The 57,096-nt window shown below is 73.4% G+C and carries 43 protein-coding genes and 36 pseudogenes (1 of these 79 only partly in view); 43 read left to right on the top strand and 36 right to left on the bottom strand.

What is annotated here, in order from left to right; genetic code table 11:
• The 3 genes from FF86_RS02970 to rdgB all read left to right on the top strand — a co-directional run.
• A protein-coding gene (locus tag FF86_RS02970) for an MBL fold metallo-hydrolase (protein WP_044884374.1) crosses the window boundary here: on the top strand, positions 1-36 show its 3' portion. 711 nt of this gene lie to the left of the window's left edge; the window shows 36 of its 747 coding nt (coding positions 712-747); the start codon falls outside the window, past its left edge; its stop codon occupies positions 34-36.
• A 123-nt stretch (positions 37-159) separates the two neighbouring features.
• Positions 160-903 (top strand): ribonuclease PH, encoded by a 744-nt coding sequence (rph, locus tag FF86_RS02965; RefSeq protein WP_055864182.1) that lies wholly within the window; start codon positions 160-162, stop codon positions 901-903.
• Between the two features lie 89 nt (positions 904-992).
• Positions 993-1,601 (top strand): RdgB/HAM1 family non-canonical purine NTP pyrophosphatase, encoded by a 609-nt coding sequence (rdgB, locus tag FF86_RS02960; protein ID WP_044884430.1) that lies wholly within the window; start codon positions 993-995, stop codon positions 1,599-1,601.
• Positions 1,602-1,759: 158 nt separating this feature from the next.
• On the opposite strand, the gene FF86_RS02955 is transcribed toward rdgB, so the two are convergent.
• From FF86_RS02955 to FF86_RS02925, 9 genes and pseudogenes are all read right to left on the bottom strand, one after another.
• Complete coding sequence (locus tag FF86_RS02955; protein WP_044884376.1) at positions 1,760-2,707, bottom strand: PLP-dependent cysteine synthase family protein; 948 nt, start codon at positions 2,705-2,707, stop codon at positions 1,760-1,762.
• A gap of 21 nt (positions 2,708-2,728) precedes the next feature.
• A complete protein-coding gene (locus FF86_RS02950; RefSeq protein WP_044884377.1) occupies positions 2,729-3,049 on the bottom strand; it encodes a MoaD/ThiS family protein in 321 nt (106 codons plus the stop codon).
• 358 nt (positions 3,050-3,407) lie between these two features.
• Positions 3,408-3,619 (bottom strand): annotated as a pseudogene (locus tag FF86_RS39120) (Mov34/MPN/PAD-1 family protein); the annotation flags it as partial.
• Between the two features lies 1 nt (position 3,620).
• The coding region (locus FF86_RS39115) for a Mov34/MPN/PAD-1 family protein (RefSeq protein WP_242418076.1) at positions 3,621-3,812 on the bottom strand (192 nt) is incomplete at its 3' end.
• 109 nt (positions 3,813-3,921) lie between these two features.
• Positions 3,922-3,974 (bottom strand): annotated as a pseudogene (locus FF86_RS64835) (hypothetical protein); the annotation flags it as partial.
• Position 3,975: 1 nt separating this feature from the next.
• Positions 3,976-4,461 (bottom strand): DUF2017 domain-containing protein (locus FF86_RS02940; RefSeq protein WP_242418075.1); only part of this gene is annotated, 486 nt, incomplete at its 3' end.
• A gap of 1,097 nt (positions 4,462-5,558) precedes the next feature.
• Positions 5,559-5,809 (bottom strand): ATP-dependent Clp protease adapter ClpS (clpS, locus tag FF86_RS61770; protein WP_396229740.1); only part of this gene is annotated, 251 nt, incomplete at its 3' end.
• Between the two features lie 110 nt (positions 5,810-5,919).
• Positions 5,920-6,582, bottom strand: coding sequence for an NUDIX domain-containing protein (locus tag FF86_RS02930; protein ID WP_044884431.1), 663 nt, complete (start codon positions 6,580-6,582; stop codon positions 5,920-5,922).
• A gap of 250 nt (positions 6,583-6,832) precedes the next feature.
• Complete coding sequence (locus FF86_RS02925) at positions 6,833-8,464, bottom strand: nicotinate phosphoribosyltransferase (protein ID WP_044884380.1); 1,632 nt, start codon at positions 8,462-8,464, stop codon at positions 6,833-6,835.
• A gap of 134 nt (positions 8,465-8,598) precedes the next feature.
• Here FF86_RS02925 and FF86_RS39105 point away from each other — a divergent pair, with 134 nt between their 5' ends.
• From FF86_RS39105 to FF86_RS02885, 17 genes and pseudogenes are all read left to right on the top strand, one after another.
• On the top strand, positions 8,599-8,922 hold the full coding sequence (locus FF86_RS39105) for a hypothetical protein (RefSeq protein WP_236705641.1): 324 nt from the start codon (positions 8,599-8,601) through the stop codon (positions 8,920-8,922).
• Between the two features lie 169 nt (positions 8,923-9,091).
• A pseudogene (locus tag FF86_RS39100) lies at positions 9,092-9,923 on the top strand (helix-turn-helix domain-containing protein); the annotation flags it as partial.
• 1 nt (position 9,924) lies between these two features.
• Positions 9,925-10,537 (top strand): annotated as a pseudogene (locus tag FF86_RS39095) (transcriptional regulator); the annotation flags it as partial.
• Positions 10,538-10,596: 59 nt separating this feature from the next.
• Positions 10,597-11,006 (top strand): annotated as a pseudogene (locus FF86_RS39090) (NAD-dependent epimerase/dehydratase family protein); the annotation flags it as partial.
• Between the two features lies 1 nt (position 11,007).
• Positions 11,008-11,401 (top strand): annotated as a pseudogene (locus tag FF86_RS39085) (NAD-dependent epimerase/dehydratase family protein); the annotation flags it as partial.
• A gap of 1 nt (position 11,402) precedes the next feature.
• Positions 11,403-11,592 (top strand): annotated as a pseudogene (locus FF86_RS39080) (UDP-glucose 4-epimerase); the annotation flags it as partial.
• Positions 11,593-11,917: 325 nt separating this feature from the next.
• Positions 11,918-12,313 carry a hypothetical protein gene (locus FF86_RS02905; protein WP_044884383.1) on the top strand — a complete coding sequence of 132 codons (396 nt, stop codon included), beginning with the start codon at positions 11,918-11,920 and terminating at the stop codon, positions 12,311-12,313.
• Between the two features lie 686 nt (positions 12,314-12,999).
• Entirely contained in the window at positions 13,000-13,488 is a 489-nt protein-coding gene (locus tag FF86_RS02900) for a hypothetical protein (RefSeq protein WP_044884384.1), read from the top strand.
• Positions 13,489-13,590: 102 nt separating this feature from the next.
• A pseudogene (locus FF86_RS39075) lies at positions 13,591-13,773 on the top strand (hypothetical protein); the annotation flags it as partial.
• A 1-nt stretch (position 13,774) separates the two neighbouring features.
• Positions 13,775-14,469, top strand: a pseudogene (locus FF86_RS39070) (branched-chain amino acid ABC transporter permease); the annotation flags it as partial.
• Position 14,470: 1 nt separating this feature from the next.
• Positions 14,471-14,942 (top strand): annotated as a pseudogene (locus FF86_RS39065) (ABC transporter permease); the annotation flags it as partial.
• Position 14,943: 1 nt separating this feature from the next.
• Positions 14,944-15,001 (top strand): annotated as a pseudogene (locus FF86_RS39060) (hypothetical protein); the annotation flags it as partial.
• A 1-nt stretch (position 15,002) separates the two neighbouring features.
• Positions 15,003-15,461, top strand: a pseudogene (locus FF86_RS39055) (ABC transporter permease); the annotation flags it as partial.
• Between the two features lies 1 nt (position 15,462).
• Positions 15,463-15,882, top strand: a pseudogene (locus tag FF86_RS39050) (ABC transporter permease); the annotation flags it as partial.
• Positions 15,879-16,727 (top strand): ABC transporter ATP-binding protein, encoded by an 849-nt coding sequence (locus tag FF86_RS02890; protein WP_044884386.1) that lies wholly within the window; start codon positions 15,879-15,881, stop codon positions 16,725-16,727. The pseudogene FF86_RS39050 and the gene FF86_RS02890, both read left to right, overlap by 4 nt.
• Positions 16,724-16,865: pseudogene (locus FF86_RS39045) on the top strand (ABC transporter); the annotation flags it as partial. The gene FF86_RS02890 and the pseudogene FF86_RS39045, both read left to right, overlap by 4 nt.
• Position 16,866: 1 nt before the next feature.
• A partial coding sequence (locus tag FF86_RS02885) for an ATP-binding cassette domain-containing protein (protein WP_242418074.1) occupies positions 16,867-17,422 on the top strand: 556 nt, incomplete at its 5' end.
• A 166-nt stretch (positions 17,423-17,588) separates the two neighbouring features.
• On the opposite strand, the pseudogene FF86_RS39040 reads toward FF86_RS02885, so the two are convergent.
• The 4 genes and pseudogenes from FF86_RS39040 to FF86_RS34095 all read right to left on the bottom strand — a co-directional run.
• Positions 17,589-17,738, bottom strand: a pseudogene (locus FF86_RS39040) (amino acid ABC transporter substrate-binding protein); the annotation flags it as partial.
• A 1-nt stretch (position 17,739) separates the two neighbouring features.
• Positions 17,740-18,628, bottom strand: a pseudogene (locus tag FF86_RS02880) (ABC transporter substrate-binding protein); the annotation flags it as partial.
• 1 nt (position 18,629) lies between these two features.
• Positions 18,630-18,938, bottom strand: a 309-nt coding sequence (locus FF86_RS39035; RefSeq protein ID WP_242418073.1) for an ABC transporter substrate-binding protein, incomplete at its 3' end; no start/stop codon positions are given.
• A gap of 115 nt (positions 18,939-19,053) precedes the next feature.
• On the bottom strand, positions 19,054-20,379 hold the full coding sequence (locus tag FF86_RS34095; protein WP_044884388.1) for a hypothetical protein: 1,326 nt from the start codon (positions 20,377-20,379) through the stop codon (positions 19,054-19,056).
• Between the two features lie 1,139 nt (positions 20,380-21,518).
• Here FF86_RS34095 and FF86_RS02870 point away from each other — a divergent pair.
• Together FF86_RS02870 and FF86_RS02865 are read left to right on the top strand one after the other, a co-directional pair.
• Entirely contained in the window at positions 21,519-21,932 is a 414-nt protein-coding gene (locus FF86_RS02870; RefSeq protein ID WP_044884389.1) for a hypothetical protein, read from the top strand.
• A gap of 130 nt (positions 21,933-22,062) precedes the next feature.
• Positions 22,063-22,563 (top strand): DUF2752 domain-containing protein, encoded by a 501-nt coding sequence (locus FF86_RS02865; protein WP_242418072.1) that lies wholly within the window; start codon positions 22,063-22,065, stop codon positions 22,561-22,563.
• A gap of 28 nt (positions 22,564-22,591) precedes the next feature.
• Here FF86_RS02865 and FF86_RS02860 read toward each other — a convergent pair whose 3' ends face one another.
• Complete coding sequence (locus tag FF86_RS02860; protein WP_044884390.1) at positions 22,592-23,599, bottom strand: RNA methyltransferase; 1,008 nt, start codon at positions 23,597-23,599, stop codon at positions 22,592-22,594.
• Between the two features lie 65 nt (positions 23,600-23,664).
• On the opposite strand from FF86_RS02860, the pseudogene FF86_RS39030 reads away from it, so the two are divergent.
• The 3 genes and pseudogenes from FF86_RS39030 to FF86_RS39020 form a co-directional block, all read left to right on the top strand.
• Positions 23,665-24,638: pseudogene (locus FF86_RS39030) on the top strand (amidohydrolase family protein); the annotation flags it as partial.
• Between the two features lies 1 nt (position 24,639).
• Positions 24,640-24,775, top strand: a pseudogene (locus FF86_RS39025) (amidohydrolase family protein); the annotation flags it as partial.
• Between the two features lies 1 nt (position 24,776).
• A partial coding sequence (locus FF86_RS39020) for an amidohydrolase family protein (protein ID WP_242418071.1) occupies positions 24,777-25,191 on the top strand: 415 nt, incomplete at its 5' end.
• Positions 25,192-25,223: 32 nt separating this feature from the next.
• Here FF86_RS39020 and FF86_RS02850 read toward each other — a convergent pair.
• On the bottom strand, positions 25,224-25,727 hold the full coding sequence (locus tag FF86_RS02850) for a bacterioferritin (protein WP_044884391.1): 504 nt from the start codon (positions 25,725-25,727) through the stop codon (positions 25,224-25,226).
• Positions 25,728-26,234: 507 nt separating this feature from the next.
• Between FF86_RS02850 and FF86_RS02845 the strand changes: the two are divergent.
• From FF86_RS02845 to FF86_RS02830, 5 genes and pseudogenes are all read left to right on the top strand, one after another.
• Positions 26,235-27,466, top strand: a pseudogene (locus FF86_RS02845) (DUF6986 family protein); the annotation flags it as partial.
• Positions 27,467-27,696: 230 nt separating this feature from the next.
• Positions 27,697-28,367 (top strand): annotated as a pseudogene (locus FF86_RS39015) (anion permease); the annotation flags it as partial.
• Between the two features lies 1 nt (position 28,368).
• A pseudogene (locus FF86_RS39010) lies at positions 28,369-28,648 on the top strand (anion permease); the annotation flags it as partial.
• 233 nt (positions 28,649-28,881) lie between these two features.
• Entirely contained in the window at positions 28,882-29,175 is a 294-nt protein-coding gene (locus FF86_RS02835; protein WP_095211969.1) for a hypothetical protein, read from the top strand.
• A gap of 157 nt (positions 29,176-29,332) precedes the next feature.
• Positions 29,333-29,650, top strand: a complete 318-nt coding sequence (locus FF86_RS02830; protein WP_044884394.1) for a DUF3349 domain-containing protein — start codon at positions 29,333-29,335, stop codon at positions 29,648-29,650.
• Positions 29,651-29,709: 59 nt separating this feature from the next.
• On the opposite strand, the pseudogene FF86_RS39005 reads toward FF86_RS02830, so the two are convergent.
• From FF86_RS39005 to FF86_RS02800, 9 genes and pseudogenes are all read right to left on the bottom strand, one after another.
• Positions 29,710-29,864: pseudogene (locus tag FF86_RS39005) on the bottom strand (hydroxyisourate hydrolase); the annotation flags it as partial.
• 1 nt (position 29,865) lies between these two features.
• On the bottom strand, positions 29,866-30,042 hold a 177-nt coding region (locus FF86_RS39000), incomplete at its 3' end, for a hydroxyisourate hydrolase (protein ID WP_242418108.1).
• A gap of 99 nt (positions 30,043-30,141) precedes the next feature.
• Positions 30,142-30,756, bottom strand: a pseudogene (gene uraD, locus FF86_RS38995) (2-oxo-4-hydroxy-4-carboxy-5-ureidoimidazoline decarboxylase); the annotation flags it as partial.
• A gap of 1 nt (position 30,757) precedes the next feature.
• On the bottom strand, positions 30,758-31,692 hold a 935-nt coding region (gene alc, locus FF86_RS38990), incomplete at its 3' end, for an allantoicase (protein ID WP_242418070.1).
• Between the two features lie 278 nt (positions 31,693-31,970).
• Positions 31,971-32,136, bottom strand: a pseudogene (locus tag FF86_RS38985) (allantoinase); the annotation flags it as partial.
• Position 32,137: 1 nt separating this feature from the next.
• The coding region (gene allB / locus FF86_RS02815; RefSeq protein ID WP_242418069.1) for an allantoinase AllB at positions 32,138-33,341 on the bottom strand (1,204 nt) is incomplete at its 3' end.
• On the bottom strand, positions 33,338-35,749 hold the full coding sequence (gene pucD / locus FF86_RS02810; RefSeq protein ID WP_044884398.1) for a xanthine dehydrogenase subunit D: 2,412 nt from the start codon (positions 35,747-35,749) through the stop codon (positions 33,338-33,340). The genes pucD and allB, both read right to left, overlap by 4 nt.
• Positions 35,739-36,377, bottom strand: coding sequence for a (2Fe-2S)-binding protein (locus tag FF86_RS02805; RefSeq protein WP_236705638.1), 639 nt, complete (start codon positions 36,375-36,377; stop codon positions 35,739-35,741). The genes pucD and FF86_RS02805 overlap by 11 nt, the downstream gene beginning before the upstream one ends.
• Before the next feature lie 298 nt (positions 36,378-36,675).
• Positions 36,676-37,270, bottom strand: a 595-nt coding sequence (locus FF86_RS02800; protein ID WP_242418107.1) for a xanthine dehydrogenase family protein subunit M, incomplete at its 3' end; no start/stop codon positions are given.
• A 754-nt stretch (positions 37,271-38,024) separates the two neighbouring features.
• Here FF86_RS02800 and FF86_RS38975 point away from each other — a divergent pair.
• From FF86_RS38975 to FF86_RS02790, 4 genes and pseudogenes are all read left to right on the top strand, one after another.
• Positions 38,025-38,252 (top strand): annotated as a pseudogene (locus FF86_RS38975) (Rieske 2Fe-2S domain-containing protein); the annotation flags it as partial.
• Position 38,253: 1 nt separating this feature from the next.
• Positions 38,254-38,426, top strand: a pseudogene (locus FF86_RS61765) (aromatic ring-hydroxylating dioxygenase subunit alpha); the annotation flags it as partial.
• A 63-nt stretch (positions 38,427-38,489) separates the two neighbouring features.
• The gene (locus FF86_RS38970) at positions 38,490-39,176 is read left to right on the top strand and encodes a hypothetical protein (protein ID WP_255355689.1); all 687 of its coding nucleotides are present in this window, start codon (positions 38,490-38,492) and stop codon (positions 39,174-39,176) included.
• A 143-nt stretch (positions 39,177-39,319) separates the two neighbouring features.
• Positions 39,320-40,588: an ATP-binding protein gene (locus tag FF86_RS02790; RefSeq protein ID WP_044884400.1), complete on the top strand. Its 1,269-nt coding sequence runs from the start codon at positions 39,320-39,322 to the stop codon at positions 40,586-40,588.
• Positions 40,589-40,673: 85 nt separating this feature from the next.
• Here the strand turns inward: FF86_RS02790 and FF86_RS38965 are convergent.
• From FF86_RS38965 to FF86_RS02765, 9 genes and pseudogenes are all read right to left on the bottom strand, one after another.
• Positions 40,674-40,903, bottom strand: a pseudogene (locus tag FF86_RS38965) (adenine deaminase C-terminal domain-containing protein); the annotation flags it as partial.
• A 1-nt stretch (position 40,904) separates the two neighbouring features.
• Positions 40,905-41,564 (bottom strand): adenine deaminase C-terminal domain-containing protein (locus tag FF86_RS38960; RefSeq protein ID WP_242418105.1); only part of this gene is annotated, 660 nt, incomplete at its 3' end.
• Positions 41,565-41,870: 306 nt separating this feature from the next.
• Positions 41,871-42,368, bottom strand: a pseudogene (locus tag FF86_RS38955) (adenine deaminase); the annotation flags it as partial.
• Between the two features lie 388 nt (positions 42,369-42,756).
• Positions 42,757-43,232, bottom strand: a pseudogene (locus tag FF86_RS38950) (ABC transporter permease); the annotation flags it as partial.
• A 1-nt stretch (position 43,233) separates the two neighbouring features.
• Positions 43,234-43,364, bottom strand: a pseudogene (locus FF86_RS38945) (ABC transporter permease); the annotation flags it as partial.
• A 285-nt stretch (positions 43,365-43,649) separates the two neighbouring features.
• Positions 43,650-44,096, bottom strand: a pseudogene (locus tag FF86_RS38940) (ABC transporter permease); the annotation flags it as partial.
• Position 44,097: 1 nt separating this feature from the next.
• Positions 44,098-44,382: pseudogene (locus tag FF86_RS38935) on the bottom strand (ABC transporter permease); the annotation flags it as partial.
• 184 nt (positions 44,383-44,566) lie between these two features.
• Positions 44,567-45,371, bottom strand: a pseudogene (locus FF86_RS02770) (ABC transporter ATP-binding protein); the annotation flags it as partial.
• A 76-nt stretch (positions 45,372-45,447) separates the two neighbouring features.
• Entirely contained in the window at positions 45,448-46,566 is a 1,119-nt protein-coding gene (locus FF86_RS02765) for an ABC transporter substrate-binding protein (protein ID WP_055406774.1), read from the bottom strand.
• A gap of 323 nt (positions 46,567-46,889) precedes the next feature.
• Here FF86_RS02765 and FF86_RS02760 point away from each other — a divergent pair, with 323 nt between their 5' ends.
• Genes FF86_RS02760 through FF86_RS02750 form a run of 3 tightly spaced genes read left to right on the top strand, consistent with a single transcriptional unit; the run spans position 46,890 to position 49,299 of the window.
• Positions 46,890-47,192 (top strand): urease subunit gamma, encoded by a 303-nt coding sequence (locus FF86_RS02760; RefSeq protein ID WP_011602639.1) that lies wholly within the window; start codon positions 46,890-46,892, stop codon positions 47,190-47,192.
• Positions 47,189-47,575: an urease subunit beta gene (locus FF86_RS02755; RefSeq protein ID WP_055406773.1), complete on the top strand. Its 387-nt coding sequence runs from the start codon at positions 47,189-47,191 to the stop codon at positions 47,573-47,575. The genes FF86_RS02760 and FF86_RS02755 overlap by 4 nt, the downstream gene beginning before the upstream one ends.
• On the top strand, positions 47,572-49,299 hold the full coding sequence (locus FF86_RS02750; protein ID WP_044884406.1) for an urease subunit alpha: 1,728 nt from the start codon (positions 47,572-47,574) through the stop codon (positions 49,297-49,299). The genes FF86_RS02755 and FF86_RS02750 overlap by 4 nt, the downstream gene beginning before the upstream one ends.
• A 96-nt stretch (positions 49,300-49,395) precedes the next feature.
• Here FF86_RS02750 and FF86_RS02745 read toward each other — a convergent pair whose 3' ends face one another.
• Both FF86_RS02745 and FF86_RS02740 read right to left on the bottom strand, forming a co-directional pair.
• Complete coding sequence (locus FF86_RS02745; protein ID WP_242418067.1) at positions 49,396-50,466, bottom strand: phytanoyl-CoA dioxygenase family protein; 1,071 nt, start codon at positions 50,464-50,466, stop codon at positions 49,396-49,398.
• A 207-nt stretch (positions 50,467-50,673) separates the two neighbouring features.
• Positions 50,674-50,913: a hypothetical protein gene (locus tag FF86_RS02740; protein WP_044884407.1), complete on the bottom strand. Its 240-nt coding sequence runs from the start codon at positions 50,911-50,913 to the stop codon at positions 50,674-50,676.
• Positions 50,914-51,349: 436 nt separating this feature from the next.
• On the opposite strand from FF86_RS02740, the gene FF86_RS02735 reads away from it, so the two are divergent.
• From FF86_RS02735 to FF86_RS02725, 4 genes and pseudogenes are all read left to right on the top strand, one after another.
• Positions 51,350-51,967: an urease accessory protein UreF gene (locus FF86_RS02735; protein WP_044884408.1), complete on the top strand. Its 618-nt coding sequence runs from the start codon at positions 51,350-51,352 to the stop codon at positions 51,965-51,967.
• Between the two features lie 416 nt (positions 51,968-52,383).
• Positions 52,384-52,901, top strand: a pseudogene (locus tag FF86_RS38925) (helix-turn-helix transcriptional regulator); the annotation flags it as partial.
• A gap of 1 nt (position 52,902) precedes the next feature.
• Positions 52,903-53,238, top strand: a pseudogene (locus tag FF86_RS38920) (transcriptional regulator); the annotation flags it as partial.
• 208 nt (positions 53,239-53,446) lie between these two features.
• Positions 53,447-54,349: an urease accessory protein UreD gene (locus FF86_RS02725; RefSeq protein WP_044884410.1), complete on the top strand. Its 903-nt coding sequence runs from the start codon at positions 53,447-53,449 to the stop codon at positions 54,347-54,349.
• Positions 54,350-54,380: 31 nt separating this feature from the next.
• On the opposite strand, the gene FF86_RS02720 is transcribed toward FF86_RS02725, so the two are convergent.
• The gene (locus tag FF86_RS02720) at positions 54,381-55,946 is read right to left on the bottom strand and encodes a glycosyltransferase (RefSeq protein WP_044884411.1); all 1,566 of its coding nucleotides are present in this window, start codon (positions 55,944-55,946) and stop codon (positions 54,381-54,383) included.
• A 387-nt stretch (positions 55,947-56,333) separates the two neighbouring features.
• Between FF86_RS02720 and FF86_RS38915 the strand changes: the two are divergent.
• Both FF86_RS38915 and FF86_RS02715 read left to right on the top strand, forming a co-directional pair.
• Positions 56,334-56,423: pseudogene (locus tag FF86_RS38915) on the top strand (TetR/AcrR family transcriptional regulator); the annotation flags it as partial.
• Position 56,424: 1 nt separating this feature from the next.
• Positions 56,425-57,008, top strand: a 584-nt coding sequence (locus FF86_RS02715) for a TetR/AcrR family transcriptional regulator (RefSeq protein ID WP_242418066.1), incomplete at its 5' end; no start/stop codon positions are given.
• Between the last annotated feature and the right edge of the window lie 88 nt (positions 57,009-57,096).

The raw sequence follows: 57,096 nt of genomic DNA, 5'->3' as shown, positions 1-57,096 counted from the left end.
ACCATCGCCACGCCCGGGGCCACCTTCGAGATCTGACCCGCGTCGCCGATCGGACCGCGTCGCCGATCGGACCGCGTCGCCCGATCGGACCAGGCCAGGCCGGGTCCAGTCAGACGGGGCCGGGTGGCCGGTCCGGGGCGGGCCGATAGTGTCGCGGGCGTGACACGAGTCGATGGCAGGAAACCGGACGAACTCCGGCAGGTGACGATCCTGCGGGGCTGGCAGGAGCACGCCGAGGGGTCGGCGCTGATCAGTGCCGGCAGGACCAGGGTGCTGTGCGCCGCCTCGGTGACCACCGGCGTCCCGCGCTGGCGCAAGGGCAGCGGCCTGGGCTGGGTGACAGCCGAGTACTCGATGCTGCCGCGGGCCACCAACACCCGCAACGACCGCGAGTCGGTGCGTGGCCGGATCGGGGGGCGCACTCACGAAATCTCCCGGTTGATCGGGCGCAGCCTGCGGGCCTGCATCGACCTGGCCGCCCTTGGCGAGAACACCATCGCCATCGACTGCGACGTGCTGCTCGCCGATGGCGGCACCCGCACCGCCGCGATCACCGGCGCCTACGTCGCGCTGGTCGACGCCGCCCGCTGGCTCGGCCGGCCTGCGGCGATCACGACGAGCGTGGCCGCGGTGAGCGTCGGGGTCGTGCGGGGCGAGCCGATGCTCGACCTCGCCTACACCGAGGACTCCACCGCCGACACCGACATGAACGTGGTGTGCACCGGAGCGGACGGATTCGTCGAGGTGCAGGGCACCGCCGAAGGCGCCCCGTTCGACCGGGCGATGCTCGACAGCCTGCTCGACCTCGCCGTGTTCGGCTGCGCCCAGCTCACGGAGATCCAGGCCGAGGCGCTGCGCGGTCCAGCACCGGCGGGTCCCGCCCGACCGGAGGGGGCCCGGTGACCGCGAAGCCGACTACCGGATCGACTACCGGCTCGACCATCGGCACGGACGTCGCCGCGGCGGGGGCGCCGGCCGGCTCGTCGAAGCCGGTGCGGGTGGTGCTCGCCAGCCGCAACGAGGCGAAGCTGACCGAGCTACGCCGCATCCTGGCGGCCAGCGGTCTGGCGGTGGAGCTGGTGGCTCTCCCCGACGGCGACGAGGTGGCCGAGACCGGGACCACCTTCGCCGAAAACGCCCTGATCAAGGCGCGGGCGGCGGCCGAGCAGACCGGGCTGCCCGCCGTCGCCGACGATTCCGGGCTCGCGGTCGACGAGCTGTCCGGCATGCCCGGCGTGCGCTCGGCCCGCTGGTCCGGACGGCGGGACGGCACCCGCATCGAACGCGACGAGGCGAACAACGCCCTGCTACTGGCCCAGCTCGACGACGTGCCGCCCGCGCGACGCGGCGCGGCCTTCGTCTGCGCGGCGGCCCTGGTCACCCCCGCCGGCGTGGAGCGGGTGACGCACGGGGAGCTGCGGGGGATCCTGCTGACCGAGCCCCGCGGCCAGGGCGGCTTCGGCTACGACCCGCTGTTCCTCGCCGACGGCCAGACCCGGACCAACGCCGAGCTGACCGCGGCCGAGAAGGACGCGATCAGCCACCGCGGTCTGGCCTTCCGCGACCTGGCCACCCTCCTCGGCGAAGTCCTGGCCTCCTGAGCGGGCGGATTCCCGTCGCCCTGGGCGAGGGGTCCCCGTAGATCGCCGAAGGCCCCCACCGGCTCCCCCAGGAAGATCGCCGAAGGCGATCTGACAAAAACCCCGAACGGCGCCCTGGGCGAGGGGTCCCCGTAGATCGCCGAAGGCGATCTACGGGGCTACGCCCATAGTTGACCTTCCAGCGCCGCCTCGGCCTCCTCGAGGGTGCCGGCGTAGGCGCCGGTGGACAGGTACTTCCAGCCGCCGTCGCAGACGATGAGGGCGATGTCGGCCCGTCGACCTTCCCGGACCGCCCGCTCGGCCTGGGCCAGCGCGGCGTGCAGGATGGCTCCGGTGGAGATCCCGGCGAAGATGCCCTCCTCCTGGACGAGCTCGCGGGTACGGCGCAGAGCCTCGCGTGGACCGACGGAGTAGCGCGAGGTAAGCACCGACGGGTCGTACAGCTCGGGCACGAAGCCCTCGTCGATGTTGCGCAGGCCGTACACCAGCTCCCCGTAGCGGGGCTCGGCGGCGACGATCGTGATGTCGGGCACCCGCTCCTTGAGGTAGCGGCCGGTGCCCATCAGGGTGCCGGTCGTCCCGAGGCCGGCGACGAAATGGGTGATGGCGGGCAGGTCCTCGAGGATCTCCGGGCCGGTCGTCTCGTAGTGCGCCTGGGCGTTCGCCGGGTTGCCGTACTGGTAGAGCATGACCCAGTCGGGGTTCTCGGCGGCGAGCCGCTTCGCGACGGCGACTGCCTCGTTGGAGCCGCCGGCGGCGGGCGAGTACCGGATCTCGGCGCCCCACATCTGCAGGAGCTGGCGGCGCTCCACCGAGGTGTTCTCCGGCATGACGCAGACGAGCCGGTAACCCCGCTGGCGGCAGACCATGGCCAGCGAGATACCGGTGTTGCCGGAGGTCGGTTCCAGGACGGTCGCGCCGGGGGTGAGCAGGCCGCGCTTCTCGCCGTCGGCGATCATCCACAGCGCCGCCCGGTCCTTGATCGAACCGGTCGGATTGTCCTGCTCCAGCTTCGCCCACAGCCGGACCTCCGGCGACGGGGACAGTCGCGGAAGCCCGACCAGCGGGGTCCGGCCGACCGAGTCGGCCAGGGAGTCGAATCGCATGAGTCGGACCTGCCGCTCGGCTTAGTGCTGACCGGCGCAGGCGCCGGGCGAGCTGTCGACGGAGCCACCGGCGACCGCGGGCAGGATGGTGACCTCGTCGCCGTCGTTGAGCTTGGCGTCGAGCCCGCCGAGGAACCGCACGTCCTCGTCGTTGACGTAGATGTTGACGAACCGGTGCAGCTCGGTCCCGTCGTCACCGGTCACCAGGCGGCCGCGCAGCCCGGAGTGCCGGGAGTCGAGATCGAGGAAGAGCGCGGCGACGGTGTCGCCCGTGCCCTCGACCAGCTTCGAACCTCCCGTGTAGCTGCGCAGGATCGTCGGCACACGGACCTGGACTGCCATGGTGCTCCTTTCGCGGGTGCCAGCGGTCGGGCTCGACCGAGGCGCCGCCCGGATGGGCGGGGTGTTGTGCGGGCGGGGGTCTGCGGGGTGTCAGGACTGCTGGCCGGGATGCGCCGGGGCGGGGCCTTCGCCACTCGCAGGCCCAGGATGCCCCGACGACGGCACGGCTGTCTCCGATTCGGCTGGCGCAGGCAGGGACGATGGCGCAGGCAGGGACCGTGACGCAGGCAGGGACGATGCCGCCCCGGGCCGCCCTGCTCGCGCACCGATGAAACCGGCCACGCCGTCACCCCCCTTGCTGCCCCGTCGCGCGCCGGCCCCGCCCGCGCCGGCCCCGCCACTGCAACGTCCCAGGCCCTCAGACGATTTCCACCGGCTCCTCGGTGACCACGCCGTCCGTGATCCGGAAGGACCGGAACTCGGTGTGGTCGGGCTCCCGAGTGGACGCCAGCACGTAGTGTGCGTCGGGCTCCCCGGCCAGGGAGATGTCCGTGCGGGACGGGAACGCCTCGGTCGCGGTGTGCGAGTGGTAGATGACGACGGGTTCCTCGTCACGGTCGTCCATCTCCCNCCAGATCCGTAGCTGTTCCTTCGAATCGAAGCGGTAGAAGGTCGGCGAACGCTCGGCGTTCTCCATGGGGATGAACCGCTCCGGCCGATCCGAACCCACCGGGCCGGCGACGACCCCGCACGCCTCGTCGGGGTGATCACGGCGAGCATGGGCGACGATCGCCTCGTAACAGGCACGGTCGATGCGCAGCACTGGCCCACCGTACGACGCGGAAGGGGTGGTCTNGGCAGGTCCTGGCGACGAGACGTCCCGGCCACGACCCGGATCGCCCCGGGCGGCCTGGTCCGGGCCTTGTCCGGGCCTAGTCCAGCGCCCGGGTCAGCTCGTCGAGCAGCCCGGTCAGAAAGACGTAGGNCGCCACCAGCGGGTAGCGCGGATCCTCGGGATCCATCCGCTCCAACTCGTCGGAGGAGTCGTCGTCGGTCAGGGCGAGGCGGGTGCCCAGGAACAGCCGCAGGTCGTTCAGGGTGGTCAGCCAGTCCTGGGCGGCGTCCTCATCGAGAACGAGCACGGACCCGGGAGCGGGCATGGCGGCCAGCACCCGGCGGGCGGCGTCGCGCTTGCGGGCGAGCAGGTCGTCGGTGCGGCGGCGACGGAAGTCCCCGGAGGCCATCGGGTCGTCCGGGTACGGGTCGGGAAGCAGCCGGGCGATCGCCGGGTCCTCGGGCGGGGGCGGGGCGGTGTCGCGCAGCCCGACCATCGCCTCCAGCGGGTCCTCGACGGGCGGCGGTTCGAGCAGCGTCTCGATCTGGCTGACGAGTTGGGACAACAGCGCCGACTCCCATTGCGGCAGCCGCAGCTCGATCCCGGACCGGGTGCGACGGAAACCGTCAGCAGCCACGACGTCGTGCCCTCCATCACCGCTCGTCCGCGGCGCCCGCCCGCGGATCTCTCGTTGGTCACCGCCGACGCCGCCGGGGCCGCCGGGGCTCGACCGTCCGCGCGACGGGTCCCGCGGCGCCATCGCCTGGAAAGCCAGGCGGGCGCGCGGCGGGCCACGGCGGGCGTCCGGCGGTTGACCATCGCCAGCCTAGTCGAGCCGGCGGGGTGGCCCTGCGTGCCGCATCGGGGCGTCGGGCCCAGGACCTCGAAGGCGGCGCTGACCGGGCGCCGACGGCCGTTGCGCGACCGGGGTGCGGGTGGCCCGCGGGCCTCCGGAGGCGTTTTCGGGGGTGATCCCCGGGAAGGGGTAGCTCGCTCGTCCCACCCGGAATCTGGCCAATTTTGCGATACGGACGCTACTGAACCCGGCACCGAGCGGAGTCATGCGGTGGCCGCGCGACGCCTGCCGGAGGAGGTCGCGTCCTAATTACCCGAATATTCCGGACGATGGAGTCGAATTTTCCTTGATGACCGATACGCACAGCCCGGATTCATCCCCGGAGTCCGGCAGAACCGAGCCGCGGAACGTATCGATCCGCCGAGAAACGGGGAATACGGATTCAGCGGGCTTTTCNGAATCACTGCCGCGGGACTCCTCCGGGACCGATCCGGACGAATCCCGCCCGCATCTTCTCGACCCGCCGAGCACATTGTCGGACCATCGCCCACGGCCGGGCCCACCGGCCCCCGGCATTCCGTCCTACCCGGCCAGAATCACCCGCCGCCCCGGGCGGCCGGCGCGCGCGGCGCCGCCTGCCGCCGGCGCTCAGCCTCGCCCGACCCGACCCCGATCCAGCTAGCTCTTTGTGGCCCCGTTGCCCCGACGGAGCCCGATGGTTGGGAAAAGTCGGGCCCACGCGAGACCGATCGGCCGCCTCCGCGCACGGCAGACGGCCACGGCACGGCGAACGCGCGGTCGGGAGAGGGACCATGGCGGCCAGGGCCGAGGCGACCCCCTGACACCCGATCGGATCCCCCACCGGCGCCGGGTGCCCGGGGTCGCCCGTCCAGGCTGGTCAGTCCTGGGCGATCGTCGCCCACAGTCCGTATGCATGNAGGCGCTCCGCGTCGGCCTCCATCTCCTCCCGGGTACCGGTGGCGACCGAGGCCCGCCCCTTGTGGTGGACGTCGAGCATCAGCTCGGTGGCCTTCGACTTGGTGTAGCCGAACAACTTCTGAAAGACGTAGGTCACGTACGACATGAGATTGATCGGATCGTTCCAGACGATCGTGACCCACGGCCGATCGTCGTCGAGGGTCTCGTCGGCTTCCTCGACGTCGACGGGCGACACGGCGGTGACAGACACGAGGCCTATTGTTACGCCATTCCCGCGCCCTGACCCGTCGCCGGGCACGGTGAGATGCAACGGCGCACGTCCCGCTCACGGCACGTGACGAGGCAGCGAGGCGACGGCGGTCAGACGGAGCGGCGTAGCAGCGGCGGATGCAGTGCGGTGGCCGAGCCGCGCCGGTACAGCTCGGCGGGCCGGCCGCCGCCGCGCGGGGAGGTGCGCCGGCCCACCGGGACGACGAACCCGGGCGTGGACAGCACCTTGCGCCGGAAGTTCGGCGGATCCAGCGCGACGTCCCAGGCGGCCTCGTAGACGCGACGCAGGTCCGCGAGGGTGAACTGGTCCTCGCAGAAGGCTGCGGCCAGCGGGGTGTACTCCAGCTTCGCGCGAGCCCGCTCGACCCCGTCGGCGACGATCCGTGGATGGTCGAAGGCCAGCGCGGGGCCATCCGGGGAGTCCAGGTCCGCCACCGGCCACCACCGCGCACGGGGGCCGTCCCCGCCGGGCGCCGGCTGCGGCAGGTTCGGCAGCAGGGCCAGGTAGGCGACGCTGACCCCGGGCGCCCGCGGGTCGCGGTGCGGGCCACCGTAGGTACGCAACTGTTCGAGATGGCCGGTCGTGGTCACCCCGGTCTCGGCCCACAACTGGCGCGACGCCGAGGTGTCGAGGTCCTCGTCGCCGTCGACGAAGCCGCCGGGCAGGGCCCAGGCCACGTCGAACGGCGGGTCCCGGCGGATCAGAAGGACGCAGAGCCGACCGCCGCGCAGGGTCAGCAGAACCAGGTCCACGCTGACGGCGACGACCGGCGGCGTGACGGGGTCACCATGACGCCGCCCGTCGTCGCCGTCACGCGGACCGCGGACCTGATTCGGCGGCGAGGCGGGCGGCACCCCTCCAGTCTGGCCATGCCCATCCCACCGCACACGGCCCCCTCCCTGGAGCGGGTCCGCGGGGCCGTGGCGGTGCGGCCGGGCCGCCCGAACGTGACCGGTGGTCGGGCCCGATTGGGCCTGCCGGGTCAGGCCTGCGCCACCGCGATCAGGCGTGGGTGGTGTGCACGACGGGCAGGCATGGCTGACCGAAGCGCACGTCCCGTGCCGTCGGGGGCAGCGCGGTCAACGCCCGGCCGTGGTGCTCGCGGGCCCGTCGGGTGCCGGCGGGCCCGACCAGGTCGGTGTCGACGAGCTCGCCCCGCACGACGATCGACTGGAGCAGCTCACGGTCCCGGGACTCGCCGGGCCGGAACCCGGAGTCCGCAGCCGCCACCGGCGCGGCGACGAAGGTCGAGCCGGCGGAGGGGGTATCGGCGGTCGGCGCCGCGGCCGCAGCGGTGGGACCGGTGGCGGTAGGAGCGATGGCGGTGGGCCCCGCGGCGGAAGGGGCCGCAGTGGCCGCGGAAGCGGAGGAGGCCGTGACGGCGGGAGCGGCCGTCGCGGCGAGAGAGTCCGTGGCGGCGGGAGCCGCGCTGCTGGCGGCTGTGGTGGCGGGAGCAGCGGTGGCGGGAGCGGCGGTGGCGGGAGCAGCGGTGGCGGGAGCGGCGGCGGGGAGGACGACGTCGGCGACGGCGCGGCCGCTGGGGTCGTGGCGGCGCACGACCCGCTTGCGTCCCCCGCGACTGGTCTTGCCCACCGACTTCTTGGCGACGGCGACGCCGTCGACCTCGACGAGCTTGTAGACGAACCCGGCGGTCGGCGCCCCGGAGCCGGTGACCAGGCTCGTCCCGATGCCGTAGCCGTCGACGGGCGCCTCGCCCAGCCGGGCGATGGCGTGCTCGTCCAAGTCCCCGGTGGCGATAATCCGGGTGCTGGGCGCGCCGAGCGCGTCGAGTTGCGCCCGGGCGGCCGTGGCCAGCCCACCCAGGTCGCCGCTGTCGATCCGGATGGCGCCGAGCTCCGGCCCGGCGGCGGCCACCGCCGCGGCGATGCCCGCGGGGACGTCGTAGGTGTCGACGAGCAGCGTCGTGTCGCGGCCCAGGGCGGCCACCTGGGCGGCGAACGCCTCGGCCTCGGTGGGATGGACGAGGGTGAACGCGTGCGCGCTGGTCCCCACGCTGGGCACGGCGTAGGTCCGCGCCGCCTCCAGGTTGGAGCTGGCCGCGAAGCCCGCCAGGTAGGCAGCCCGCGCGGCCGCGACGGCCGCCGCCTCGTGGGTGCGCCGCGAGCCCATCTCCAGGCAGGGCCGCGAGCCTGCCGCGGCGACCATCCGAGCAGCGGCCGCGGCGATCGCGCTGTCGTGGTTGAGGATCGACAGCACGAGCGTCTCCAGCAGCACCGACTCGGCGAACGTCCCCTCGACGGCGAGAACCGGCGCGCCGGGGAAGAACGGCTCACCTTCGGCGAAGGCGCGGATGTCGCCGCGGAAGCGGTAGTCGGCCAGCCAGGCAGCGGTGTCGTCGTCGACGACGCCGGCGGCGCGCAACGCGGCGAGCTCGGGCGGGGCGAAGCGGAAGTCCGCCAGGGCGTCGAGCAGCCGACCGGTACCGGCGAATACGCCGAAGCGGCGGCCGGGCGGCAGCGAACGGGTGAAGACCTCGAAGACCACGCGGCGGTTGGCCGCCCCGGAGCGGAGCGCCGCCCGCAGCATGGTCAACTCATAGTGATCGGTCATAAGTGCCGTGGACATCCGGAACAGGCTAGGGACGAGCTCGTCCAGATGCGCGCCTGACGACATCCCGCGGGCGGCGGAAGGGGATGGGTTCGCCGTGCCGGGAGGTGTGTTGGTCCGGCGGTGGGGCAGGCGCAATCCTGCATGATGTCCCTCACACCTTGCCGCCCCACGCCGCCAGCGACCCGGAGTACCTCGACGTGACCACGCCCGCGACCGACCTCGCGCCGGCCGGGTGTGTGCCCCGGGTGGCGCGGTTCGCGGCCGATCGGCGGCAATTGGACAGGACCTCCGTAGTCGTCCGACGCCGTCATGCGATCGTCTTGAGCGTGGACCAGAGTAATGCCGGCATCTTCATCGTCGTGGTCGGCGGCGCGTTGCTCGCTCTGCTCGTACTCGGCGGTCGAGCCGGCCGGAGCATCGCCCGCGACGTGTGGAGCCGCATCGGCTTCTTCCGCTGGATACTCGTCGCGATCATTATCGTGGTCGTCCTCGATCTGTCCGACGGGTTGCCCAACCAATGAACGCCGGGATGGCGGGAACAGCACCGCATAACGCAAGGCAGCGAAGATGTTGCAGGACGCCACCGGGCCACCTCCGTATGGGGTGGTCGATTTATGTCACTGCGCTCCCTGATGCCCGACTCGTTATGCTCACTTCGCGTAACACGATTGTCGGACGAGAGGACAGCGGGTGACTGGTCACACCTGGCTCTGGACGCCGCCGCGGGCCACTCCAGCCAGCGTCGGCGTCGGCCAGCTCCTGAGGGCTTACCGGCAGGCACACGGCCTGACGCAGCAGCAACTCGCCGATCGGCTTGGCTTCGACCAGTCGTACGTCTCCAAGGTGGAAAGCGGCCGCCGGGCCATCCACGACATCTCTACGCTGCGCCACATCGCCCGCAACCTCGCGCTGTCCCCGGAGGACGTGGGCCTGGCGCCCGGCGCGATGGCGGACCGCCGACGGGACAGCGGCCCACGCAGTCCCGCGGCCGAACAGGTCGCCGCCAGCCAGCGCGCCTGGCGGCTGACCCGGGACCACCTCAACCACCACCGGATCAGCCTGGCCCGGGCCGCGGTGCGGCTCTACCCGGAGACCGACCGGCTCGGCAGCGGACTGCTGGCCCGCCCGGGCTGGGTCTGGGACCGGCCGGTGGACATCGACGAGGTCGCCCTGCACTGGCAGGACAAGGTCGATCCGCCGCTGATCCGCGGGGACGAGCCGGAGACGGCCGGCAGCCGCCCGCTGCTCGGTGGCGGCAGCGCGCAGACCCGGTACCAGCGCTACACCCGGGCGATGCGCGACCTCGACCGGCCGACGCTGTTCGAGAACCGGCTGAGCTTCCGGCTGCTGGACATCGGCGGCGACGGCACGGCGCCGGTGACGGCGGACAACCGGCCGACGCTGAACTTCGGCCACACGACCTACTTCGACGCCGTCGACGTGTGCGAGACGGTGGCGCACGAGGCGGCCGCCGCGATGGCCGGCACCGGTCTGTCCTGGCCGGCGCTGCCGTTCCGGGCGCNCATCGGCAACCCGTTCGACTTCGGCCGCCGGGTGGCGCTGCCGTCGATCAATACCCTGACGATCCGGCACGATCGGGGCGGTCAGGCGAGTTTCTTCCTGCACCGGCGCAGCGCGGGCTCGGTGGCGACCGCCGGCGGGGTCTACCACGTGATCCCCGCCGGGGTGTTCCAGCCGTCGGGGATCACCGCGTTCCACCACGAGGCCGACTTCGACCTGTGGCGCAACATCATGCGGGAGCTCAGCGAGGAGCTGCTCGGCAACCCCGAGCACGACGGCAGCTCGTCCAGCCCGATCGACTACGACACCGACGAGCCGTTCCGCTCCTTCGAGCAGGCGCGGCGGGCGGGCTCGGTGCGGGTGTCGTACTTCGGCATCGGCCTCGACGCGTTGACCTTGTTCGGCGAGATACTCACCGTCGTGGTCATCGATGCGGACGCCTTCGACAAGCTGTTCGGCGGGATGGTCCAGAGCAACGCCGAGGGCTCCGTCGTCACGGCCGGCCCCAACCGGGCGGTGACCGAGGGCATCCCGTTCACCCACACCGCGCTGCGCCGCCTCGTCGACACCGAACCCATCGCTCCGTCCGCGGCGGCGTGCCTCGAGCTCGCCTGGNGCCACCGCGAGACGCTGCTGCCCGGCGTACGCGCCCGGACGGCGTCCTGATCCGGGACATGCGCGTTCTGGTCACCGGTGCGTCCGGATTCATCGGCGGAGTGGTCACGGACGCTCTCGCGGCCGACGGCCATGCGGTGACCGCGATGGTGCGCGACCACTCCTCGGCGCCGGTCTTCGCCCCCGGCGTCGAGGTGGTGGCCGCGGACCTGCTCGACCCGCGGCAGCTCGCCGCCGCGGGGGTGAACCGGGGCTTCGACGGGGTGTGCCATCTCGCGGCCCTGACCCGGGTCCGGGAGTCGCGGATGGCTCCCCTGCGCTACTTCCAGGCCAACCTCACGGGCACCGTCAACCTGCTCACGGCGCTGGAGATCGGCACGGAGCGGACCGGGGTCGCGCCCGCGTTCGTGTTCGGCTCGAGCTGCGCCGTCTACGGCGACGTCGATCTCACCGGCGTCCCGGAGAGCCGNCCGCCGGACCCGTCGAACCCCTACGGCGCGTCCAAGCTCGCCGCCGAGCGCCTGCTGAGTCACCAGGCCGGCACCGGCCTGATCGGCGCGGTCATCCTGCGCTCGTTCAACGTCGCGGGCGCCGTCGAGGGGCACTACGACCGGGACGACAGCCGGATCATCCCGGCGGCGATCGCGGTGGCGAGCGGGCGCCGCGACGTCTTCCGCGTCAACGGGGACGGGCAGGCACTGCGGGAGTACGTCCACGTCGGGGACATGGCGGCTGCCTACCACGCGGCGCTGATGGCGGCCACGCCGGGACGCTGCTCGGTGTTCAACGTGGGCAGCGGCGTCGGAGTGAGCATCATCGACGTGCTGACGGCCGTCGGCCGGGCCAGCGGGCGCCCGGTGCGGCNCATCCACTGCCCGCCCGTCCCCGAACCCAAGGCGCTCATCGGGGACAGCCGGCGGATCCGCACCGAGCTGGGCTGGGGCTCGCCCCGGTCGAGCATCGACCAGATCGTCTCGGACGCCTGGCGGTTCGGCCGGGCATCCGGCGGGACCGGCGTGCCGCCGCGCCAGCGCAACGTCCCGATCATCACCTGACGTCACCCCGACGCCCCCGCCGTCACCGCACGTCCCCGGCCCCGCCGTCACCGCACGTCCCCGGTGCCGCCCGGCCTCCCCGGCGGCGTCCCATCCGGGACATCCCCCGGGCTACCGCCCACCGTGCACACCCCGTAACCTGTAGCGAAGTAGGACCTCTGGGCTCGAGACCAGCGCCTCCGGCGCAGCCGGCCCGGGGTCACATCCCGGACGATCGGGTTCCCGAACTGGTCGGACCGACCCGGTCCGTTCCGTCGGCAGGGAGTTCCGACCCGCGGGACGATGGATCCTGACAGGCTTTCCCGACCCCGAAGGGCTGGCTGTGATGGTGGCGGACCGACACCTGGGCCTGCGGCCCTGTCACGTCTACGACTACGACGGCGAGTACCTGGGCTCCTTCACGAGCTGGTCGGCGGCGCACGAGTGGGCCCATCTCCAGGCCGCGATGGGTGGCGTCCCCGGGCCGTTGGAGGTCGAGGATCGGCAGCTCGGACAGCGTCGGCGCGTCTGGGTGGACCGCTGCGCGGACCTGCTCGCCGCGCCGCCCACCGCAGCCGAAACGCCGGCCGAGGCCGCCCACGCCCCGCGGCCCGGCGGCGCCGGGCCCGACGCGATCAACCGGGAGCACGGCGCGATCGTCGCGACGCTCGGCGCCCCCGTGCTCTGCAACGTCCTCGACGCTCCGACCGTCATCCCCGCGCAGCCCCGCCGGTCGGACTGATCCGCGGCGCCGCGGGTCCGCCCGGCGAGCCCCATCCCACGGGCGGCAACCGGAAGTCACCGCTTCCGCAATGCGGGCCCAGAAACATCGCCGATGGCCCGAAAGGGCAATTTTCCAGCACGAGAAACCCAACACATCATCACCGTCCGAGGACGTGCGGGCCGGTCGGCGGACGGGTCCGCCGACCGGCCCGAATCCCAGGGGACGGCCGGCAGGTGCGGGGAAGGCCGTCGGTCCGGCCCGGACCGCGGCGCTCCGGCCTGGTCGCGTCGGGCCGCGCCCACCCGCAGCGGCGCCCGGATGGACAGCGCGCCGCCAGATCCGGGCGGCGGCCTGCGCCGCAACAGCGCCCGCCGGTGTCGGTCCGCGGCCTCGGGCCCGCCGGGCGGAGGCGAACCGATCGTCCTAGGGTCGACGGCCGCCGACATAAGGCCCAGACTGTCCGTGAACGGACATACTTGACCGACCTTGGCGGACGTTGGCCTATCCTCATATACCGAATGCGACGAAGCCTCCCGTGCCGCCGGAGCTCGCCGGGAACATCCGTGGGCCACCCGACAGAGCACCTGGTCAGCTCCGCGCACTAATCTGACGTCTGTCGTGGCCCGGATCATCTACCGGGACGGGCGCCACGCGGGACTCCGCCCGAACGACCGACGACGAGACGCTCCATGGGGGAGACGAAAGTGGACGAGCAGACCGCTGGGACCGGTAACCCCCGGCCCACCGCGCGCCTGGTGGTCGACGTGGTCCGTGCGCTGCGTGGATGGGTGGTGGCGGCAGCCGGCGGCGTCCTGCTTCTCGGCTGCTACCTGGGCGTCTCCAAGCAGACGGACGTCGCACTGCAACTACCGTACGTGGTGTCCGGCGGTTTCGGCGGGTTGGCGCTCGTCCTGATCGGCAGCGCGTTGCTGGTGGCCGACCGCTTCGAAGCGGCCCAGGCCGCGCAGGCCCGCACCGTCGGCCAGGTCGACGACCTGCACTCACTGATCATCGCGGCCGCCACCGTGGGTGAGCAGGCCGGCGGCGAGCTATCCACCGCCCCGGCCCAGGCGACCTACCAGCAGCAGCCCGCCGCCCCACCGCAGAACTCCTACTACAACGCGGCCGGTGACACCGCGCCGGGCGGATCGACTCGCCCGGCGGGCGTCAGCGCCCCCGGCCCGCGCGCCTGACCCGCCGGCGTCTCCCCGCATTGCGACGGCGCCCCGGAAGGCTGACGTTCCCGTGATCACACTTGACCCGGCCGGCGCCGGCGCACGCCGAGGGGGTGGCCGATGACCAGCATCGACCTGGCGCTGGCCGGCATCTCGCTGGGCGCGATCGCCGCCCTGTCCGGCATCGGCCTGCTGGTCACCTATCGCACCAACGGCGTACTCAACCTCGCCCAGGGCGGGATCGCCACCCTGGTGGCCTACATCTTCCGCGAGATGGTCGTCGAGTGGGACCTGCCGATCTGGNTGGCCGCCGTGATCGCCCTCGCCGTGGTGTCCCCCGGCATCGGGCTGCTGCTCGAACGGCTGGTGTTCCGGCCGCTGGCCCGCCGCCGGGCGTCGGCCGCCGAGGCCCTCGTCGCCAGCCTCGGCGTGCTGGTGCTGAGCCTCGGCATCACCGCGGGCATCTGGGGACTGGGATCACGCAGCGACGCGCCCAGCATCTTTCCGAACTCGTCGGTCCGGGTGTTCGGCGATTCCCGGCTCGGCGTCGACGCACTGGCCGAGCTGATCATGGTCGTGGTGTTCGCCGCGGTCATCGGGATCATCGCCGCCCGCACCGCCTTCGGCCGCCAGATCCGGGCCGTCGTCGACGACCGGCAGCTCGCCGAGCTGTCCGGGGTGCCCGCCGACAAGGTGGCGGCCGCGGGTTGGGCCGCCGGCACCACGATGGCGGGCCTGACCGGCATCCTGCTGGCGCCCCGCTTCCAGCTCACCCCCTACGGCCTGACGCTGCTGGTCCTGGAGACCTTCGCGGTGGTCGTGGCCGCGCGGCTGTCGAGCATGCCGGTGGCGGTCCTCACCGCGCTGGGCATCGCCATCCTGCAGAGCGAGCTCAAGCAGTTCACCCTCCACGGCGACGCCGGCCAGATCCTCACCGTGCTCCAGTCGAACCTGTTCATCGTCGCCCTGCTGGTCCTGCTGCTGGCCGTCCCGAAGCTGNGGGAGCTGGGCTCGGGCGACTCGGGAGCGACGGCGAGCTTCTCCAGCCGCGGCGCGCCGCCGTCCGGGCGGGTCAGCGGGGTCCGTCTCCGGCGGGACTACCTCGGCAAGCTGGGCGGCGGGGCGCTGCTGCTCGCGCCGCTCACCTTCGCGCCCTCCGACCTGCGCTCGGCATTCATGGTGCCGGCGCTGGCCCTGATCTTCCTGTCGATGGTGATCGTCACCGGCTACAGCGGGCAGCTCTCCCTCGGGGCGGCCGGCTTCGCGGGTCTCGGCGCGCTGCTGTCGCTCAAGCTCGCCAACGGCGACCTGTTCGGCCTGCCGGCGATCCCCGGGATCGCGTCGATGTTCGTCGGCGCGCTGTTCGTCGCCCCCATCGGCCTGATCACCGGCTACCCGGCGATCCGGCGCCGCGGGCTGACCCTGGCCCTGACGACCTTCGCCGTCGGCGCCGTCGTGAGCCGGTTCGTCTTNGAGCAGCCCACCTTCGCCACCGGGCTGTACCTCGACCCGCTGTCGCTGTTCGGCTGGGNGCTGTCCGAGAAGGCCTTCTACGTCTTCGAGCTGCTCTGCCTGGGCTTCGGCCTGCTCGTGGTGCGCAACCTGCACCACGGCCGGCTCGGCCGGGCCCTGCTCGCCCTGCGCGACCACTCCGAGGGCGCGGCCGCGGTCGGCGTCGACGTGCGCAACCTCAAGCTGCTGGCCTTCACCGTCTCCTCCGTCGTCGCCGGGCTCGGCGGGACGCTGCTGGTGCACAGCAGCTACTCGTTCTCCGCCGACGACTTCGCCCCGCTGCAGAGCCTGCTGTGGTTCACGGCGGTCGTCGTGTTCGGCGCGGACAGCGCGGCCGGCGCGATCGTGGCCGCCGCGTTCATGGTCACGATCGACGTACTGGCTCCGGCCGGATCGTCGACGCTGGCCATCGGCATCCTGGCGCTCGCCCTGGGGTGGATGCCCGGCGGGCTCGCCTCGGCCGTGCGCGGGCTGCTCCGNCTGCTTGCCCAGTACCTCGCCGACAGCTTCGTCGACCCTAACCAGCGGGCCCCGCGGCCGGTGCCGGTGCGCATCTCCGCGGTGGGCCACCTGCCGGCCACCACCGGCATCACCGGCAGCACCGGCATCCCCGGGATCGGCTCGACCCTGGGGGCGGCCCGCGCCGGGCACTACGCCCGCTGGCCGCTGTCCGGTAACCAGCTCGGACTGCCCGCGGACGCCCCCCGGCTCACGCCGTTCGGCGCCAGCCTGGTGGCGATGGTCCAGCAGTACGCCGCCGCCCAGACCGCGGTGGGCCGCCAGCAGCGGGCCGCGGGGGCGGGCGGCGCCCCGCGCCCGGCGGGGCCGCAGCCGTCCCGCGCCGGCGCCGGCGCCGGGGCCGGGGCCGCCACCCACCCAGCCGAGGGAGGCCGGGCATGAGCCGGCACGTACTCCAGGCCGTGGGCCTGGTGCGCCGCTACGGCGGCCTCACCGCGGTCGACCACGTCGACCTCGTCGCCCCACCGGGCATGATCACCGGCCTCATCGGGCCGAACGGCGCCGGCAAGTCGACGCTGTTCAGCCTGCTCACCGGCGTCGAGCAGCCCGACGAGGGCAAGGTCGTGCTCGGCAGCACCGACATCACCCGGATGCGGCCGGACATCCGGTCGCGGCGCGGCCTGGTGCAGACCTTCCAGGTCCCCTCGCTGTTCCCCACCCTCACCGTCGCGGACAACCTGCTCGTCGGCGCGGAGAACCGGCGCCGGGACTACGCCGGCGGCCTGTTGGGCCTGTCCGCGCAGGGCCGGGGCCGGGTGAGCCACAGCATCGAGCGCGGGCTCGAACGGCTGGGGCTCGCGCCGAAGGGGCCGGTGACCCAGATCGTCGAGGAGGTCCTGGACTCCCTCGGCCTGTCCGAAGTGCGTGACACGATCGCCGGCACGCTGCCCACCGGGGCGCTGCGGCTGGTCGAGTTCGCGCGGGCGTTGTGCGCGCGTCCGGACATCCTGCTGCTCGACGAGCCCGCCAGCGGCCTGGACAGCGAGGAGACCGCCAAGCTGTCGCAGTTGCTGCGGCGGACCGCCGCCGGCGGGGTCGGCATCGTCATCGTCGACCACGACGTCGACCTCGTCTTCTCCGTCGTCGACCAGGTGTACGCGATGGTCGGCGGCCGGGTCGTCGCGTCCGGTGACCCGGAGACGGTCCGCAACGACCCGACCGTGCGGTCGGTGTACCTGGCGCAGGCACCCCTCGCCGTGGCAGGGCAGTCCGGGGAGGCACGATGACGACGGCGACCGCCGAGCTCGAACTGACGGGGGCCCGCGCCGGCTACGGCACGGTCGAGGTCCTGCACGGCCTCGACCTTGCCATCCCCGCCGGGAAGGTGACCGCGCTGCTGGGGGCGAACGGCGCGGGCAAGTCCANCACGCTGCGGGTGTTGTCCGGGCTGATCCCGCTGCGGGCGGGCACCCTGACCTGGCGCGGCGAGGACATCACCCGGCTGTCCACCGTCGACCGGGCGCGCCGCGGCCTGATGCTGGTGCCGGACGAGCGAGCCGTGTTCGCCACTCTGTCGGTCCGGGACAACCTCCAGATCATCGCCGAGGCGAGCGGGCATCCCGACATCACCCCGGCGCTGGAGTCGTTCCCCCGGCTGCGCGAGCGGCTCACCCAGCGGGCCGGTTCGATGTCCGGCGGCGAGCGCCGGATGCTGGCGCTCGCCAGGGCCCTGCTCGCCCGCCCCTCGGTGCTCATGGTCGACGAGCTGTCGCTTGGCCTGTCCCCGAAGGTCGCCGCGGACCTGTTCGGCTGGCTGGCGACCGTGGCCGCCTCCGGCACCACGGTCCTGCTCGCCGACCAGTACACCGAGCAGGCACTGGCCATGGCCGACCTGGTCTACGTCCTGCACCGGGGGGAACGGTCCTTCGTCGGCACCCCCGCCGAGTTCGCCGGCGGCACGCCCGCCGGCGCCTCCGCCTGAACCACTCCCCCCGCCTGAACCACTCCCACCTGAGGCCGCTCCGCCCCCGATCCACCGCTGCCACGAGTCGGGCCCCGGCCGGGACCGCCCGCGGGTGCGGGGATCCCGGCCGGGACCCGAGTCGGTTCGGCGGCCACCACCTGTCGACAGGCAGGGCCGCCGGTCGTCAGCCCGCCGGGTAGGGCAGGTTCGGAACGGTGAAGCAGTTGGTGTTCATGTCCTTGACCTGGGTCTCCCAACCGCCCTTGCCGCCGTTCGCCGAATCCTTCCAGCGGGCGACGTTCAGGCAGTTCTGATCCTGGGCGGGCGGTTCCGGNGCCTTCTTGAAGTTGCGGCCGGCCGAGATGAGCAGCCCGTGGCCGTCATAGTCCTTGCCGCTGTTCATGAACGCCTCGACGCACGTGCGGGTCACGTTGGCGCCGCAGGAGCGGATCGCGTCGGTCAGCCACTGGGCGGAGGCGTAGCCCTCCAGCGTCCACAGGTTCTCCTTGGCCACCCGGTCGGGCGCCGCCGCCTGGAGATCCTTCTGGAACTGCGCCACCGCGGGGATCGAGGTGTCCTGGTAGTTGGCCGAGCCGCTGGTCGAGTAGATCGTGTTCCGGCAGTTCGGCGACGCGCTGTAGACCTGGCCGATGTTGTTCGCCCAGCCCTGCGGCGTGGTCACCTTGGCCTGCAGCGCCATCTTCTGGCTCTCGATGGAGTTGCAGAGCTGCGCGTTGCCGCCGTCGTCCATCGCGTCGAAGACGATCTGCACCCCGCGCCGCTTGAGGTCGAGCACAGCGGAGTCCCAGTTCGGCGCCCCGAGGTTGATCTGCTCCTCGACGACGTTGTAGCCCTCCTTGCGCAGGCCGTCGGCCACCGACTTGGCGTAGCGCTGCGACGGGGCCACGTTGTAGTAGACGACCCCGGCGACGTTGGTGTGCAGATTCTGCTTGAACCAGCGGTAGATCTCGGTCCCCGCGTACAGCGTGCCGTTGTAGCCGGGGCGGTCGCCGTTGCGCGGATAGTAGCTGCCGTAGATCGAGTACAGGTGCGGGTACTGGTCGTACTCGGTGCCCACGGGCTGGCCGCCGATGTCGGGCACGCCCTTCGAGTTGATGTACTGCGCTCCCGCGTAGTTGAAGGCGGTCACCCCGGCGAGCGCGAAGACCTTCTCGTCGTCGACGAGTTTGTGCGCACAGCTCACGTTTCCGTCGCCGCTGCCCTNGTCGTCGCACTCGACGAGGTTCACGCTGCGGCCGTTCACGCCGCCCGCCGCGTTGAGCGCCTTGAAGTAGGCCCGCGCCCCGTACAGCGAGGCGGAGAACGTGTCCGGACCGAAACCGCTGCTCAGACCGGCGATCGTACCGATCTTGATCTCGGTGGGCGTGACCCCGACGTCGGAGGCGGTGTTGTTCGAGGCGCCGGCCTGCGTGCTGGCGGCCGTGGTCGGCTCGGTGTTGTTCACACGGCTGCCGCAGGCGACGAGCGCCAGCGACGACAGCACGACGGCGGCGACGAGCGATTTCGCTCGCATGGACATGCTCTCCCCTGGTAGATCGGTGANGCTCGAACGGTACGGCCGGATCGACGCCCTCGATACGTCAGGCTGACGACAGCCAACCAGCCGCCGCTGACCACGTACCGTTACATCAACCAGCGTTGCGCACAAACATGCGGCGCCACCAGCTTCGACGCACCGCAGGCGCGCTCGCGCGCTCCACCGGTGCCTCCTCCGCGGCCGGGGAGCTCTCCCCGCCCACGCCCTTACCGCCCTCCCCGTCACCCGTTCCCGCGCCCTCTGCCACCACGACGACGCTGTCGGTGGCCGGTTCCGCGGAAGGGAGAACGCCGGTCCCCGTCCGGTCGCCGCCCCCGCTGGTGGCCGGAGCCGCCGCGAGGACCGCCTCCGTCCCGGAGGGCTCGGCTACCGTACCGCCCGCCAGCTCCACCGCTGGCGTGGCATCGTTCGAGGCCTTCGCCGACGCCGGCGGGATCGTGCTCCCCAGCCGAGCCATCGCCTCGTCAAGGGCGGCCAGGACCTCCCCGAGCGTGGCCACCGGGTCCTCTGCCGCGCTGGGGGCCGAGGGCGCCCCGGCCCCGGTCGCGGCTGCGGCTGCGGCTGCGGTGGCCGGCACCTCCTGCGCAATCTGTACAGACGGCTGCGCTGGCACGGCGACCGGCTCCACCTCCCGAGCCGCAACCACCTCCCCAGCCGCAACCGGCTCCACCGCCGCAGGAACCGGCTCGGCGACCACAACCGGCTCGGCGGCCACCTCCACGACCGGGGCCGGCTCCCCCACCGCCACCGGCTCGGACACAACGACCGGCTCGGACACAACGACCGACTCAGACTCGACAGCCGGCTCGGGCTCGACAGCCGGCTCGGACTCAGTCGCCGACTCGGACACGACGGCCGGCTCGGACTCAGCGGCCGGCCCGGACTCAACGACCGGCCCGGACTCAACGACCGGCCCGGACTCGTCAGTCGGCGGGATCTCCGCGGGCGGCAGCGGGGCGGCCTCGGCGAGCGGCTCGGTCGCCGGCACCGGCTCGACGGCCGACTCCGCGACGCCGAGCAGCTCGACCTCCGCCGCCGGCGCAGCGCCGGTCTCGGCCGTGGACCGCTCCGAAAACGGTTCCACCGAGCTGGCCGGTTCCACCGAGCTGACCGGCACCACGGTGACCGGGGGGTTCACGGCAGGCGGATCGGCCTCAGCCGGAACCGCCGGGACGGAGCCGGCGGGGACGGAGCCGCCCGGGATCTCGGGGGTCACGGCGGCCGGCTGCGGCAGCCGATTGAGGATGAGGCCGCCGGAGCCCTGCGCGCGGCGCACCTGTCCGGTCTGGGCGAGTCGCCGGCAGACCTGGTTCACCGTGCCCCGGTTCGCCCCGATCGCCGCCGCCAGCCTGCCGTCGTCCAATCCTTCGGGAACCTTGGCGAGCTGGTCGAGTATCCGCTCAGCAACAGTAGCCACAAAGCGGGACGCTATACGCTAACTGCCTCCCGGTGGCAAGCGGGGTCGCCCCACGCGGTAATCGTGTCCATGCTGCTGCCGTTTGCATCCGCGCTGTCGGTCGTACCCGCCCGCAGCCCCGCACGGCAGATCCCCACCCGGGCGGATCTGCACGGGACACGGCGATCCGGCCCCGGCCGTGCCGGACCACCGTCGCCCACCGACGCCGCGGCGCCCGCGGAGACCGGTGTAGCCGGCGTCGTCCCAACGGACGAGAACGCCGCCCTCAATGACTTGCCAACTACAGATCGCTGTATTCCGCCGGAGAGTCGCCGCGTGACCAGGACCCGGATCCACTCCGCCGGACCGCCCGACCGCCGTGGCCGTCCGGCCCGTCGAGCAGGGATGGATGGACGTCCTCCCCCGCCTGACGGCGGGGACCCAACTCCTCCGCACCCACCGGAAGGCGGGCGCGTCGTGTTGAGGTTCGCGATTCGCCGGCTCGACTGGTGCCGGGCCTCCCCGCGCAGTCAGCACGCGTCCCGCGGCAATGTTCCTGGCCGCGTCGCTGTCCAGGCCGGGGCATCCATGCCGAAACCATGGTGACCGGACAAGCCGCCGGGAACCGCGACAGACGCTGGAGTCGGCATTCAACCGCGCCGGAAAAGTTTCGGATTCCTGCGAAAAATGTCCAGGTCAGCACCACCAGAAGAGGCCTTGGACCCAGCCCGCGGAAAATCCCTCCGAACGGCAGGAAGAGGAGCAGGCCATCGCGGACGACCGCTTGCTCCGTCCGCAGGGCACAACCAAGCCGCTTCCCCGCGATTGTCCGGCCGACCGCAGAGAAAAGAGGATCTTGACCCCGACGGTTTCCAGCCGAGGCCGCCGACGGTCCGGCCCGACCTCGATCGAGTCAATCGGCACGGACCCCGGCCGGCTGCGGGTCGGTGCGGTCGCCCGCGGCGCGCGCCGACCGACAAGGCACGGCGCAATGTGGGCTTAGCGCCGCCGGGCCAGGGAAGGTGCATCATCAAGGCGTGCCGGGAACGGCCCGGGACGCACCGATGTAGACAGCGACCGGACCCGTCCCGCCGACGATCCGTCCAGGTGCACGCCGCCGGACGACCGCCGCTCACCGGGGACCGGTTGGGGAGGCCGACGTGACGCAACCAGCCTCGGATTCCGACTCGTGGAACCGCGAGGACTCGCCCCTGGAACCCGCCGAGACGTTCGACAGCGACGACCTCGGCTCGACGGACGCCGGCAGAGACCCGCTCGACGACAGCTGGGAGGCTCCGGACCGGCCGAGCGCGAGTGTCCGATACCCGCACACGCCGCGGGAGGAACGCGCGGGCTCGTCCTTCGCGGAGCAGCTCGCGGCCGAGCAGCCGGACACCGACCCCTATCTGGAGGCCGAGCGCCGGGAGTCGGGCCGGATCCTGCGGGCTGACGTCAACGGCGAGGATGCCACCGCCTTCGAGGACACCGCCTTCGAGGACTCGGCCTTCGAGCGGGACGAGTACGCGGCGACCAGGAATTCCGCGGCCGAGGAGAACGCCCTGCACCTGGAGTGACCGCCCGCGACGCCGGCCCGACCAGCGGCGGTCGGGCACCGCCCTGAGGCCGGGCGCCGACCGCGGGGTCGGGCGCCGGTGTGACCGCCGGCCGGCGCGGACCGATCCTCGCTCCGGCTACGCTGATCGAGTGACGGCCGCGATCCCGCATCCGGACCATCCGCCGCCCGCCCCGGTCATGACGGCCAGTCCGTCGGCGGCGCCACGGGTCTGGTCCCCACGGATCTGGTCGCCACGGGCCCGCCTCGGCGGGTTCGGTGCGGTGGGGGCGATCGCGGCTGCCGCCGCCGTGCGGGTCTACCTCGTCGACCCGGCGCAGCCCGGCCATTATCCCACCTGCCCATTCCGCTGGGCGACGTCGCTGGACTGCCCCGGGTGCGGCACACTGCGCGGACTGCACCAGCTCCTGCACGGGCACCCAGGCGCAGCCGCCGACTACAACCTCTTCTTCGTCGTCGCCGCGCCGATGCTGGTCCTCGGCTGGGCGGTGGCGGTGGCGCGGGCCGCCGGCTGGCGGCGCCCGCTGCCCCGCGTCCCGGCCCGGCTGCTGCCGATCATCCCCGTGCTGGTCATCGCCTTCTGGGTGCTGCGCAATCTGCCGGTGCCCGGCTGCACGTGGCTGGCGTCCTAGGCAACGCGGCACCGGGCGAGTGGTGCGGTCAGCGCCGGCCCAGCAGGTAGCAGGCGATGGCGGCGGTGGCGGCGACGTTGAGCGAGTCGACGCCGTGCGCCATCGGGATGCGGACCCGCGCGGTCGCCGCCGTCTGGGTTGGTTCGGACAGGCCGGCCCCCTCGGTGCCGAGCAGGAGCGCGACGCGCGCCGGTGCCCCAGTGGCCGGGCCCGCCGGATCCGCTGTCGACCCGAGGACGGCCGGCCTGCCGTCAGCCGGAGCGAGCCCGACCGGAGCGGCGTCGGCCGGAGGCGAGTCGGCCGGAGTGGGCCTGACCGGAGCGGAGTCGATCGGAGCGCCGGCGTCGAGCCGGGCGGCGAACGCGCCGAGATCGGCGGCGTCGGCGGCCGGGGTCAGCGCCAGCAGGGTGAAACCGGCGTCGCGGAGCAAGCCCAGCGCGCCCGGCCACGGGTCGAGCCGGGCGTAGGGCACGGCGAACACCTCGCCCATCGAGACCCGCACGGAGCGGCGGTAGAGCGGATCGGCGCAGCGGGGGCTGAGCAGCACCGCGTCCATCCCGAGCCCGGCGGCCGAGCGGAAGATCGCCCCCAGGTTGGTGTGGCTCACGATGTCCTCGCAGACGAGGACCCGCCTCGCGGCGGCGAGCACGTCCGCCGGGGCCAGCGGTGGGCGCCGGCACATCGACGCGAGCGCGCCGCGGTGCACCTCGAAGCCGGTGATGGCGGCGAGGACGTCGGCCCCGGCCACGTAGACGGGGACCTCCGCCGGCAGGTCCGCCGGCACCGCGCCCAGCCGGGCCGGGGAGACCAGGACCGAACGGGGCCGGTAGCCGGCCCGCAGCGCCCGGGTGATGACCCGCTCGCCCTCGGCGATGAACAGCCCGTCGGCCGGCTCCCGCCGCCGCCGCAGGGCGACATCGGTGAGCGCGACGTAGTCGTCGACACGCGGATCCGCAGGATCGTCGATCGCCACGACCGGCGCCGAGACCTGCGCCGGAACCTGGGCCGCGGCGGATCCGGGCGGGTCAGCGGGCACGCCGGAACCTCCGGACGCGGCCGGTGTCACCCGGGCGTAATGAGCGGGACGCAGAATCGGCGGCCATGACCGAGCCGCACTCCGCGCCCGCACTGGCACCGGCAGCCACTTCGGCGCCGGCAGCCACGCCGGGTCCCGCCGTCTCCCGTCCCATCACCGCTCCTGTTTCCGCCGATCTGCTCGTCGTCGGCGCCGAGCTGGTCGCGACCGTGGACGCCGACCGCCGGGAGATCCGCGGCGGGTGGGTCGCGGTGACCGACGGACTGGTCAGCGCGATCGGCGGCCCGGCCGACCCGCCGCCGCCGGCCCGGCGCACCCTACGGGCCGACGGCGCACTCGTCACGCCCGGCCTGGTGAACACACACCATCACATCTACCAGAACCTCACCCGCGCCTTCGCTCCGGCCCTGGGCGGCACCCTGTTCACCTGGTTGTCGACGCTGTACCCGCTGTGGTCACGGCTGGACGAGGAGGCGGTGCACGTCTCGGCCTACGTCGGGCTCACGGAGCTGGCGCTCGGCGGCTGCACCACGACCACCGACCATCTCTACGTGCATCCGCGCGGCGGCGGGGACCTGATCTCGGCGGAGATCGCCGCGGCGACGGCCCTGGGGCTGCGGTTCCACCCGACCCGCGGGTCGATGTCGCTGTCGGCGAAGGACGGGGGCCTGCCGCCCGACTCGGTGGTCCAGGATGACGACGAGATCCTCGCCGAGTCGGCCCGGCTGGTCGCCCGCCACCACGACCCGTCGTGGGGCGCGATGGTGCGCGTGGCGCTCGCGCCCTGCTCGCCGTTCTCGGTCAGCCCGGCGCTCATGCGCGCCACCGCCGAGCTCGCCGAGCAGCTCGACGTGCGCCTGCACACCCATCTCGCCGAGGATCCCGAGGAGGACGAGTACTGCCTGGCGGTGTTCGGCCGCCGGCCCATCGACCAGTTCGCCGAGGTCGGCTGGGCCGGGGACCGGGCGTGGGTGGCGCACTGCATCTGCCCGAATCCCGAGGAGGTCGCCCGGCTGGGCGCCTGGGGCACCGGGGTGGCNCACTGCCCGAGCAGCAACATGATCCTCGGCGGCGGACTCGCGCCGATCGCCGAGCTACGGGCGGCCGGTGTCCCGGTGGGTCTCGGCTGCGACGGTTCGTCGTCGGCGGACTCGGCGTCGCTGTGGCTGGAGGCCCNCACGGCGATGCTGCTGGGCCGGCTGCGGCACGGCTCCGCGTCGATGTCGGCCCGCGACGCGCTGGAGATCGCCACCCGTGGCGGCGCGGGCTGCCTCGGCCGCGCCGGCGAAATCGGCGAGCTGTCCGTCGGGGCGGTCGGCGACCTGGTCGTCTGGCCCCTGGACGGGGTCGCCTTCGCCGGGGCGCTGTCCGACCCGATCGACGCCTGGCTGCGCTGCGGGCCGACCGCCGCCCGGCACACCGTCGTCGCCGGCCGGCTCGTCGTCGAGGACGGCCGGCCGGTGCACCCCGACCTGCCCGCGATGCTCGACCGGCACCGCACGCTCGCCGCCGGCATCCAACGCGCCTTCGACGACGCCGGTACTGCATATCCAGTCCAGAGGGAAAGATCGGGCGCGGAAGCCTCCGGATAAGCGGGGACGTGCTCAGGCCGGCGCCGGAGTACTCAGGCCGGCGCCGGAGAAGTGGCGGCGGTGGCCACGGCGAGGCGCTGCGCCGTGTAGAGCGGCTCGCCGAGCCGGTGGTAGAGCGACAGCTCGGTGTCGAGCCAGGCCAGGTGCCGCTCCTCGTCGGCGAGGACGGTCTCGATCAGGATGCGGGTGGTCGCGTCGTGCTCGGCGGCGGCGACCTCCGCAGCCTGGTTCAGGCCGGGACGGGCGCCGCGCTGGGCCGCCAGGTCGTTCTCCAGCACCTCCCGCAGCGACGTCCCGATGGCCGGCTTGGCCACCACGAAGTCCGGCCGGCCGCCGAGGTCGAGCAGCCGGTTGAGCACCGCGGCGATGGTGACCGGCTCGTCGGCGATCCGCTGAGCCATGCCCGCGGCCAGGCCGTGCAGGCCCCAGGACTCGACCAGGACGAGATGGGTGCGGTGCTGGGCGTAGCCCGCCCAGTAGCTGCCGAGCAGCTCGTTGAGCAGCTCGGTCACCGGAGTGGTCTGCGTTTCGGCCATACGTCCGTCCCTCCCACGGGTCCGGCGGGCCCCACCGGCACCAGATCGGAACGGCGCCGCCGGACCTCCCGCCCAGATCCTCGACTGTCCAGGGCATGAATATATGTCACCAGACTAGGCACATAAAACAGCCCGGAGGGAGCGGTCAGGTCGGGGCGGCGCCGGCGGGGCGGGCAAGGCCGACGTCGCGGGCGGCGAGGAGGTCGACGAAGCCGCGCGCGCCGTCGAGAGGAACACCCGCCCGGCCGCGGTGGGGCGCACTGACCCCGGTTGGCCGCCCCCAAGGGGACATTTGGTACAACGCAATGGGGCAGTTCGGACCGGGTTACCGTGTTGGCCCCCCGGGTCCGACGAGCTGAGCGATGATGGTTCGGGCGCGGGAAGCCGGACGTCCCCCACCGAGACCGCCGCCGCCGGCGCCGCGCATCGACCCCCCCGATCGGTGCGCCCAGCGCCGGCGGCGGCTTCATTCCCGGCCGCCCCCGCGTCCCCCGGAGACTGGGGGGCATGCCGACGCTGCCGCCCGATGTCGTCGCCCGACTGACCGCCGCCCTCGACCCCGTCGACGCGGACCTCGCCGCCCGCCATCCGGGCGGCACCCGCGCCCGCCAGCCCGTCCACACCTGCTACCTGCCGGCCGATCAGATGGTTCCCGACGTCGTGCCGGCCTGGGGCGCCCGCGCCCGCGCCCTGCTCGCGGCGTACGGCGCCGACCCGGCGACGCTCGCCGCGGCGACCGGCGGCGACCCGCGGCCGCAGGTCGCCGCGGCCGTCCACGCTCACACCCGGCGCGTGCTCGCCGCCGAGCCGATCCAGGACCTGCGGGTCGACCTGGAGGACGGCTACGGCCTGCGGCCGGACGACGCCGAGGACGCCGACGCCGTGCGCGCGGCCACGGCGCTGCGCGCCGCATCCGCGGCCGGGGTCCTACCCGCCCGCTACGGGCTGCGGCCCAAGTCGCTCGACCCGCTGGTCCGCGACCGCGGGCTGCGCAGCCTCGACCTGTTCCTCACCGCGCTCGTCGGCGACGACTCCCCGCCACCCGGCCTCGTGCTGACCCTGCCCAAGGTCAGCGACCCGCGACAGCTTCGGGTCTTCGCCGACGTCCTCGGCGAGCTGGAGCGGCGGCTCGGGCTCGACCCGGTCGGCCTCGAGGTGCAGGTCGAGACGCCGGCTGCGGTGCTCGCCCTGCCCGAGCTGGTGCGCACCGGCCTCGGCCTGGGCCCCGGCCGCCTCGTCGGGCTGCACGTCGGCACCTACGACTACTCGGCGGCGCTCGGGATCACGGCCGCCCACCAGGCCAGCGACCATCCGGCGGTGGAGTTCGCCACGACGATGATGCAGCTCGCGGCGGCCGGCACCGGCCTCGACGTCGCAGACGGCTCGTCGAACCTGCTGCCCGTCGACGGCGACGAGCGGCCGGGTGCCTCCGGCGACGATGTGCGCCGCGCCTGGCACCGGCACGCCGAGCTGGTCCGCCGCGCCTGGCACCGTGGCCTCTACCAGGGCTGGGACCTGCATCCCGGGCAGTTGGTGAGCCGGCACGCGGCGGTTGCCGGCTGCCTGCTGGCCGGGCTCGGCGGGGCGCTTTCCCGGCTGGCCGACTACGCCGCCGCCCGGCAGTCCGGCGCGGTCGCCGACGAACCGGCGACCGGGCGGGCCCTGGCCGGGCACATCCTGCGGGCGCTGGACGCGGGCCTGCTGGACGACCCGCGCCTCGCCGCCGCGGGCCTCGACCGNACGACGGTCATCCGCCTGGGCGGACGGCAACAACCCAACGCAGCCAGCAGCAGCAGCAGCCCGTAATCGCCCGATAAACAAAACGGCAGGCGTACTCCACATTAATATTAGGTGAACTACGACGAACATCATTCGCTATCCCGTTCTGGATGTTCCCGACGAGTCGACATCAGCCCGGTTCAGGTCTACAACAGACACCGTGAACGACGGCATCCTGGTCCTGGTGGTCATGACCGCGCTGGCCTTCGACTTCACAAACGGGTTCCATGACACCGCCAACGCGATGGCAACCTCGATCGCAACACGGGCACTGCCCCCGAAGACCGCCGTCACCCTGTCCGGGGTGCTGAATCTCGTCGGCGCCTTCCTGTCGCTCAGCGTGGCCGCGACGATCGCGAGTGGCCTGGTCAACACCCATCTCGTGACGCTGACGGTGGTATTCGCCGGCCTGGTGGGCGGCATTACCTGGAATTTGCTGACCTGGTTCTTCGGAATTCCCTCCAGTTCATCTCACGCGCTCATCGGGGGGGTCATCGGGGCGACCATGGCCGCCGCCGGCACGAACGGCGTCAAATGGCACGGCGTCGTGTCGAAGGTAATCATTCCGGCCGCCCTCTCCCCGCTGATCGCCGCCCTCATCGCGACCGTGGGCACTTACCTGATCTACCGGCTCAGCCGCGGTGTCCCGGACCGGACGCGCAGCCACGGATTCCGGATCGGCCAGATCGGTTCGGCGTCGCTCGTCTCGCTCGCGCACGGCACGAACGACGCGCAGAAGACGATGGGCGTCATCACCCTGGCTCTCATCGCCAACGGCACGGTGGACGCCGGGTCCGAGGCCCCGTTCTGGGTGATCACGAGCTGCGCGATCGCGATCAGTCTGGGTACCTACCTCGGTGGNTGGCGGGTGATCCGGACCCTCGGCAAGGGGTTGGTCGAGATCGACTCCCCGCAGGGCATGGCCGCGGAGTCGTCCTCGGCCGCGACGATCCTGCTCTCCAGCCACTTCGGGTACTCGCTGTCGACGACGCACGTGGCGACGGGCTCGATTCTCGGCACCGGCCTGGGCCGCAAGGGCGCCGAGGTGCGCTGGAGCGTCGCCGGCCGGATGGCGACCGCCTGGCTGCTGACCCTGCCGGCCGCCGGGCTCGTCGGCGCCGGGTGCTACGGGATCGCCCAGGNCATCGGCGGCACCCCCGGCGTGGTGATCGTCTTCGTGCTGCTGGTGATCGGGTCCGCTCTGCTGTACCTGCGAGCCCGCCGCAGGCCGGTCAGCCACCACAACGTCAACGACGAGTGGGACGGCGCCACGGCCCCCGCGAACGCCAAGGAGCCGGCCGCGGCCTGAGGCGTGCGTACGGCGCCCCGGACGGGACGGCTGCTCGGCCGTCGGACGGATCCTGGGTGACGACCGATGGACGTGACGAAGGGAGAGGCGGGCATGGATTCCTGGATCGACCTGGACGCCCTGTGGAAGATCGTCGTCATCGGCCTGCTCGCCGGGGCCGGGCTGCCCGCGCTGTTCGCGGTCGGGCTGCGCGCGGTGAGCCTGCCGGGTCGCGCCGGCGACGCGCCCGCCGCCGGCGAGGCCGACGACGACCGCATCATCGGGACGAACCCGCTGGGCATCGCCGCCGGAGCGCTGTGCTTCGCCCTGGTGCTGGCCGCGATCGGCTGGGGTATCTACTCCGTCGTCGCAGGAACGTGAGGGAGCCGCCAGGAACGTGAGGGAGCCGCCAGGAACGTGAGGGAGCCGCCAGGAACGTGAGGGAGCCGCCAGGAACGTGAGGGAGCCGCCAGGAACGTGAGGGAGCCGCCAGGAACGTGAGGGAGATCGACGCGATGGAGAAGGAAAGGTGAGCGGCGTGGCGTTGCCTCCGCTGCTGGCATCGGTCATCCAGTGGCTGCGGGCCGGGTATCCCGACGGTGTCCCGGAGCGGGACTATCTGCCGTTGTTCGCGCTGCTGCGACGCAAGCTGACCGGGGACGAGGTGGCCGCGGTCGTCGACGCGCTGGCCGCAAGTGGTGACTCCGCGTCGGCCCTGGCGATCCGCACGGCGATCGCCGACGTCACCCACGACACCCCGCTGGAGGGCGACATCGCCCGGGTCAGCGCCCGGCTGGCGGCCGGCGGATGGCCGCTGGCCTCCCCGTCCTGCCCGCAGCCCGCCACCGAGACCTGACGATCGGCGGCCCCACCCAGGCGGCCCGGGGCCACCACGGGCGGGCGGGGCGCACCGCGTCAGCTTCCGCGATAGGTCGAGTAGCCGAACGGCGCCAGCAGAAGCGGGACGTGGTGGTGATCCGCCGGGTCCGCGACGTGGAACACGATGCTCACCTCGGGGAAGAACGCCGAGCGGCCGCTGGTGTCGAAGACGAGCCGCCAGACTCCGGGCGNGGTCAGCGGCAGGCCGCCGATCCGCCCGTCGGCATCGGTGACCGCCTCGGTGACCACGGTCCAGCCGGTACCGGTCTGGGCGCTATTCGAGCGAGATGCGCCCCGTTCGAGCCGAACCGGCATCCCCGCGGCGGGCCGCCCCTGCGCCGTGTCCAGGACGTGTGTGGACAGCCCCATCGCGCCTCCCGTGCAGTCCCCTGGCCCGTTGCGACCAGCCCCCGTCCCGATCGTCCCCCGCCCCGGCCCTGATCGGCGTCCCTCGTCGCTACCAGCGGACTACGCGCCGGTGATCAGGTGCCGGATCCGCAGGGCGGTGATCTCCGCCTGCTGGCCGGCGGCGATGCGCAGCTCCTCATCGGGCTCGTGGGCCATCCGTTCCTGGAGCAGGGCGAGCATCTCCTCGGCGCCGCGTCCCGCCGCCCGGACCAGGAAGATGTAGCCGAAGCGCTCCTCGTAGGCGGCGTTACCGGTGGCGAACGCCGCCTTGATCTCCTCGGAGGCCTCGTCCATCGCCGCCTGCTCCCGCCGGGGGGCGTCCAGGGACACCACTGACGCGCGCGCCGTCGTCGGCGGCGCGGGGATGCCGGTCGGGCGCTCTCCGATCCGGGGATGCGCGGTGAACGCCTCGAACCACGCCGACTCCGGCAACCGCCACCATTCCTGCTCGGCGGCGGGCAGCAGGGCGGCGAGGACGCCGAACGGACGGCGGGCCACCACCGCCTCGGCCCAGTCCTCGGACTCGCAGCAGGCCAGCAGCTCCTCGCGGGCGGCGTCCGGGGAGAGTGCGTCGAACCAGCGCATGGCCAGCGCCTCGCGCCCAGTGGCCGTCGGCACGCCGGTCAGCCGCAGCCGGGCCAGGCCGCCGTCGGGGATCGCGTCGACGCGGACGTGNGTGGCCTGAATGGGCACCTCCAGATCGAACAGGTGCCGGGTGTTGGGCTGTACCCGCGTGCGCGGCAGCAGTGGAACCCACTCGGTGATGGCGCTGATGTCATCGGGGTCGAGCAGGTCCGGGAGGTCCGCCGCCCACAGCTCGACGGCCCGGGGGGCGTTGCCGCGGAAGTGGCGGGTGTCGACCTCGGCCCGCACGATCAGGCCCTGTGTCGTCAGGCGAACCGCCGCCCAGTCGTGCCCGGTGCCGCGGCGCCGCCGGGTCTCCCAGCCCTCCCCCATCGCCCGGGCGTCGCCGGAGGCGTTGAGATTGTGCCGGTCGCCGTAGTGCATGTCGCTGGCGGCCACCACGACCCCGCCCAGGTAGGCGGCGGCAAGGTCGGAGGTGACCCGGTCGAGCAGGCGCGGATCTGGCACGACCGTGCCATGCACGCGCAGCCGGGCGACTCCCCCGTCCGGATGGATGGTCAGCCGAAGATGGGTGATGCGGAGCCGGCCTGCCTCCGCCACGGGCAGCACGTTGACCGCGTCGGCGGCGATCGGCGTGTGCGGGACCAGCTCCACCCAGTCGACGGCGTCGTCGGCGACCTCCGCGGCGGACGGGTAGCCGGCGACCGTCGCCCCGTGGATCTCGACGGCCTCCGGCGCGTTGCCGGTGAAGTGGGTGGTGTCGACGGTGATCGCGTGGGCGATCCCGGGCGCACCGAGACGGACGATGGCCCAGTCGGCCCCCGGCAGGTCGCGGCGGCGGCGGGTCTCCCAGCCATCGGTCCACTGGCCCCGTTCGGTGAACACGCCAGGGCGCACGATGGGCGGCTCGGGCAGCAACATCCGCTCCGCGAACGCGAAGAACTCGTCGTTGACGGCCACGACCGTGCCGCCGGAACGGGCTGCCGCCAGGTCGACGAGGTTGGTCAGGTCGGGCTCGTCACTCATCGGATCCTTCTCTCGGGTCGAGCGGTGTCACCTGCGGCGACCGGCCGCTGCGCGGCTGGTCGGGCGGCCGCCGGGTCGCCACCGGCGTCGGTGGCGGCGAACCCTGCGGGCAGGCTGGGTCAGCACGTTTGCGGGAGGCAAAGGGTACGTCCCGTCGACGCCTGCGGCTGGTCCGAGTCGGCGTCGCACGGCCGGACGTGGGGGCCCATCCGCGCCAGCCGGCGACGCGGCCCACGGCGGCGGGAGGGGTCCCGGCCCGATCGGCGGAGGTGGCCACCTCACCGTGCCAGCAGGCGTCCCCGCGGCGGGCGGTCACCGTCCGCACGCACCCCCCGCAGATAGGTTGCCCGGACGACTCCGTCGAGGCTGCGTCCAGCGTAGGGGGTGAGCGGGTGGCGATGCCGCAGCATGGACGGCTCAACCAGGAACGACGCCTCCGGGTCGNAGACGACGAGGTCGGCGTCCGCACCGATGGCGAGCCGACCCTTGCCGCGCAGCCCGGCGAGGTCCGCGGGGCCCGCGCACATCCAACCGACCACGTCGGCGAGGGTGTGCCCGCGGGCGCGGGCCTGGGTCCACACCGCGGGTAGCCCGATCTGCACGGACGCGATACCGCCCCAGGCGGCCGCGAAGTCGCCGCTGTCGATGTGCTTGACCTCCGGAGTCGACGGCGAGTGGTCGCTGACGATCCCGGTAAGCAACCCCGCCGGCATCGCGTCCCACAACCGGTCCAGGTTCGTCCTGCCACGGATGGGCGGGGCGCACTTGAACACCGTGGCCCCTTCGGGGACCTCCTCCGCGGTGAACGTCAGGTAGTGCGGGCAGGTCTCGGCGGTCAGCGGCAGCCCCTCCTCACGGGCGGCGAAAATCTCGTCGAGCGCCTCGACGGCGGACAGGTGCAGCACGTGCAGCCGCGCACCCGTCGCGGCGGACAGCGCCGCAAGCCCCGCCACCGCCTGCGTCTCCGCCGCCGCGGGCCGGGAGGCCAGCCAGCTCGCGAAGGCCCGCCCGGCCACCGGCGGTGCTGCCGCGAGGACGGCGGGCGACTCTGCGTGCACGACGGTGAGGGCGCCCATCCGGGCGGTGTGCCGGGCGGCGGCGGCCAGCACCTCCATCGAGACGTGCGGGAACTCCTCGACCCCCGACGGAGCCAGGAACGCCTTGAAACCGAAGACACCGGCGTCGTGCAGGGCGGCCAGATCGGCGAGATTACGGGTGTCGGCGCCGATGATGCCGCCCCAGAACCCGACGTCGACGGCGATCTGACCTTCGGCCACCGCCCGCTTGGTCGCGAGCGCCGCGAGGGAGGTCGTCGGCGGAATCGCGTTCAACGGCATGTCGATGATCGTGGTGACGCCGCCCGCCGCCGCGGCGCGGGTCGCGGTCGCGAAACCCTCCCACTCCGTCCGACCCGGCTCGTTGACGTGCACGTGGCTGTCGACCACACCGGGTAGCAACGCCAGGTCGCCGAGGTCGGTGACCAGGGCGTCCGCCGGCACCTCGGTGGGCTCGGTGATCGCGGTGATCCGACCGTCGGCGAGGTGCACCGCCGCCGGCCGCTCGCCGTCGGGCAGGGCCACCCGACGGGACCGCAGCACCTGCGGCCGCTCCGGCAGGCGTGCCGGCGTGTCCGGGAGGTACGCACTCATGCCGTCGAAGCACCTCCAGCCGGGTCGACGCCGGCGCGGGTCGGGACGTCGACGCCAGCCGGAACGTCGGAGCCGGTCGGGAGGTCGGAGCCGGTCGGGAGGTCGGGGCGGGTCGGGAGGTCGACGAGGTCCTGCGGGCGCACCGGGACCCGCCGCAGGTCCCGCCCGACCGCCGCCCGGATGGCGGCGACGATCGCGGGGGTGGCGGTGCAGGTCGGCGCCTCGCCGACGCCCTTGACCCCGTAGGGCGCGTCGGGCTGCGGCTCGGTGACGGCGACGAAGTCCAGGTCGGGGACGTCCGCGATGGTCGGCAGCAGGTAGTCATGGAAGGTCGGGTTGACCACCACCCCGTCGACGGTGATCAGCTCCTCCATCAGCGCGAGACCCAGCCCCTGGGCGGTGCCCCCCTCGACCTGTCCGCGCAGGGACAGGGGGTTGAGCACGGTGCCGCAGTCCTGGGCCAGCGCCATCGACACCACCCGGACCAGGCCGAGATCGATGTCCACGTCGACGACCGCGCGGTGGGCCGCGCCGGCGAACGCCACGTGCGGATCGCCCTGACCCTCGGCGTCCAGCGCGGTCGTCCGCCGGTGGTGGAACGTGTAGTCGGCCTCGATCGGACCTTCGGCCAGGGCGTCGGCGATGCCGATGCGCAGCCCGGCCTCCACGCCGACGATGTGTCCGGCGGCGATCCGCAGGGTGCGCCGGGGGGCCTCGACGACCTCGGCCGGCAGGTCGGCGGCCCGCGCGACCCGGGCAAGCAGCCGGTCGGCGACCGCGACGCAGGCACCGCGCACGGCGCCGCCGCTCATCCAGGTCTGGCGGGAGGCGCTGGTGGAGCCGGCGCTGCCGACCGCGGTGTCCGCGGGGGCGAGGACGACCTGTTCGACCCCGAGCTCGGTGCGGGCGATCTGGCCGGCGATGGTGACGAAACCCTGGCCGACCTCGGCGCAGGCGCTGTGCACACGGACGCGCGGCGTGCCGTCGTCGGTCAGGTCCAGCCGGACGCGGGCGGCCGAGGAGTCGTCCATGCCCTCCGAGAAGAGGAGGTTCTTGTAGGCAAGGGCGTAGCCGACGCCGCGGCGCACCCGGCCCGGCTCCGCCGCGGCGGGCAGCCCGCCGGGCAGGGCGAGGCCGGTGACGTCCGCGGTTGGCGGCGGGGGCAGCGGGCGGGCGGCGACGAGCTGGATGAGCTCACGCGCCGGCAGCGGGGCGCCGAGTACCTGCCCCGTCGGCAGGACATCCCCCGGTCGGACGGCGTTGCGGATCCGCAGCTCGACGGGGTCCATGCCGAGCGCGTCCGCCAACCGGTCCATCTGGGCCTCGTGGCCGATGGTCACCTGCGGCACGCCGAAACCCCGCATGGCCCCGCAGGGCGGGTTGTTGGTCCGCACGGCCACCCCGCGCAGCCGCGTGTGGGGAACCCGGTAGGGGCCGGCGGCGTGGGTGACCGCGTTCGCGAGCACCGCGGGGGAGGACGACGCGTAGGCACCGCCGTCCAGGACGACGTTGGCCTGGACGCTGACCAGTTCGCCGTCGGCGGTCGCGGTGTGCCGGAACCACATCCGGGCGGGATGGCGGTGCGGATGGCCGAGGAAGGACTCGACGCGGTCGTAGGCGATCCGCACCGGCGCACCCGTCGCCCGGGCCAGCAGCGCGCCGTGGATCTGGAGGGTGACGTCCTCGCGCCCCCCGAACGCACCCCCCACGCCCGCCAGGGTGAGGCGGACGAGGTTCTCCGGGATGCCCAGGCAGGCGGCGAGCTGCTCGCGGTCCGAGTGCAGCCACTGGGTCGCGACGAGCAGGTCCACTCCACCGTCGGCCGCCGGGCTGACCAGGGCCGCCTCCGGTGCCAGGAACGCCTGGTCCTGCATGCCGACCACGTAACGGTCCTCGACGACGACGGGACCGTCGACCCCGGGCTCGCCGTGCCGGATGTCGATCTCGCGAAACAGGTTGCCGGCGGGGTGCAGGGATTCCGCATCCGCGGCCAGCACCCGCTCCGGGTCGGTCGAGGGAGGCAGCGGCTCGTAGTCCACCTCGATCGCGGCGAGCGCGCGGCGGGCGGTCGCGACGTCGACCGCGGCCACGGCGGCGACCGGCTCCCCGGCGTAGCGCACCTCCGCGGCGGCGAAGACCGGCTGGTCGGCGACGATCAGCCCGTAGGTGGCCACGCCCGGCACGTCGGCGGCCGTGACCACGGCGGCCACCCCGGGCAGGCGGCGGGCCGCCGCGGCGTCGATTCGCCCGAGGCGGGCCCGTGGATGCGGCGAGCGCAGCGTGCGCGCGTGCAGCATCCCCGGCACCCGCAGGTCCCCGGCGTACCGGAAGACTCCGCTCGCCTTGTCTGGTCCATCCGGGCGACGCACCGACCGCCCGATCCCACCGCTCACGGCCTCACCACCCATCCGGACCCCCGTCCGAGTGACGCTGGGTCTCCCCGTGACGCTGGGTCTCCCCAGATGAGTGAGCATCCCCCGAACGGAGGGCGCCGCGCTCAGCCTGGACCGCCCGCACGGCGGCGAGGATGCGGCCATAGCCGGTGCACCGGCAGATGTTGCCGGCCAGCGCCTCGCGGATCTCCTCCTCGTCGGCGTCCGGATGGCGGGTGAGCAGATCCGTCACCGCGACCACGAAGCCCGGGGTGCAGAAGCCACACTGCACCGCCCCCTCGGCGAGGAACATCGCCCGGACCGCCCGGGCCAGCCCCGCACCGCCCAACCCGGCGACGGTGACCACCCGGGTGCCGTCGGCGTCCGCGGCGAGCACCGTGCAGGACGCCGCGAGCCGGCCGTCCAGCAGCACCGAGCAGGCCCCGCACCGGCCCTGCTCGCATGCGTCCTTCACCGCCGTCACCCCAAGGGTGTCCCGCAACACGGTGAGCAGCGAATCCCCGATCGAGGCGCCGTTCACCGTGCGCAGGAAGCCGTCGACGTTCAGCCGGTAGCTCTCGCCGCCGTCCGCCCCGGCCGCCCCGCCGGCCCTGTCCGCACCCTCCGCCCCGGCGTCGAGGCCGTCCGCGGGCACCGCGGTCACGGCTGCCCGCCGGCGGCAAAGTCCCCGACAGGGCCGCTGGCCGGGGGCGCGGTCACGTGGAGGCAGCGGGCGAACGCCCGGCCGGCGAGCACCCCCGCCGCGTGCCAGCGGTACTCCGCGGAGCCCCGCGGGCCCGCGGGCAGCGCGGGAGTGATCCGGGTGGCCGCCTCGACGACCAGGTCGCCGAAGCGTCGGGCCGCCGCTGAGGACACCGTCCCGGTCGACCAGTCGACCTCGTCGCGGGCGTACCGCTCGGCCGCCTCCATCCGGGCCGGCAGCAGGCCCACTCCCCCGACCNCACACGTCAGCCGGTGGCGCACCCGGTCCACCAGGACCGCGCACGAGACGACCGCGGGGTACGCGGCCTGCCGCTCACCGATCTTGAGGTAGACCTGCGGACCGCCCGGGCGGGCCAGCCGCACCGCCGTGACGAGTGCGTCCGGGGCCAGCCCCTCGGCAAGGAAGCGTGGCAACGGCAGCCGGTCCGATCCTCGGGGCGAGGTGGTGAGCACCTCGGCGTCGGCGGCGGTCAGGAAGGTCAGCAGGTCGCCGGCGGGTCGCGCCGACCCCAGCGCACCGCCGACCGTGCCGGTGTTGCGGATCTGGACGGAGCCGACCACCCGGGCGGCCCGGGCCAGGCCGGGCGAGAGCGACCAGCCCGCCAGGTCCGTGTAGGTCACTCCCGCGCCGATGGTCAGGCTGTCCGCCCCGGCACCGCGGACCCGCAGTTCGAGCACCCGGCGCAGCGCGACGACCACCTCCGCGGCACGCTCCCCGGACCGCAGCGCGGGAACCAGATCGGTGCCACCGCCCAGCAGCGCCACCGCGGCACCGGAGTCGTGCGCGGCGGCGAGCATCTCCACCGCCTCACCGACCGTGCGGGGCCGGAACATCGCGGACGTCGTCCCGCCGGCCGTCACAGGGACCACGCCCACCGGGACCGCTGCTGGCGGGAGCACGGCCGCCAGGACCGTGTGCGCCGGGCCATGAACCGCACCCGCCCGATCGGACCCGCGGCGGAACATCCGGGTGGGTTCGACCGGCGGGACCGGCCGACGAGCCGAGGGGCAGCGGGGCAGGCGGACGAACGGTGCATGGCAACCGACCCTAGAGGCGGAAAGTTACGATGATGTTCGACCACGCAGACACTCCGTGAGGCCGCCCGATCGGGCCGAGGCCGTTGCACCCCGCACCACCGGGGCAGTCGCCGCATCCGACCGACCCGAACCATTACCAACCGCCCAGTAGACCGTCACCAATTGTTACATGNGCGACGTCAAGTCGAAAGACAGCGCCGTTTCACTCCGGAAATGGGACCTTTGTCCCCTCTGTGTCCAGAACGCGCGGTTCTCCGTCATTCCTGGCGTGTCATAGCGGGACCGATGAGTACCGCGACGGCATGGCCCGCNGGGACCATGCACCACACGGAGTCGCCCCGTTCCGGCGCCGGGATCACGTCGCCACCGGAATGCGGGTGCGCGCGCCGGGGCGAGCAGTTCCATCCGGATGAGGGTCCGACCGGGAGGATGGCCCCCTGGGGAGGATGGTCCGCCCGGGGGACGGGCCCGGCCAGATCGCGGGGTCCGAACACCGCACCGGGCCGGCGAGCCAATCGCCGCCGGCGGCACGCGACCGAGCGAGGTGGGCATGTCACGTCGTCTGACGAACACCAACGCCGCATTGCGCCACGGTTGGCATCCGGTGGCACGGTCCGGTGAGGTCGCCGACGAACCGGTGGCGGTGCGGCTGCTGGGCGAGCCGTGGGTCCTCGCCCGTCTGGATGATGGCCTGGCGGCGTTCGCCGATCGGTGCCCGCACCGGCTTGCACCGCTGTCGGCCGGCCGGGTGGATGCGCACGAGCTCGTCTGCGGCTATNACGGCTGGCGTTTCGTCGTCTCCGGCGAGTGCACCGCGGTTCCCGCCCTGGGCCCCGGGGTGCCCGCCCCCAGACGGGCCAGGGCCGCCCCACCGTGGGGCGTGGTGGAGCGGCACGGCCTGATCTGGATCGCGCCGGAGGAACCGTTCGCCGACCTGATCGAGGTCCCCGAGNCGGACGAGGCGGGTTTCGACTCGGTCTGGCTCGAGCCGTCGCGGTCCTCCGCCTGCGCCGGCCTGCTCGCCGACAACTTCCTGGACACGGCGCACTTCCCGTTCGTGCACGCCGGCACGATCGGCGCCGGCGAGGACACCGTGGTCGCGCCCTACCGGGTGACGCAGGACGACGACGGATTCGTCGTGCAGATGGAACAGCGGGTCGCCAACCCGGAGGACCCCAAGGTCGCCACCGGCGAGCATCCGCTCGTGCAGCGCCGCTGGTCGACCTACGTGTACCGGCCGCCGTTCATGCTGCGCCTGCGCCTGGACTACCCGGATGCCGGGATGATCAACACGATCCAGTTCTGCCTTCAGCCGGAGGACGAGGGATCCACCCGGATCTACACCAGGCTGCTGCGCGACGACCTGGGCGGGGACGCCGCGCGGATGGCCGAGGCCGCCCGCTTCGAGCAGGCGGTGCTCGACGAGGACCTCGCGCTGCAGGAACGGTTCGACCTCGACGGCCTGCCCCTGATCGGCGACCCGCCGCGGGGCGACCCGCTGAGAGGCGATGATGCCGACCCCGCCGAGGAGGTGAGCATCCGGGCCGACGCCGCGGGAGTCGCGCTGCGCCGCGTGCTGGCATCCCTCGTCGACCGGGCGACCCGGCTGCCGACGAGCGGCTCCGGGCAACCGTCCGACGGCCGGGACCGGCCGCGCACCACCGCCCGCCGCACCGAGTTCCGGCGAACGACGATCCGATAGGCGGGTAGGTCCAGCGTTCGGGGGNGTCCCGACCGCGGTGGGAACAGCGGATATCCGACACTCAGCGGGAGCGACATCGCAGGTCGACGACCTGCACCGCGACCTACGATGGGGATCGGATTCGGCCGGGAGGCGCAGAACTCATGACGGTGCGGGGTTGGGGGCGGCCGGTCGACGAGGCGAGGTGGACGGACCTCGACCCTCGCGAGTTCGAGCGGTTCCGTCGGCTGGTGGGCGCCGCGGGGTCGCGCGCCGACACCGGTCTCGCCGGGCTGCCGGACCGTGAGCTGGCCGCCGCCCTCGGTGTAGCCCGTCCGGACGGTGCGTCAGAGCCGAACGCGGAGTCGGGGGCAGGCGGCACGGGGCAGGGCGGCACGGGGCAGGGCGGCACGAGGCAGGGCGGCACGGGGCAGGGCCGGTCGGAGCCGGTCCTGCTGCCCGAGGCTCTGTTGTTGTTCGGCCGGCCGGAGGCGATCCGCTGGTTCCTGCCCTGGCACGAGGCGGCGATGCAGGTCATGCGGGCCGACACGGCCGTGGTGAACGACTTCTTCCACTGGCCGCTGTTCCGGCTCGCCGAGGAGCTGCTCGCCCGCTTCCGCGCCCGCAACACCGAACAGGTGATCCGATTCGAGCTCCTCCGGGTGCACGTTCCCGCCTTTTCGGAGGAGGCGTTCCGGGAGCTGGTTACCAACGCGCTGACCCATCGGGACTATGACGTTCCCGGCGCCGTCCACGTGCGGTGGGCCGACGACCGCATCGAGATCACGAATCCCGTGGCGCCGGCCGCCGGACCGCCGCCGGGGACCGCGCTCGCGGGGCCACCCCGCCCGCGCAACCCCCTGCTCGCCGACGCCTTCCGGCGGGCCGGGATCGCCCAGCGCACCGGGCACGGGATCGGCCGGGCCGTCGCCGACCAGCTCCGCCACGGTCTGGCAGCTCCCCGCTTCGGGCATCCGACCGAGCGGACGATCGTCGCCACCCTGCCCGCCACCCCTGCGGACCTGGCCTTCGCCCGGTACGTCGCGGCCCGCGAGCGGCTCGGCCGGCCGCTGGGTCGGGCCGACCTCCAGCTCGTCACCGCGCTGCGCCAGACCCACCGGCTGCGCACCGCGCAGGCGGCCGCCCTGCTGGGCGTGGACCGGTCGCAGGCACGCGCCCGGCTCATCAGCCTGCTCCACGCCGGCCTGGTCCAGGTGGGCGGTGACGGCGCGGGCCGTACCTGGCACCTGACCGACCAGGTGCACCGCGACCTGCGCGAGTGCGCCGCGCACGTGCGAGCCCAGACCGGCATCGACCATCCGGCAACACCCGCAACACCCGCGCCGCCCGCATCGCCCGCATCGCCCGGATGGGCCATCCCCGGTGGGGGGCCCGCCCTGCCCCACCGGCCGCGGGCGGCCGACGGGGGCTGACGCGCCCCACCCGTCCGGCGGCCGATCCAGGGGGAGGATCGATCGGGATCGGTGCCGGTAACCAGGCGACCAAGGGGCAGGGCCGTCAGGGACGGGTGTAGAGCAGCCGGCCGAGGGTCGCCAGGGTCCGCAGCGGAAACGGCAGCCGGCAGCCGAGATCGGCCGCGGCGGTGTCGACGGCGGCCAGCTCGCCGAGCACCGCCTCCCACGGGGCGTCGCTCATCAGGCCCAGCAACGGCAGCGGGCAGGCCGCCCGCACCCAGCCCTGGTCCACGACGACGAACCCGCCACCCATGCCCTCGACCGCCCGGGCGGNGGTCAGCATGTCGTCGTCGCGGGCGCCGACCACGACCACGTGGCCGGGCGCGTGCATCGTCGACACCCCGAGCGCGCCGCGGTTGAGCCCGCAGCCGCGGATCAGCCCGACGTCGATGGGGCCGCCGCCGCCGTCCCGCTCGAAGACCGCGACCTTGTGCAGGTCGCGGGTGGGATCGGCGACCGCGTACCCGTCGTGCACCGTCGGCTGCACCCGCACCGTGCGCACGCCGTGCCGGCGGGCCGTCGCCGGCTCGGGACCCGCACCGCCCAGGGGACTGCGTCCCGGACCGCCCGCGACCGGGTGGGCGGCCGGCTCGCGGGGCACGTCGATGCTCACCGCCGCGACGCTGACGTCCTGCCTGCCCGCCCGGCTCAGGCCGGGGCCGAGGAAGGATCCGGCATGCAGGTTCGCCGGCAGCCGGATCCGGCCGACGGCCCAGGCCGGCGCCACATCGTGGTTGTCGAACAGCGGGCGCCCGTGTTCGGCGGCGATCCGGCCGCCCGCCACCACCACGTCGGGGGGGGCGGTGCCGGCGAGCGTGGTCACCACCTGCAGGTCGGCCAGCCGGGCGGGGGCGATGGAGCCCAACGCCGAGTCCAGGCCGTGCGACCGGGCCGGGAGCAGGGTGGCGTGCCGGATGGCGTCGATCGGGCCCATGCCCTGGCCGACGGCGAGCCGCACGTCATGGTCGAGATGGCCGTGGGTGGCGAGTTCGGTGACCGTCCTGGTCCTGGTCGGGCCGGGGTAGTCCAACGCCCAGCGCAGTCCGGCGGGGTCCGCCACCGGACCCGCGCCCAGCGCGGACAGGCCGCTCACCCCGGCCCCCGGCGGCGCCGGGCTCACCTCGACGACCGAGGTGGTGGTCGGTGAGGTGGGCGGGATCACCGTGGGACCGGAGGCCGGTGCGACGGGCGGGACCGGCGCGGCGAGCGCCAGGTCGGCGGCGGGAGCGAGGCCACCGCNCGAACGGAGCAGTACCCGCAGTGGCGTCGCGGAGCCGGTGGCGAGCTCCGAGCCCTGGGCCCCGCCGAGCGCGAGCAGCGCCGCCGGGTCGGTCAGCAGCGTCACCGTCCCGCGCGGGATGAGCAGACGGGCCAGCTCGCCCGCGCTGAGCAGCGTCTCCTCGACCCGCAGCCCGGCGTCGACGTAGGCGGGGACGACGTAACGACCGGCGGCGTCGAGGGAGCGCCGACCGCTGAGCACCCCGGGCCTGGTCACGGCGGCGATGTACCGCCCGACGATGAGGATGTCGCGGTTGACCACCGTGCCGTCGTGCACGACGACGACCAGGCCGCCGCGCACGACCAGGTCGGCCTCCTCCTCGCCGTCGGCGACCCGGCGCAGGCGGGCCAGCTCGGCGGCCGAGGGGGACAACCGGCCCACGCCGGTCACCGGGAGGTGCCCGATCGGACCGGCCGGATCCGGCGGGGGTTCATGCCGGTCCAGGCGTGGGATCACCACGGGCGACTCCGTGCGGGCTGGCGCCCGCGGATATGTGGCCGAACCGGCGGAAACCGTCCGCGTCGGCCGGACCACCCGGCCGGGCGCCGCCATCAGCCGGGGTCCGAGGCTGGTGCATTCGACGTTCAAAGGCAGCCCTTCGTCCGCCGGCCGGCGCCGGCGGCGCATCTACATCCGAAGACGGCAGGCAGGGAAGGCGGCCGCCCGGGAACATCGCGTAATTCGCGCCGATTTTTGTTATATCGCAGGGGAATTGCCAGATACGCCGCGGGAGGGCAGGCCGGGGGGCGACGAGGGGCACGGCGGAGAACCGACCGCCCCAGGATGGCCCGTCCGGACGAGGCGGCGGGTGCGATCGACGACACCATTGCGGGCATCACAATCACCGCTACCTGCCCCGACCCGAGTTCGGCCCGTACCGCGCCAGGACGATCGCCTCGACGAAGCCGACGACGGCGTACAGCGCGATGCTCGCCACGGTGATCACTACCACCGAGGCCCACACCCCGCCGTAGTTGAACGTCTGCTGTGCACGCTGCATGTAGTAGCCGAGCCCTTCGCCGGTCGCCAGCCACTCGGCGAGCAGCGCACCGATGACCGCGCCCGGGACGGCGATCCGCGCGGAGACGAACAGCGCCGGTAGGGCGCTGGGCAGCGCGACCTTGCGCAGCACGGTCGCGGGACCGCCTCCATAGGCGAGGACCAGGTCGGCGGCGGCCGGCGGACCGGACCGCAGCCCGAAGACCAGGTTCACCAGCGACGGAAAGAACACGATGATCCCGGCGATGACCCCGACCGCGGTCAGGCCCCGACCGAAGATCAGGGTGAGCAGCGGAATCATCGCCACGAGCGGCACCGACCGCANCATCATCGCCACCGGCATCAGCGCCCGTTCCACCGAGCGGAACAGCACGAAGGTCACGGCGACGACGATCGCGGCCACGGTGCCCGCCGCGTACCCGACCCCGGCGTCGCCGAGGGTGTGCCACAGCCCGTNGAGGATCGCCCGGCGGCTCTCGGCGGCCTTGTCGGCCGTGAACAGGTACTTCCACACCGCCTGCGGATCCTTGGCGACCAGCGGGTTGAGATCGAACACGGCGATGAACGCGTACCAGAGACCCACGATCACGGCGGCCGACGCGACGACGGACAGCACGGTGCGCCCGACCCGCAGCAGGATCGCCGCGAGCAGCACGTGCGTGNCGCGACCCGCAGCCGCCACCGGAGGTGCGGAGCCGGCCGTGGCCGGTTCCGCGGCGGTCGCCGCCGGGGAGCCGGCCGTCACTGCCCGCCTCCCGGGTTACCGCGCGGCGCCCATGGGGTGAGCAGCCGGGCCACGAACGCGGTCAGCGCGTAGCCCAGTCCGGCGACCGCGGAGGCGACCACGGCCAGCGCCCACGTCCGCGGGACCTCCAGGGCCTGCTGGGAGTGGACCATGGCCACGCCGAGCCCCCGGTCGGCGCCGAGGAACTCACCGATGATCGCGCCGAGGACGGCCGCCGGCGCGGCGATCTGCAGCCCGGCGAAGGTGCTCGGCAGGGCGGCCCGCAGCCGGATGTACCGCATCTGCTTCCAGGCGCCGCCACCGCTGGCCCGCACCACGTCGAGGCTCGCCGGGTCCGCGGCCCGCAGTCCGAGCAGGGTGCCGACCATCGTCGTGAAGAACACGGAGATGCCGGCCAGGGCGATCTGCGGGGTGCTGCCGTCGAACACGGTGGTCAGGATCGGNCCGATCGCAATGATCGGCAGGCAGTAGGACGCCACGCCGATCTGCAGCAGCACCCGCTCCACCACCGGCACCCCGAAGAACACCACGGCGAGGCCGATGGCCAGGCCGTTGCCGATCAACCACCCCTTCGCCGCGATCTGGACCGTCGACTTCGCCGACGTCCACATGAGCCGGTGGTCATCCCACAGCGCCCGCACGACCTCCCACGGGGTGGGCACCACCCCGCCGTTGTCGAGCACGGTGACCGCGAGCACCCACCACAGCGCGATCAGCCCGACGATCCCGNCCGCGCCGCCGATCCAGGCCGGCCGATCGGCGCCCGGCCCGGCCCCGTCGCGGCGACGGCCCGCGCCCGACCCGCCCGGTCCGCCAGGTCCGCCCGACCCGCCCGGTCCGGGTGATCTTCCCGGTCCCCCGGGCCCGCCCGGACCGCCGCCGGTGGCCCCGAAGGCGGCGTCCTGCAGGGTGGTCATGCGCCGCTCCGGGCGGGGTCGGCTGCCGGTATCCCCACCGTGTCCGCCGCCGTCTCGCCGCCGGCGAACAGCAGCGCCGAGAGCTCGTCGTGCAGCTCGTGGAACCGCGCCGAGCGCAGCATCTCCGGGGTGCGCGGCCGGGGCAGGTCAATGTCGACGAGCGAGGAGATGCGGCCCGGCCGGGCGCTCATCACCGCGACGGTGTCGGAGAGGATCACCGCCTCGGGAATGGAGTGGGTGACGAGCAGGGTCGTCGTGGCCCGTTCGCCCCAGATCCGCAGGAGCTCGAAGTTCAGCCGCTGGCGGGTCATGTCGTCGAGGGCGCCGAACGGTTCGTCAAGCAGCAGGATGCGGGGCTCGACGACGAGGGCGCGCGCGATCGCGACCCGCTGGCGCATCCCGCCGGACAACTGCGCCGGGCGGGCCTTCTCGAAGCCGGTGAGCCCCACCAGCCGAATCAGGTCCGCGATCACCGCCCGGTTCGCCTTCACGCCGGCGACCTCCAGCGGCAGCCGGATGTTGGCCTCGACCGAGCGCCACGGCAGCAGCGCCGAGTCCTGGAAGGCGATGCCGAGGTGGTGGCCACGACGGGCGGTCGCCGGATGCTCTCCGAGCACCAGCACCTCACCGGCGCTGGGCGCGTCGAGATCGGCGAGGATGCGCAGCACCGTCGACTTCCCGCAGCCCGACGGCCCGATGAGCGTCAGGAACGAGCCCTCCGCGGTGGCGAGGTTGACGTCGTCGAGGGCCAGAATCGACGTGCGGCCGAGGCGGAACTCCTTGCGCAGGCCCACCACACTCNCGCCGGAACCAGGGGCAGGAGCTGAGGGAGCCGACGGTCCCGAGGTCGGCTCCGGCATGGGCGTGGCGGCTGCACTCATACGAGTTCCGGCTTCTCCTTGTACAGCTCTCGGATGATGGACAGATCGAACAGCTTTTCGGCGGTGATGTCGACGCCGGCGAGCTTGAGGGTGGCGATGTTCTCCTCGACCAGAGTGTCGGTGAGTGTGAACAGCCCGTTCTTCTTCGTCTCCTCGGTGAGGATGAGCTTGTTCTGGTCGGCGCTTTCCAGGCCCTGTTCCTTCTCGTCCAGGCCGAGGTCCTTGCCGTAGACGGTGGCGGCGAGCTTGGCGCCGAGCGAGGCGTCGGAGGTGGCGTCCTTCCAGCCGCGGATCTCGGCGGTCAGCGCCGCCTTCACCTTGTCGCGGTTCTTCGCGATCGACTCGTCGGTGACCATGAAGGTCTCCGAAACCAGCGGATAGTTGTGGTCGGCGAGCAGGAAGGTGGTGACGTCGAAGCCCTTGACCCGCAGCAGGTTCGGCTCGTTCGTCACGAAGGCGAACCAGCCGTCGACCGTTCCGGTGGTCAGCGGCAGCGGGTCGAACTCCACCGGCACCTTCGTGATGGACGACGGGTCGAGCTTGTTCGCCTTCAGGAACGCCGACCAGACAGACTCGTTGGTCGCCTGCACACCGATCTTCTTGCCGACCAGGTCCTGCGGCGTCCTGATGGGGCTCTTGGCCATGGACAGGATGGCGAACGGGTTCTTCTGGTACTGCGCACCGATGATCTTCAGGGGGGCGCCCTGGGCGATCGCGGTCCCGGTGATGTCCGGCGAGGAGATTCCGATGAAGGCCTTACCGGTGGCGACGTCGGTGTCCTGCGGCGTCGCCGACGGGCCGCCCGCGATCAGGTTGACGCCGGAGAAACCGGCCGCCTTGTAGTAGCCGCGCTGGTCGGCGAGGTACTCCCCGGCAAACTCCACATTCTTGATCCACGACAGGCGGACGCCGAGCGTCCCGAACGAGGCTGCGCCGGAACCGCCCGAGCCCGAGTCGCCGCTGTCGTCGCTGCCGCAGGCGGCGAGCAGGCCGCTCCCGCCGACGGTGAGCAGAGTCGCTCCCGCGGTCACTCCCACACCCCGGCGGAGAAAACCCCGCCGATCCAGACCTGTTGTCACCAAACCCCCATCACACTCGTCTCGGGCACACCCCATCGGCCGGTCGATCCGACCTGCCCGAGCGGTCTCCCGGACGCTAGGAAGGAGGCGTATCCGTCTCATCGCACCTGTGTGAATTGCCAGTAACTCCATTCTCGCCGCCGGGCCGGTCAGGCTCCACCACCGCCCCCGGGATTCCCGCCGACCGAAACGTCACCGAAACCTGGATGCCNCGAAAGCGGTTCAACGTTCACCTGCCCGACATCGGGCGGNGGTCGAATGACGAACGGGCGGGAGTGCCGCGGAACCCGTGCACCGACCATCCGGGCGGCCCGCGGCGACGCCGGCATCATTGGCAGCGCCTGCTAGGCTTCGCGTTCGTGCTGCTGAGCCCCCATGAACAGGAACGGCTGCTCATCCACGTGGCGGCCGGACTCGCCCGGGAACGACGCGCCCGCGGGCTGCGGCTGAACCATCCCGAGGCAACCGCCCTGCTCACCTCGTTCCTGCTGGAGGGCGCCCGCGACGGTCGCAGCGTCGCTGACCTGATGACCGCCGGGCGCGGCGTGCTCACCCGGGACGACGTCATGGAGGGGGTGCCGGAGATGCTCGCCGAGGTCCAGGTCGAGGCGACGTTCCCGGACGGCACCAAGCTGGTCACCGTGCACCAGCCGATCGCGTGATCCCCGGTGAGGTCCTGCCGGGCGAGGACCCCGTCGAGATCAACCCGGGGCGGCCCGTCCGGACGGTGCTGGTCCGCAACACCGGCGACCGTCCGGTGCAGGTCGGGTCGCACTACCACTTCGCCGCGGCCAACCCGGCGCTCGACTTCGACCGCGGCGTCGCGTGGGGGCACCGGCTGGCGGTGCCCGCCGGCACCGCGGTCCGCTTCGAGCCCGGGGTGGAACGCGAGGTCGACCTCGTCCCGCTGGCCGGCGCCCGCATCGTGCCCGGCCTGCGTCCGGAGTCGGCCGGCCCGCTCGACGGGCGCGAGGGCCACGACGGCCGGGAGGGCCCGGCTGCGGCGGTCGGCGACCTGCCGGGTTACCTCGGAGAGGGCTCATGAGCCGGCTGGACCGCTCCCGCTACGCCTCGTTGTACGGACCGACGGTCGGCGACCGCATCCGCCTCGCCGACACCGACCTGCTCATAGAGGTGACCGAGGACCGCAGCCGCGGTCCGGCGCTCCGCGGCAGCGGCGACGAGGCGGTCTTCGGCGGCGGCAAGGTCATCCGCGAGTCCATGGGCCAGTCGCGGGCAACTCGCGCCGAGGGCGCCCCCGATCTCGTCATCACCGGTGCCGTCGTGCTCGACCACTGGGGCGTGATCAAGGCGGACGTCGGCATCCGCGACGGGCGGATCGTCGCGCTCGGCAAGGCCGGCAACCCGGACACGATGGACGGCGTTCATCCCGACCTGGTCATCGGGCCCGGCACCGAGATCATCGCCGGGAACGGGAAGATCCTCACCGCGGGCGCGGTCGACTGCCACGTGCACCTGATCTGCCCGCAGCAGGTCCCCGAGGCACTCGGCGCCGGGATCACGACCCTCATCGGCGGCGGCACCGGGCCGGCCGAGGGCACGAAGGCGACCACCGTGACGCCGGGCTCGTGGAACCTCGGCCGGATGCTCTCGGCGATGGATGACTGGCCGGTGAACGTCGTCCTGCTCGGCAAGGGAAACACGGTCAGCGACGCGTCGATGTGGGAACAGCTCCGGGCCGGCGCGGCCGGGTTCAAGCTGCACGAGGACTGGGGCACGACGCCCGCCGCGATCGACGCCTGCCTGCGCGTCGCCGACGCCGCCGGAGTCCAGGTGGCGCTGCACTCGGACACGCTCAACGAGGCCGGCTTCGTCGAGGACACCCTCGCCGCCATCGCCGGGCGGGCCATCCACGCCTACCACACCGAGGGCGCCGGCGGCGGCCACGCCCCGGACATCATCACCGTCGCCGCCGCCGCCAACGTGCTGCCGTCGTCGACGAACCCGACCCGCCCGCACACCGTCAACACCCTCGACGAACACCTGGACATGCTGATGGTCTGCCACCATCTCAACCCCGGTGTGCCCGAGGATCTGGCCTTCGCCGAGAGCCGGATCCGGCCGTCGACGATCGCCGCAGAGGACATCCTGCACGACCTCGGCGCCATCTCGATGATCGGTTCGGACTCGCAGGCGATGGGCCGGATCGGCGAGGTCGTGCTGCGCACCTGGCAGACGGCCCACGTGATGAAGCGTCGTCGCGGGGCCCTGCCGGGGGACGGCCCGGCCGACAACGCGCGGGCCCGGCGGTACGTCGCCAAGTACACGATCTGCCCGGCGGTGGCGCACGGGCTGGACGCGCAGATCGGCTCGGTCGAGCCCGGCAAGCTCGCGGACCTGGTGCTCTACGATCCCGCGTTCTTCGGGGTGCGGCCGTCGCTGGTCCTCAAGGGCGGGTTCATCGCCTGGGCGGCCATGGGCGACGCCAACGCCTCCATCCCGACCCCGCAGCCGGTGCTGCCCCGCCCGATGTGGGGGGCCGCGCGGGGTCCGGCCGCCGCCTCGTCGCTGACCTTCGTCGCGCCCGCGGCGATCTCCGACGGGCTGCCCGAACGGCTGGGCCTGGCCACCCCCGTGGTCCCGGTCGAGGACGTGCGCCGGCGCGGCAAGGCCGATCTGCCGGAGAACACCGCGACGCCGGACATCCGCGTCGACCCGGACACGTTCACGGTCTCGATCGACGGCGACGCCGTCGAGGCCGATCCGGTGCGCGAGCTACCGATGGCCCAGCGGTACTTCCTGTTCTGACGGCGCCGCAGCCGACCGCGTCACCGCGCGGGCCGCGCGGATCACGCGGGCCACGCGGTCGCGGCCCGATCCGCCCGGCCTCGGCCGGGGCGCGCGTCAGCGAGCGGCGTTCTTGATGAACTGGTCGCGATAGGAGGCCGGGTCGCCGCTGTAATAGCCGGCCCGCACGTGCCGGCGGGTCGTGGCGTTCTCCGTCGCGCGGGCCGCCGAGTGCCACAGGTAGGCGTCGTGCAGCAGCAGATCGCCGCGCTCGGCGTAGACGGCGATCTCCCCCGGGATCTTCTCGAATCCGAGCGGCATCTCGTAGGGCGGCTCGGCGTCGGTGTGTCCCCCGCTCGGGCGGGCGTCCGCGGGCACGGCGACGTTGTTGATGTTGCGGTAGGGCGCCGGCGTGGCCCAGCGGTGGGATCCGGGCACCACCCGCAGGAAGCCGTTGGCCGGGCTGGTCGCGTCCACGTGCAGGGTGAACGCGCAGCCGGGCCAGACGTCGAGACTCGGCATCGCCTGCCAGTCCGAGTGCCAGCCGATCCGGCTGTAGCCGGACTCGCGGCCGGGCCGGGCGTCCTGGAAGACCACGCCGGCGTTCTCGCTGGGGCTCATCCACACGTCCGCGCCGAGCAGGCGGCGCAGCAGGGCGACCATGAGCGGATGGGTCGCCGCCGCCCGCACGGCCGGGGCGAGCTCCTCGACGTGTTCGACGTAGTTCACGTACGCCTCGGCATCGGCCTCGATCCCGGTATCGGCGCCGGCAGGCTTCGTTCCGTTCGAGGCCCGTCCGGAGGGGCCCGTCACGCCGTCGGCCTGACCCGCCCGACCCAGATCCGCCCGACCCAGATCCGCCCGGCCCAGGCCCGTCCGATTCAGGTAACGGGCGTCCAGGTATTGCGTGGAGCCATAGCGCTCGGACACCGTCCCGGCGAGGACCGCCTGCTGCGCCGCGCCGCACTCCCGCTCGACCCGGTCGAGGAACGCGGTGGAGTGCAGGCCGCGGAGCACGACGAAGCCGTGACGGTGGTAGAAGTCGTCGAGGTCGGCCAGCGCCGGCGCGGCCAGCGGGTCCGGCAGGGTCGTGTCCACGACGAACACTCCGACCTCGGCCACCGCCGGCATGGACGGCGCCCCGCGGGTCACGCCCGCCGGGGCCGGGACGAAAGTCGGGCTGCCCATGGTCGTTCCTCCACCCTCGACGTCGCCGCCGGCCCGGGTGGCCCCCGACCGGACCAGTCGGTTCATCACGCTACGGCGAACGGGTTTCGACGCCGTTGCTGACCAGCAGCAATCCGGCGTCCGGCGAACCTCGCGCCCCGGCCACCCGCCGATGGGGACAGGGCCTTCAGACTGCCGGCCGGCCTCCTGACCTGCTGACCTGCTCGTCTAGTGTCGGGCGCGGGTGCGGGTGCGGTGACCGGTGCTGTGCGACGAGTGGGAGCCCTTGCGCTCGCATTCCCACTCGTGGTCGTCGCCGTCCCAGTCGGCCTGGTAGCCCGCCTGGCAGCGGGGTTTCGGCGGACGGTTGTCGCCACAGGAGGTGAGCACGGGTGCCAGCGCCACCGCCGCCACCAGCAGCCCGGCCAGGCGTACTCGCGATTCGGCCCCTGTCGCGCGTCGTGACATGTCGTCCCTCGTCCCGGTTTCATGATGGTCGTCGCCACCGGAGGCACGTATGGCCCGGCAGGCGGGGCCCGAGCGGCGTACGGCCGGTCAGCCCGAGCGCCGCGGTGCCGCCCGGCCAGGCCGGACGGCGGCCACCGGCCGCGAACTCTTCCACAGGACGACGGATGTTGTGACCGGATTGTCGCCCGAATGACCGAGGGTGCCATCTGGCCGAAGGCGACCAACGAGCAAGAAACCCGCTGGAGGGGGCGCTGTGAGATCAGGTGACGAGACGGACGCCCACCTCGGCGCCGACCAGCCCAGCCACATCGACCGACCCGGCCACACTGTGCAACCTGGCCACACCGTGCAACCTGGCCCCGATGGTGGGGACGGGCATGGTCCGATCGGGCGGTCTGGGCGACGGGCGACCTTGCTGGTTCTCGCGGATGGCCGCATGCCGACCGGAGGCCATGCCCATTCGGGCGGGGTCGAGGCCGCGGTGACCGACGGCAGCCTGGCGAGTCTCACCGACCTGGCGGCGTTCCTGCTCGGCCGGCTGCACACCGTCGGCCTGGTCGCCGCCGCCTTCGCCGCCGCCACCTGCCACGCCATCGCGACCGGCCGGACCGGCGTCGCCGACCTCGACGCCGAACTCGACGCCCGCACGCCCGCCCCGGCGCAGCGCGCGGCCAGCCGGGCACAGGGCCGCACCCTGCTACGAGCCGGCCGGGCCGCCTGGCCGGTGCCGGCCGGCCCTCGCGCCCCGCATCACCCGATCGCGCTGGGCATGGTGGCCGCCGGCGCGGGGCTGACGCCCGGGGACGCAGCCCTCGCCGCGGCACACACCACGGTCACCGGGCCCGCGACGGCCGCGACCCGCCTGATCGGGCTGGACCCCCTGGCCGTCACCGGGGTGCTGGCCCGCCTCGCCGACGACGTGGAGGCGATCGCCCGTGCGGGCGAGGAGGCCGCCGCCCTGCCCCCACGGGAGCTTCCGGCGCTCACAGCCGTGCGCCTGGACCTGCTGGCCGAGCAGCACCGGCTCGCGCCGTTGCGGATGTTCACCTCGTAGTCGTGACTCCTCCGCCGGCTAAAGCCGGCGGCTTCTCAGACCGCCTGAGCATGGCGCAAGTTCCGCGAAACATCATGATCATCATGGGTCGAGTCATGCCAGGGCCGAGTCCGGATCGGGCGGCGTGGCGCGGTTCCTTGGGGATCACCATGCTCGGCGGAGCAGGATGACACGTGCCAAGTGATATGGATTTCAGTCCCTCGCTGCTCAAGTCCCAGCTCGCCAAGTGTCGTCCCCGCACGCGCGGGGATCTTCTGACCCGCTGATCGTTCGGGAGTTTGTTGGCGGGGCGTGCCCACCTATTCGTAGGAAGGCCGCCGCTCGCGCAGCTACGACCCGCGAAGTGGGCCCGAGCGATCGGAGAGTGGTAGCCGCAGGGCCATGATCCGGGCTACGTGGACTGTTACGGTCCCCCGGTGGGCGATAACGAGCTGGGGCTGTTCCTGCGGGTCCGTCGCGAGGCCCTCACCCCCGCCGATGTGGGGCTGCCCAGTGGGCCCCGCCGCCGCGCCCGTGGGCTGCGCCGATCGGAGGTCGCCGCGCTCGCCGGGGTGAGCGTCGAGTACGTGACCCGGTTGGAGCAGGGCCGCGACCGCCGGCCGTCCATGGCCGTGTTGGGCGTCCTCGCCGAGGCCCTCCGGCTGACCGCGAACGAGCGGGTCCACCTGCAACGCCTGGTCAAGGCTGCTGACGGGGGCTTTACCTGCATGGGGGGGATACCGCCCGGCCGGACGGTGCGGCCGACCGTGCAGCGGCTGCTGGACGGTCTCGAGCCGGGTCCGGCCGTGCTCCTCAACCGGCTCACCGACATCCTGGCCCACACCGAGGGATACGTCCGGGTCGCTGGTCCGATCGGACTACTCGACGGCCATCCACCGAACCTGGCCCGCTTTGTCCTCACCGACAGCCGGGCCCGGGCCGCCCTGCCGGACTGNGACCAGGCGGCCGACGCCCAGGTGGCCGCACTCAAACAGGGTCCGTTCCGGGCGGATCCCTTCGTTGCGGCCCTCGCCGACGAGCTGACCCGCACCGCCGGGGCGGCGTTCACGGAGCGGGTGACGAGGCTGACGGGCCTGCCGCCGGCGAACGGAATCGCTCGCCTGGTCCACCCTGACGTCGGCGAACTGCGGCTGGCCTTCGAACGGCTCGATCTACCGGCCGACGACGAACAGTGTCTTCTCGTCCTCCTGCCAGCCGACGAGGCCACCGCGGCCGCGCTCGACCGACTCACCGGTCGCCGCCCCGGCGCTCTGCGCGCCGTCTCCGGCTGACCGCGAGCACTCCCTCCCCCGGCCCCGCCCCAGCTCCCCCGCCTTCACCGGCTTGCTCCATCGACCCCGGCCTCGTCCCACAATCCCGGCCCCACAATCCCGGCCCCACCGACCCGGCCCCACCGACCCGGCCCCGCGGCCCCACGGCCCCGCACGGCCGGAACGCCCGTTGCCCGGCCGACACCCTGGCCGCGAGGAGGTGCACCCGATGCCCACGACCACCGACGCCGCGTCGCCAGCCATGCCCCGGACGGGCCGTACGGCTGTCCGGGCGCATGCCGCGGTGCGGGTGGAGCGGGGACCGCAGGGCGCTCCCCGACTCGCCGAGCTGCGCTCGGACGTGCCGATCGTCCTGCGCCTGACCGGCGTGTCACCCGTTCGGACCGGGGCGCGCACGGGCGGCGGGGCGCGCCCCGGGGCGGAGCCGCTGCCGACGATGACGGTCCATCTGGTCAACGGGGCCGCCGGTCCGCTGGCGGGCGATGACCTGCGGCTGGACATCTCCGTCGGGGGCGGGGTGCGCCTGGTCCTGCGCTCGGTGGCCGCGACCGTCGCGCTGCCGGGTCACGGCCCCGGACCATCCCGGCTGACCGTCACCGCGGAGGTGGCCGACGGCGGCGAACTCGACCTCGGTCCGGAACCGACCGTGGTTGCCGACGGTGCCGACCATCGGATCGTCACGGAGGTCCGGTTGGCCGCGACGGCTCGGCTGCGGCTGCGCGAGGAGATCCTGCTCGGACGGTTCGGCGAGCCCAGCGGGTCCGTCCTCAGCATGCTGCGTGTCGACGTGGCGGGCGGCGCCGAGGGTTCGGGCACCGACCTGGCGGGTGGGTCGTCCAGGTGGGTGCCTCTGCTGCGTCAGGAGCTGCTGCTCGGGCCACAGGTGCCCGGGCTGCGGGGTCCAGCCCAGTTGGGCGGTGCCCGCGCGGTCGGCTCCTTGCTCGTCGTGGGGCCCGAATGGGCCGAAGCCGGAGCCGGAGCCGACGCCGCCGTCGCGGAGGGGGTGGCCCGGCTGCCCCTGACCGGTCCGGGCTATCTGGTGTCGGCGTTGGCCGACGATGCCGTCACCCTGCGCCGCCGGCTGACAGCACTGGCCGACCCCACGGGATGAGCCGCCGTTGGCCTCCGGCGCAGGGCCTGGGTCAGCGTCCGGCGCCGGGCGGGCGGTCGTCCGCCCGGGCTTGGGACTGAGCCCCGCCGGGTGCGGGCACTGCGCGTGCGGCGTCCTCACGGCGCGGCTCGTCGGTCCGCCCGGGCCTGGGGCTGGAACGGGAGAAGCCGTCGTTCCACGGGTCACGCGGCGGCTCGACCGGACCGGCAGCCGCCGGGATCGTCGCCCCTGGGCCGGGGGATGCCACGGCGGCCACCGGACCGGCGGCGGCCAGACTCGCCTCGGCCGGGGCTGCCGTGGCCGGCGGCGCGGCAGCCGGGGCCACCGTGGCGGTCGGCACCGCGGTGGACTGCGCGGCGACGGAGGGCGCCGGGACGGAAGGCGCCGTGGCTGGCGTCGCCGCGTCGGAGGAGAGCCGATCGGCGGACGGCGTCCCGTGATCGTCGTAGGTGCGCCCCTTCCACGCGGCGCCGCGGCCGGCCCGCTTGAGCCGCGCCGAGTCCAGCGTCATCCCGAGGTAGAGCACAGCGACGCCGGGGAGTAGCAGGGCGGCGGGAACCGGCTGGCGGTAGTACCGGATCATCGGCACGTAGGAGAGAGTCATGATCACCCAGGCGACGGCGCCGATGATCGCGGTCGTGCTGTCGCCGGCCGCGAGGCCCGCGACGGTGGCGACCACCGGGACGACGAAGACCAGGGACATCCCGAGCACGGTGCCGAGCAGCAGCAGCGGCGAGTGCCGGAGCTGGGCGTAGGCGCTGCGGGACACCATCTTCCACAGATCCGCCAGCCGCGGGTACGGGCGCCGGCTGTGGACCTGCTCGGCGAGCCCCAGCCAGGTCCGTCCACCGGAGCGCTTGATGATCCGGGCGATCGCGACGTCGTCGATGACCGCCCCGCGGACCTCGGCGAGCCCGCCGGCCGCCAGGAGGGCCTCCCGACGGACCAGCGAGCAACCCCCCGCCGCCGCCGCCACCCGCGAACGCGGGCGATTCGACCAGCGGAACGGATACAGCATCGCGAAGAAGTAGACGAACGCCGGAACGATGACCCGTTCCCACGCGGTCTCGGCTCGCAGCACGGCCATCTGCGAGACCATGTCCAGCCCGTGCGTGCGCGCGGAGGCCACCAGGCTGGTCAGCGAACCCGGGTCGTGCGCGATGTCGGCGTCGGTGAGCAGCAGGAACTCGGCGTCGCCGGCGCAGTCGACGCCGCGGCGCAGGGCCCACAGCTTGCCGGTCCATCCGGGCGGGGGCTCTGTGGAGGCGGTGACCGCGGCGCTGACGCCCGTGTGCCCGTTACGGGCGGCCTCCTCGGCCAGGGCCCGGGCGACCTCCGTGGTCCCGTCGGTGGAGCCGTCGTCGACGAGGATCAGGCGAACCGGCCCGGGATAGTCCTGGGCGAGCAGGGTCGGGAGCGTTACGGGCAACACGTCGGCCTCGTCCCGGGCCGGGATGATGATCGCTACGCTGGGCCACGATGGCGGTGCCTGCCGCGCGGGGAGCCGCTGGTCGGTGCGCCAGAAGAAACCATGACCGACGGCCAGATACAACCAGGCGAGCAATGAGGCGAGGGCTATCCACTGCAGCACAGTCACAGAGAGTGATGCTGCCACGTGCGTCGTACGGGCGTCAGACGAGTGCGGTAATTGTGTGTTAAGAACTTTCCGTCCCCGGTAGGTTCGCCGCGGCCGCGGTGGCCTCGCCGCCGGTGCCGACCTCCGGGCGCACCGCGGGATGGGGCCGCTGAGCAGGGACGATGCCCCATCGAGAACGGGCACCCGGCGCTGCGCGAACGCAATCGGACCCGACCCGTCGACCATCCGGGCGCTCCCGCCCCGCACCACCCGCGACGGGCGGGGTTAATCCCACGGTGNCATCACATCGTCCTGTGTGTACCCCCACCGAACGGCCCCCGGCCGCCCCACCCGATCCCGGCTCGGCAGAGCCACCTCCGAAGGCGCCGACTGCACCATAATCAGGGGGTGACCAGAAGCCGTCGTACCGAGCAGACGGCTGACACCCGTCAGGCCCTGATCTCGGCAGCCCGCCGCCGGTTCGCCGAGCAGGGCTTCNCCGCCACGGGGACCGAGGAGATCGTCGCCGACGCCCAGGTCACCCGCGGCGCGCTGTACCACCACTTCCGCGACAAGGCCGAACTGTTCCGCACGGTGATGGAACAGGTCGCCACCGAGGTGGCCGAGCAGCTCGTCGCGGGCGAGCTCGCGCGCGACGCGGAGCTGCCCAGCGATGCCTGGACGCAACTGCGCCAGGGGTTCCAGTCCCTGCTCGACATCTCCACCGCGGACAGTGACTTCCAGCGCATCGTGCTGATCGACGGTCCCGCCGTCCTCGGCAACCAGGCGTGGGACGCCCTCGTCGAGCGGCACGGCTACCGGCTGCTGTCCGAATGGCTGGAACGGGCGATGGCCGAGGAGCGCATCGATCCGCTCCCGGTGGGCCCGCTGACCAGGCTGGTCGCCGCCCTGCTGTCGGAGGCGAGCATCTACACGGCGGGCGCGGCCGACCCGGACACCGCCCGCATCGAGATCGGCATCGTGCTCGACCGGCTGCTGCGCGGGCTGGGCCGGGGCGGCGACCTCGCCGAGCAGCCCCCGGTCAGCGTCGACAGCGCCGCCGGCCCCCAGCACGCCCGCTAGCCCCGTGTTTCGCACTTCGGATTCTGCTGCGCCGACCGGCCCCTGTGATCTTGTTTTCGGGTCATGGGGGTTAGGTGGGGTCGATGCC

This window comes from Frankia sp. CpI1-P (assembly GCF_001421075.1).
Classification (GTDB): Bacteria; Actinomycetota; Actinomycetes; order Frankiales; family Frankiaceae; genus Frankia; species Frankia torreyi.
This window is presented reverse-complemented; position numbering and strand designations above follow the sequence as displayed.

Bases quoted from the DNA above. Each gene is read 5' to 3' on its own strand.
- FF86_RS02955 (WP_044884376.1), bottom strand. From the start codon at position 2,707: ATGCGATTCGACTCCCTGGCCGACTCGGTCGGCCGGACCCCGCTGGTC.
- FF86_RS02950 (WP_044884377.1), bottom strand. From the start codon at position 3,049: ATGGCAGTCCAGGTCCGTGTGCCGACGATCCTGCGCAGCTACACGGGA.
- FF86_RS02925 (WP_044884380.1), bottom strand. From the start codon at position 8,464: ATGTCGTCAGGCGCGCATCTGGACGAGCTCGTCCCTAGCCTGTTCCGG.
- FF86_RS02905 (WP_044884383.1), top strand. From the start codon at position 11,918: ATGGTGGCGGACCGACACCTGGGCCTGCGGCCCTGTCACGTCTACGAC.
- FF86_RS02890 (WP_044884386.1), top strand. From the start codon at position 15,879: ATGAGCCGGCACGTACTCCAGGCCGTGGGCCTGGTGCGCCGCTACGGC.
- FF86_RS02850 (WP_044884391.1), bottom strand. From the start codon at position 25,727: ATGGCCGAAACGCAGACCACTCCGGTGACCGAGCTGCTCAACGAGCTG.
- FF86_RS02835 (WP_095211969.1), top strand. From the start codon at position 28,882: ATGGACGTGACGAAGGGAGAGGCGGGCATGGATTCCTGGATCGACCTG.
- pucD (WP_044884398.1), bottom strand. From the start codon at position 35,749: ATGGGTGGTGAGGCCGTGAGCGGTGGGATCGGGCGGTCGGTGCGTCGC.
- FF86_RS02790 (WP_044884400.1), top strand. From the start codon at position 39,320: ATGACGGTGCGGGGTTGGGGGCGGCCGGTCGACGAGGCGAGGTGGACG.
- FF86_RS02765 (WP_055406774.1), bottom strand. From the start codon at position 46,566: ATGGGGTGTGCCCGAGACGAGTGTGATGGGGGTTTGGTGACAACAGGT.
- FF86_RS02750 (WP_044884406.1), top strand. From the start codon at position 47,572: ATGAGCCGGCTGGACCGCTCCCGCTACGCCTCGTTGTACGGACCGACG.
- FF86_RS02745 (WP_242418067.1), bottom strand. From the start codon at position 50,466: ATGGGCAGCCCGACTTTCGTCCCGGCCCCGGCGGGCGTGACCCGCGGG.
- FF86_RS02740 (WP_044884407.1), bottom strand. From the start codon at position 50,913: ATGTCACGACGCGCGACAGGGGCCGAATCGCGAGTACGCCTGGCCGGG.
- FF86_RS02735 (WP_044884408.1), top strand. From the start codon at position 51,350: ATGCCGACCGGAGGCCATGCCCATTCGGGCGGGGTCGAGGCCGCGGTG.
- FF86_RS02725 (WP_044884410.1), top strand. From the start codon at position 53,447: ATGCCCACGACCACCGACGCCGCGTCGCCAGCCATGCCCCGGACGGGC.